The organism is Runella sp. R5_40, assembly GCF_057652295.1.
Window position 1 is genome coordinate 135,442 of sequence record NZ_JBYFCH010000006.1, and the last position, 57,671, is coordinate 193,112.

A 57,671-nucleotide genomic window follows, 5' to 3' on the forward strand; every position below is an offset into this window, starting at 1 on the left:
TTGGAACAACTTCGGGAAGATGGTCTTGCCGACAATACCATCGTATTTTTCTTTTCCGACCACGGCGACGGCCTTCCCTACGTCAAGCGCGAAGTGACGCAGCGCGGTTTGCGGGTTCCTTTTATTGTTAAAAATCCGTTTGTTCCCCAAAACCAACGAGGAAAAGTAGATAACCAACTGATTAGCTTCGTTGATTTGGCACCGACGTTGCTGTCGTTGGCGCACATTCCTATTCCCAAACATTTGCAAGGGCAGGCATTTTTGGGAGAACAAAAAGCCAAAAGCCCACGGAAGTTTGTATTTGCCGCCCGCGACCGCATGGACTCGGAATACGACCGCGTACGAAGTGTACACGATGGGCGTTATCAATACCTCCGCAACTACATGCCCGAAAAACCGTACTACCAGAATATTCGCTACCGATTGCAACAACCGTCGATGCAATCCATTTTAAAACTCAAAGAAGCAGGCCAGCTCAATGCTACGCAGCTACGGTGGTTTAGTCCCAGCAAGCCTAACGAAGAATTGTACGACTGCCAAAGCGACCCCCACCAATTTGTCAACCTTGCCGATGTGGCTCAGTATCAGCAAAAATTAAAAGAAATGCGGGGCATCTATGACCGTTGGCTTCAACAAGTAGGCGATAAAGCCGCCGAACCCGAAATGGAAATGGTCGGTCGATGGTGGGGTGGGAGCGACAGCCCTCCGCAAACGCAAATCCCGATTATCTCCGTCAATTCTTCTAAAATTGCATTAACTTGCGCCACCAAAGGAGCCTCAATTGGGTACAAAAAACACTGGAAAGATGCCAGCTGGCAGGTTTATAGCCACCCTTTAGAGCTATCCCAAGGCGATTCGCTGTACGTGATTGCACAGCGGATTGGTTATCGACGTAGTGGAATTGTCATTTATCCTCAATTATAAACCCACGTTCAAACCCAAATCACTATTACTATGTCAAAAACTCAAGTAGCCGTAGTAGGTCTTGGCTTTATCGGGCCAGCCCACATCGAAGCTCTACGGCGTTTGCCCGACGTTGAAGTAGCAGGTATCGCCGATTTCTCGGCCGAAATCGCCCAAGCCCGTGCCCAATCGCTCGGCACAGCCGCTTACGATTCGTTTGACGACCTTCTTCGCGACGATTCTATTGAGTGCGTTCACATTTGTACGCCAAACTTTCTCCACTATGAGCAAGCCAAAAAAGCGTTGTTGGCGGGTAAAAATGTGGTTTGCGAAAAACCACTTGCCACCACCACTGCTCAAGCAGAAGAATTGGTAGAGTTGGCCGATAAATTGGGCTTGGTTAATGCCGTTCACTTCAACCTTCGCTATTACCCGTTGATTCGTCAGATGAAAACGATGCGTGAAAAAGGCGAACTCGGCGATATTTATTCGGTACAAGGTAGCTATTTGCAAGACTGGCTTTTCTTACCAACCGACTACAACTGGCGTTTGGAACCTTCGCAATCGGGTGACTCACGTGCCGTTGCCGACATTGGTTCGCACTTATTCGACCTGATTGAGTACATCACGGGGCTTCACATCACCGAAGTAATGGCAGATTTCAATACGGTTCACAAAACGCGTATGAAACCTAAGAAGGCTATCGCAACCTATTCAGGCAAATTGCTCCAGGCTTCTGATTACGAAGAAGTACCTATCACTACGGAAGATTTTGCCTCGATTTTGTACCGTTTCGACAACGGCAACACGGGCGTAGCCACCGTAAGTCAGGTATCGGCAGGGCGTAAAAACCGCTGTACGCTCGAAATCAGCGGTGCAAACCAAACTTTCAACTGGTGCTCAGAAACTCCTAACGAAGTATGGATGGGGCGTCGTGAAGTAGCCAACCAAGTATTGTTGCGCGACCCTGCCCTTGCCCACGAAGAAGCACGTGCTTTGATGACGTTCCCAGGTGGCCACAACGAAGGTTTCCCTGATACGTCGAAGCAGTTGTTCAAAGAAGTATATGCGGCAATTCGCAACGGAAAACCAGCCAATCCAACGTATCCAACGTTTGCAGACGGCTTGCGTGAGCTTCGCCTTTGCGACAAAATCGTAGAAAGTAGCCGCGAGCGCCGTTGGGTAACTGTGTAGCCGCTGATTAATTTGAAAATTAGCTAATTCGACAAATTTCTCATTTTCAAATTACCACATTTTCAAACTGTTGAATTAATATTTCCGTAACTTTGCGGAGAAAATAGTATTTTTACATCGTACCGCCACTGACCTTTATTCCTCTCTTTCAGGAGTTTGAAGCCAGCGGCAGTACGATTTTTTTGTTAAGTAAATAGAGAGAGACATCACAATGGAGCCACTAAAGATTGCCATTTTGGACATGTACGATGGGTATGCCAACGAAGGAATGCGTTGTATCAAAGCCATCACGGAGCGTTTTGTAAATCAAGAAGGAATGGAGGCAACCTATGAGGTATTTGATGTGCGCCAAAAATGCGAAGTGCCTGATTTGAGTTTCGATATTTTTATTTCTTCGGGAGGGCCAGGCAATCCTCAACCAGTGGGCGAACCGTGGGAAAAACCTTTCTTTTTGCTCCTTGACCAGATTTGGCAATACAACCGCCAACCGCACCATCCCCGCAAAAAACACCTTTTTTTGATTTGTCACTCCTTCCAAATGGCGTGTTTGCACTGGGGCGTTGGATTGGTTTGTAAGCGCGGCTCGACTTCTTTTGGGATATTTCCGATGACCAAAACACACTTCGGCCAGAAAGAACCGTTTTTCAAAAACTTGCCTGATCCATTTTATGCCGTTGACTCGCGCGACTTTCAGGTGATTGAGCCTAATCATCATCATTTAGAACGGATTGGCGCAAAAATTTTGGGGATCGAAAAAGAACGTCCGCACGTGGCGCATTTGGAAAGAGCAGTGATGGCGGTACGCTTTTCTCGTGAAGTATTTGGGACGCAATTCCACCCCGAAGCCGACGCCGAAGGGATGCTTCGTCACTTCCAAAAAGACGAAAAACGCGAAGGAATCATCAAAAACCACGGGGAAGAAAAATACAACGACATGGTAACTCACCTCCAAGACCCCGACAAAATCATGCTTACCGAGGCGTCTATTATTCCTACTTTTCTCCAAAACGCCGCCGAACAACTCAGTGCGAATGTCGTAGTTAGCATGCAAAGTGAGATGAATGTCGAGGTCAGAATGTAGCGTGTCGAATGAAGTTTTATTTGGAGAAATTGATTTGTTGATTATTTTTGGTTGATTATCGAACTTCAAACAAGATGCAAGAGCTTATTTTTATCGTCGAAGAAGATGTTGAGGGTGGATATACAGCCCGCGCATTGGGTGAAGCTATATTTACTCAGGGAGATACTGTGGAGGAGCTTAAAGAGATGATTAAAGATGCCATCGACTGTCATTTCGATTCTCACGAGGCTAAACCCAAGCTTATTCGCCTTCACTTCGTAAAAGATGAAGTTTTTGCAATTTAAATGAAGACTCCCAGAGATATAACAGGTGAACAGCTAATAAAACAGTTGAGGAAACTAGGATATGAAGTCGTACGACAAACTGGGAGCCATGTTCGGATTAGAACACAACAAAACGGTATTCATCAAGAAACAATTCCTCATCATTCCCCCTTAAAAATAGGCACATTGAATGCAATCTTAAACTCAGTTGCGTTGCATTTTAAACTTTCGAAAGAAGAACTTTTGGCTATTTTGTTTGGATAAACCTTTTAGTTCCTATGATTACACAACTTCGACAAACGTACAACGCAGCTTTCAGCGAGGAAAAATACAACGAATTTGTTGCGGGCATTCACACCGATTGGCCCAATCAACTCGAATTTAGGGTAGCAGAAACGCCCGTTTTTGTGCCAAAAGCCTTAAAAAATAAGCTCATTGAAGCCTGTGAATCGTTTGTGGATGTGATTGTGGGAAGCGAGTTTAAAAACCAAACCGAACCCGCCATTCCTGCTGACCAAAACGTACCAAACGAAAATAATCATAGCTCATTTTTGGCCATTGATTTTGCCATTTGTAAAGACGCACAAGGTGAGCTTGTGCCTCAGCTAATAGAATTACAGGGCTTTCCGTCGGTTTTTGGGTTTCAAAGCTACGTCACCGAGAAGTTTCGCGATTATTTCCCGATTCCTGCCGACTTTAGCAATTATTTCAGCGGGGTGCGTACGCAAGCGGAGTACATTGCCAAGCTGAAAGAAGTAATTGTGGGCAACGAAAACCCCGAAAATGTCATTTTGCTGGAAATTTATCCAGAACAACAAAAAACCCGCATCGACTTTGCCGTAACGGAAGCATTTTTGGGGGTAAAAGCAGTTTGTTACACAAAAATCAAAAAGCGTGGACGGGAATTGTTCTACGAAAAAGACGGCCGCGAAATCCAAGTCAAACGTATATATAACCGCTTAATTTTTGATGACTTGGGTAATTTCCCTGACCTTCAAACGGAATTTAACCTTACGGATGATGTGGACGTGACTTGGGTAGGGCATCCCAACTGGTTTTTTCGCATCAGTAAATACACCCTTCCATTCCTCAAATCTCCCTACGTACCCGACACCCGCTTCTTGAGCGAATACGGTGGGCAATTTCCTGCCGATTTAGAAAATTATGTCCTCAAACCTCTGTTCTCATTTGCAGGAAGCGGCGTAAAAATCCACGTTTCTCTCGAAGACTTATCATCGGTTGCTGACCCTGAAAATTGGATTTTACAGCGAAAGGTGGCTTACGAGCCGATCATTCAAGCCTTGGATGGGCTGGTGAAATGTGAGATTCGGATGCTTTATGTATGGGAAGACAATGCCCCACGCCCACAGTTGCTCACAAGCTTGAGTCGTTTGAGTCGCGGTGAAATGATTGGCGTTCGCTTCAACAAAGACTTTACGTGGGTAGGTGGGAGCACCTGTTTTTACGAACCTGACTAAGTATATCTGCTAAGTACAACTAACTTTTGACACGGTAAAGCTTTGACTTTTCGGTAATTGTGCGTTATGTTTGTGTTACCAAATAGTCGTTTTCCACACAAAAGAGTATTGTATGCCAAAACTGGCCAAGAAAACTAAGCAGGACTATTTCCTGTCAGTGGATGATTTGTTAAGTATAAACTTCTCAGACAATCTCATCGTACTTTCGTGTCGTTTTTTTAGTCCATTTTGGTCTAACAACACCTCCTTTGTGTAATTTTTATCGTATCCAAAGTATTGCTTAAAGAATTCGATTGGAACAAGGTTCTAATTTGGTACTTTTTTTATTTATTAACTCTAACAAACTAAACTGTATGAGACACATTTTACGTGTAAGCCTATTAGTGGCTACGTGCTTGTCGGTTCTTCTGGCAAGAGCGCAAGACAAGATGGTGACAGGGAAAGTCACCTCGGCAGAAGATGGGGTAGGAATGCCTGGTGTCGCTGTTGCCGTTAAAGGCACAACCAAAGGGACTAACTCTGACGCTGAAGGAAACTATCGGTTGGCCGTTCCTGACAATGCAACGTTGGTTTTCAGTTTTGTGGGCTTTACCATTTCTGAGGAAAAAGTAAACGGCCGCTCAGAAATCAACATTCAGCTAAAACCTGAAACAAGAAGTTTGAGCGAAGTCGTTGTAACGGGATACGGCTCACAAATTAAGCGTGAGTTGACGGGAAACATCGCCAAAATTCGCCCTGCTGACATCCAAGACATGCCTGTTAATACCTTCGACCAAGCCATCCAAGGTAAGGCTGCTGGGGTACAAGTAACGGCAGGTTCGTCGAAGCTAGGGCAGGCGATTCAGGTACGGGTACGTGGTAACTCGTCGGTATCGGCTTCTAACCAGCCTTTGTACGTATTGGATGGAATTCCAGTAACGACCCAAAACTTGAGTAACAACGGTGGGGCAACCAACCCATTGGCGGATATTAACCCGCAAGACATTGAGTCGATTGAGGTATTGAAAGATGCCTCTGCGGCAGCCATTTATGGTTCGCGCGCGGCCAATGGCGTTGTGCTTATCACCACCAAACGTGGTAAGTCGGGACGGACAAACATCAACTTCGGGTATCAATTTGGTTCAAGCAAGCCAACCAAGCAAGTGAAGTTTTTGAATACGGAACAGTATTTGAAACTATACCGTCAAGCGGCTGCTAACTCGGATCGTATCGACGGTATTGACCCTAAAGACCCAGATTCGTACACGGCTTACATGGAAGATTTCTTCCAAACCCAAAGCTTAGGAACATTTGGTACTGCCAACCAAGCAAGTACTGACTGGGGTGGATTGGCGTACCAAAAAGCACCAATGAGCCAGTATGACTTAAATATCAGCGGAGGAAATGACAAAACTTCGTTCTTTGTGTCGGGACAATTGCTTGACCAAAAAGGGATTTTGATTGGCAACGCCCTCAACCGTATGTCGGGTCGTGTTAACCTCGACCAAAAAGTATCTGATCGTTTCCGCATGGGAATCAACATGAGCATGGCCCGTACGTTGAACAATCGTTTGTCGGGCGACCGCCAATTTGACAACCCGATTCAGATGGTGGCTTTGCCTCCAATGACGCCACAAAACGACCCAGAAACGGGTCTTCCAGTAGGAACGCCTCCAGGTGATATTTCGATTCCTGTGTATTATAACCCCCTTATCAACATTGGCAATGCCTACTACAATACAACGGTTAGCCGCAGTATTAGCAGCATATATGGCCAGTTGATGATTGCAAAAGGATTGAATTTCCGTTCTGAACTAGGGGTGGACGTACTGAACCAACAAGAAGAGTCGTACTACAACAGTAAAACACAACGTAATTTCGGTGCACCAAACGGTTTGGGCGAAAATGCCTTTACGCGGGTTGAAAACTACAACACCAACAACTACTTTACGTACAATAACAGTTTCGGAAAACATACCATCGACGGTACATTGGGGATGTCGTATCAGCAATCACAAGAGAAATTTGCCCTTACTCAAGGCCAAGATTTTCCTTCGGATGCGTATCGTATGATTGCGAGTGCGGCTCGTAAAACAGCGGGTACTTCTACCGAAACCAATTTCCGTTTCTTGTCGTATTTTGCCCGTGCTAACTACAAATTCAACGACCGTTACCTCTTAGGATTGAGCGCACGTATCGACGGTTCGTCACGTTTCGGACGCGACAGCCGCTACGGTTTCTTCCCTGCGGTTTCGGCAGGTTGGGTACTTTCGGAAGAAAGCTTCTTGCAAAACAATCCTGTTATCAGTTTCTTGAAAGTTCGGGCAAGTTACGGACGGACAGGTAACGCCGAAATCGGAAACTTCCCACAACTTGGACTATACACGGGAGATGCTGCTTACGCAGGTTTGCCAGGTCAACGCCCTTCGCAGTTGGCTAACCCCGATTTGAAATGGGAAACGTCAGACCAAGTTGACATTGGTATCGACTTTGGTATCCTCAATAACCGCATCAGTGGAGAAATTGACTACTACAACAAACAAACTTCAGGACTTTTGTTGAACGTAAACGTACCAGGTACGACTGGTTTTACGACCCAAGTGAAAAACGTAGGTCGCTTGGAAAACAAAGGAGTAGAGTTTGTATTAAATACTGATAACCTAGTAGGGGCATTCAAGTGGAAAACAAGCATCAACTTGGCCGCTAACCGCAACAAAATCACCGATTTGCAAGGGCAAATTATCGAAGCGGGTCTTAACAGCATGAGCCGCGCCGTAGAAGGACAACCACTCGGGACATTTTTTACCGCCGAATATGCGGGCGTAGATCCTGCCAACGGAGACGCCCTTTGGTATAAAAATGTGACAAATACCGATGGTACAATCGACCGTAGCACGACCAACAGCTATAACCAAGCACAACGCGTCGTAGTAGGCAATCCGCAGCCCAGACTCCTTGGTGGTTTGACAAACACGTTTAGCTACAAAGGATTTGACTTGAGTATCTTCTTCAATGGCGTGTTTGGAAACAAACTCAATTTCTACGGCGTAGGACGTTTCTCTTCAGCCAATGCTCGTTTTGAAGATAACCAAACGGCAGACCAGCTGGATTCTTGGACAAAAGAAAATCCAAACGCAAAATTCCCAGAAGCACGTTTGTTCTTCAACAACGGTGCGCAACCTTCAAGCCGTTTTATCCAAGATGGTTCGTTTGTTCGTTTGCGTAACGTGACACTTTCATACAGTTTGCCAAAATCATTGTTGAACAAAGCGAAAATCAACAGTGTGCGTTTGTTCTTGACGGGTCAGAACTTGTTGACCTTCACGAAATACACAGGTTGGGATCCAGAAGTAAATGCCGACGACATCGTAACCAACATTGCGCAAGGCTATGACTTCTATACGGCACCTCAAGCGAAAACCATCACGGGGGGTATCAACATTGGTTTCTAATTTTTCAACACTTTGATTTTTCACACAATGAATACATCCATTAAATCTTTTGTACTTGCAGGCTCAGTAATGCTTTTGAGCGCTGCCTGTGCCAACCGACTCGATGTACAGCCGACTCAAAGTATCGACGAATCGACGGCCTTGGCAACCGAACAAGACGTAAACGTAACCCTTGTAGGGGCTTACGATGGTATGAGTAGCATAAATGTATATGGTGGTGCTTTCCAATATACGGGCGACCTTCTTGGTGATGACCGAGAAGTAGTTTTCGGTGGAACGTTTACTACCTTAGACGAGCTTTGGCGTAAAACAATTACCCCTGGTAACTCCCAAACTACGCTCACTTGGAACAACTCGTACGCCGCGATTAACCGTGCCAACAACGTGTTGAGTGCCCTCGACAAAGTAAGCACTGCTAACCGAGGTCCCGTTGAAGCGCAAGCTCGTTTTATTCGGGCGGCGATTTACTTTGAACTCGTACGCTTGTATGCCAAAGCTTGGGGTGACGGCGATAATGCGGCCAATTTAGGCGTACCGTTGGTGTTGAACCCTACGCGTTCGGTCACTGACGAAGATTACAAAGCGCGTAACAGTGTCGCAGAAGTGTATGCCCAAATCATTGATGACCTGACAAAGGCGGAGCAATTGGCCAAATACCCGCCTGCCATTGCTCTTTTGGCACGGGTTTATTTGATGCAAGGAAACAATGCCTCTGCGCGTGATGCGGCCAACCGCGTTATTGCCTCAGGATTATTTGAACTTGAAACTGATTTTGCCAATGCCTTTGTTGACGACAATGCCGAGAGCATTTTCAGCATCGTAGTAACCGATCAGGATGGTGCCAACGACATGAATACGTACTATGCTTCTGCCTTGAACCAAGGTCGTGGAGATATTCGAGTTCAGACAAAACATTTGGCTCTTTACGAAGCAAACGATATTCGTGGTAAATTCTTCAATACAAGCAACGCAGGTTCACGTACATTTACCAGCAAATTCAACGACCGTTTTGGCGATGTACCCGTGCTTCGTTTAGCAGAAATGTACCTTATCCGTGCGGAAGCAAACTTCCGTTTAGGAACGACCGTAGGCGCAACGCCTTTGGCCGACATCAACATGATTCGTGTTCGGGCAGGTTTGGCGCCAGTTGCGTCACTTACTCTAGCCGCCATCCTGAAAGAACGTAAACTGGAATTAGCGTTTGAAGGTCAACAAATTCACGACATCAAGCGTACCAAAGGAACGGTAGGGACAACGGTTTTTAGCGCCAATAACTTGGTTCTTCCGATTCCGCAACGCGAGATTGATACGAACAAAAAATTAGTACAAAACCCAGGCTATTAATTACTTGGGAGTTTCTTTATCAACAATTTGAAGAGTAGTTCAGACACGTCGCATATTAATTTGTGCGACGTGTTTATTTTATTCGTAAATCGCTTTTTGATACCATTGTTTTGAATAGTATGACGAATCGTCACGAGCTTTTTTATAATTACCTCGCCCAAACGTCTGATTTTCCGCTCGCCCTCGACATCGACCGTGCGGAGGGCATTTATCTGTACGGTGCCAACGGCGAAAAATACGTCGATATGATTTCGGGGATTGGAGTTAGCAACGCAGGCCACCGACATCCCCACGTGCTGAAAGCCATTCACCAGCAGCTCGATAAATACATGCACTTAATGGTGTACGGGGAGTACATCGAAACGCCCCAAGTGAAGTTGGCAGAGGCGCTGGTCCAGACCTGTAAGGTTCCGCGCGAGACCTGTAAGGTTTCCAAAAACCTTACAGGTCTGGAGCCATTAGACAACGTCTATTTCACCAACTCAGGCGCGGAAGCAGTCGAAGGAGCCATGAAACTCGCCAAGCGCTTTACGGGGCGCAGCGAAATCATTTCATGTTTCAATGCGTATCATGGCAGCACCCAGGGTGCACTGAGTTTGGCAGGGGCTGAGTTTTTCAAACGCAATTTTCGACCATTGCTTCCCGATGTTCGTCACATTCGTTTTGGCGTATTGGAAGACCTTTCCCTAATCACGACCCGAACGGCGGCCATCATCATCGAAGTGATTTCGGGCGAAGCAGGTGTGCGGGTTCCCGACGTTGCGTACCACCAAGCCTTGCGCGCGCGTTGTACCGAAACGGGCGCGTTGTTGGTCTATGATGAAATTCAGACGGGATTTGGTCGAACGGGCACCTTCTGGGCGTTTGAGCAATTTGGGGTCGTACCTGATATTTTGTTGTGTGCCAAAGGCATGGGAGGCGGAATGCCCATTGGGGCGTTTATTTCGTCCAAAAGCATCATGGCAGTTTTTAAAAACAATCCCATTTTAGGCCATATCACTACCTTTGGTGGACATCCTGTAAGTTGTGCTTCTTCGTTGGCTACCCTAGAAGTGATTCAGTCAGAAGGGCTTGCTGAAAGCGCTGTCGCTAAAGGGCAGCTTATTCGCGGGTTGTTACAGCATCCTTCCATCAAAGAAATTCGGGGGAAAGGACTGATGTTGGCGGTCGAATTTGAGTCGTTTGAAGTACTAAAACCCATCATTGACCGCGCGATATTGCGGGCAAAACAGGGCACGGGAGTAATCACCGATTGGTTTTTGTTTTGCGATAACTCCATGCGGATTGCCCCGCCGCTTGTCATCACGGAGGCCCAAATTAGGGAAGCGTGTAATATCATTTTAGAAGCAATAGATTGACAAATTTTAATACCTTTGTGGCCTCAATCTACCAATCATCTACCAGTATATATTGACGGGCAAGTTGTCCGTACCACAAATCAAATGGATACCCGATTTTTAGGAGTGGGCGTAGCTTTAGTTACCCCCTTCGACACCAACCACGATATTGATTACACGGCGCTCAAAAAACTCATTGATTTTGTAAGCGAAGGCGGTGTAAACTACCTTGTTGTCCAAGGTACAACGGGCGAAACCTCCACTACTACTGCTCAGGAGAAGCTCGATTTGTTGAAGTTTGTTCAAGATAATAACTCCAAAAAGCTCCCAATAGTATATGGTTTAGGTGGCAACAACACCCGTGCTGTGTTGGAAACATTGAAACAAACCGACCTTTCGGGAGTAGATGTTATTTTGTCGGTATGTCCTTATTACAACAAGCCTTCACAGCGTGGTTTGATTGCCCACTTTACGGCCATTGCCGACGCGAGTCCTGTGCCTGTGTTGTTGTATAACGTACCAGGACGTACGGTGGTAAACATGAAAATAGAAACCATCGTAGAACTCGCCAAACATCCTAATATCATTGGTATCAAAGATGCGTGTGCCAATTTTGACCAATACATGGAGTTGGCTAAACTGTGCCCAAGCGACTTTTTGTTGATTTCGGGAGATGATAACCACGTTTCACCCATGATTAGTATTGGTTGGAAAGGCGTTATTTCGGTGATTGCCAACGCTTTCCCGAAAGAATTTACCGAAATGACGTGGCACGCCCTCGAAAATCGTCCCGACGAAGCCGCCGCAATTCAGTATCGTTTCTTGGACATGGACGGCCCATTGTATGCAGAATCAAATCCTGTAGGCATCAAAAAGTGCCTCGAAATCAAAGGGATATGCAGCAGCGAAGTGCGTTTGCCATTAGTCAAAGCTTCTGACGAACTTGGCGTACAACTTACAACCATTATGACCCGCGAAGGGTTGCTGTAGTAGATAACTATTTTCCCGATATACGAAAAGAGGCTGTCCCACAAGGACAGCCTCTTTTCGTATATTTTTTGGTGAAAACCACACTACGGCAACATAAACACCGCGTTGGAGAACAACAACTTACCGTTGTACCAAAAACCACGGAAAAGTGGGTTGTTGGCGATGTAAACTATTTTACCACGACCTACTTCTTCTACACCAAGGAAAAGAGAGTTAGGGAGTTTTTCCTTCACATTCTTACCCGTAAAACCAGCTACGTAGCCCTCTTTTTCGCTTTTTAAGTAGCCAACGTTCCAGCCGTTTTTCAAGAATTCGTAGTTATAAACGTTGTTGACAAGGGCAAAATAGTGGTCAGGGAATCCAAAGGCCAATGGGTGCGAATTGTCCAATTTGATTTTATAGATACTTCCTGGCGATTCGTCTGACACCGACTCACGCTCGCGGTTGGCAAACGCTTTCAGGTTATCGTCATCGTTCTTTTTGTCTGACTTTTTGCTGTCGTCTTTTTTGTTTTTCAAGCCAAAGCCTTCTTTGTCTGCCAAAAGCCCAGTAGCATTTTCCAACAAAATCAAACGACCACCGCTGCGGAGCCATTCGCGCAAGGCAGGGAATTGACTTTCACGAATAAGTGAACCAAAGCCCGATGGGACAATCAATACGTCCAATTTTGCAAACGGAATCCCTGCGCCAAAACGGCTGTTTGGGTCGATGAGCGTCAGCGGGTAGCTGAGTTCTTGATCGAAGAAATGCCAAATTTCGCCTACGTTGGTCGCCGTGGTACCCTCACCTGCTAGAAGCCCAACCCGTGGCGTTGTTTTGAGGTTATAGACATAGTCAGAGCCAAAGTCAGAGCCTTTAGAAGCCGCCCCGCTTTCAGTGGCGCTGAGTGCTACCCCAAACTTAGTGGCTTCGGTTTGTACAATCTTGTCGAACGAATCACCTAGCCCTTCGTTTCCTGCCCGGGTGATAATGAGCGTACCTGCGGCATAGGTTTTGCCGCCCATGTCAAACGTTTTTTCTGCTGCCCGAACCCGTACTTTTTGTTTTGCAATGGCGGCCAAAAATTTGGCATCTTCCGCCGATTTCCACGATACAATGTAAGCGTAAGGCTTTCCGTTAATCGCAGGTTGTGGGCTGCTGGCAGGTGCTTGTGGGTTAGGGGTGAGTCGCTCTTTTACGCCGTATGTTTTGGCACCGTACGCCAACGGCACGCACCAAGACGTAATATCGTAAGTGACCGAATCTTCAAGCATGGGTTTGATTTCAAACAAAATCTTCAACAGGTTCGACTTGGGTTGGTAAGCACTGATGACCAAGTCGCCCGCTTCAGTTTTAAAAGACTCGTCTTTCTGAGTCAAATAGTTGTAGCCAGTCAATGCACGGCTGTCGTTGGCGTATCCGTAGCGGATTTGGTTTTTATCCAACAACGTTTTCAACGCTTTTACGCGGCCTTCATCGCCTGCTGTTTTTACAACGTACGATTTATAAAGGCCAATGGGGCTATTTTGGTTGCGGTCGTAGAATTTCACAAACTCTTCTACTACTTTTCCCGAACGGTCAGCGATGGCTTCCATGGTGGCAATACTCGCCGCCGATACGTGCGCCACGCGGTGGGTCAAGCGAAGGGTATCTCCTTCATCGGGGCGCTCGTAGGCCAATCCAGCGATGCCGCCGCCACCTTGCTCGTAAGTCATGGCAATCGCACCGTTGTAAGTAGGCCAAGTATCACCATAACTTGGGTAAAACAAATCAAAACGCTCGCGGGTATAATAGAGCCAGCTGTTGCGGTCAAAGTAACGTTTGTTGTATGTACCAATCACTTCCTGCATTTCGCGTTGCCACGGCGTGATGTCCTCGTGGTAAGGCTTGGCTGATGGGGCAAAATAGTACGGGCTGTTGGGACCCATTTCGTGGAAGTCGCCGTGTACTTGCGGCATCCATTGTTGAAACGTCGCCACGAGTTGTTGCATAATCTCTTGGGTCTGCCACGCCCAGTCGCGGTTGGGGTCAAACAAGTAGTGGTTCCAACGTCCTCCTGGCCAAGGCTCGCCGTGTTCCCAAGCGGATGTGTTGGCATTGGCGGTCACACCTACTTTTTGGTTGTACCAGTTGACGTAGCGGTCGTGGCCGTCGGGGTTAAGGCAAGGGGCCAAGATAACCACGGTGTTTTTTAGAATCTTGTCGGCTACCGCTCCACCTGCCAACAATTCGTGCAATACTTTGGGAAATGCGGCCGAATTGGTTACTTCGTTTCCGTGCACGTTGTAACTCATCCACACAATCGCAGGCCGCGTTTTGCTGGTTGGTTGCCCAGCCATCAAACCGATGCTCTTGAGGTTGTCGGTACGGATTTGGTCTAGGTTTTTAATGTTTTCTTCCGAACTCACGACGACCATCATCAGTGGACGTTTTTCAAATGTTTGTCCGTACGACATCAATTTTACTTTGGCAGGCACTTGCTGCGATACGTGCACAGCATACTGATAAAGACGGTGGGTAGGTACCATTTGCTCCCCTGGCGCAAAGCCAAAGAACTGCGTAGGAGATTGAAGTTGGGCCAGAGCCTGTAAGCTCAGAAGTAAGCCCGTCAAAAACAATAGTGGTTTTCTCATGGAGGTTTTAGTTGAGATGAGTTGTAACAAATGATTAGTTTGGGACAACAATTAAAAATGAATGGCCAAAAATACGCAAACTTTAAAGATACCGTAAAATTATTGGACGAGCCCGAAAGAAAAAGCGATGTAGCTGCTTTTAATAGAAAACTAATCCAGCTCTTTTTATGAACTCTCGTCGCGATTTCCTTCGCCAAGTGGGCGGTTCGGCCCTTACGTTATCATTGGCTACTACTACTTTTCCCGAACAAGCACACGCTTTACCCGCCGACGGCAAGCAACTTGGCGTGGCTTTGGTAGGATTGGGGAGCTACGCCGACCGCGTAGCTACGGCTATGAAAGATTGTAAGTTGGCAAAACTCATAGGGGGTGTCACAGGAACCCCTACTAAAATTGATACCTGGAGCACCAAGTTTGGACTGGACAAGGCCAATTTTTACAGCTACCAAAATTTTGAACAAATCAAAGATAACCCTGCCATCGACGCGGTGTATATAACGCTTCCTAACTCTATGCACCACGAATACGTGATTCGGGCGGCCAAAATGGGGAAGCACGTGATTTGTGAAAAACCAATGTCGGTAACGGTCAAAGAAGCTGAAGAGATGATTGCCGCCTGCAAAAAAGCAAATGTGAAGCTCTATATTGGGTATCGTTTACACTTTGAACCCTATACCCGTGAACTGATTCGCTTGCGTAAATCGGGCGAATTAGGAAAGATTTTGCACGTAAATACCTACGACGGTTTCAAAATTGGTGACCCCAAACAGTGGCGCCTCAAGAAAGCCTTAGCGGGTGGTGGGGCCATGATGGACGTGGGCATTTACTGCATCAATGGGGCGCGTTACGCCACGGGAGAAGAACCGATTTGGGTATCGGCGGAAGAAACCAAAACCGACCCTGTTAAATTCAAGGAGGTTGACGAAACCATCACTTGGCAAATGGGCTTCCCAAGTGGGGCGATTGCGTCGTGCGTGACTACCTATAATTTCAACAACTTAGAACGATTGTATGTCATCGGGGAAAAAGGCTTTGTCGAGCTTAGTCCCGCGTTTGGCTATGGCCCTATCAAAGGCCGTACTCACCAAGGCGCAATGAGTTGGGACACCACCAAAATGCACCAAACGTGGCAAATGGACGGTTTGGCCGATTGTATCCTCAATGGTAAACCCGACCCAAATATGACGGGCGAAGAAGGACTGAAAGACATGAAAGTGATTGAGGCGGTTTATAAGTCTATTGCAGCTGGGGGTAAAAAGGTGTCGGTGGTTTAACCTGATTTCGGTCAGACGATAGTCAGACCGCTAGGGCAGTTGCAAGTAAAAAATGCTAAGTGCGGTCTGACTGTCGTCTGACCTTGGTCTATAAACAAATGACCGCTAGTCTGACTGTCGTCTGACCAATGTTTGGCGACAGTCAGAATTAACGAATTGTAAAACCATATTCATTAAACGTACCTAAAACTTCATTTGAGCTTAACTTTTGCGTGAAATAGGGGTAATACCACGAAGCTATTTTTGCAGCTTAATCCATTTCGTTATATGCAAAAGATACTTTTACCCCTCACGCTATTGTTGTTTGTATATGCTTGTGCCGATCACCGTCTCGACCCTGCATTCAATGAAAACCCCGCTACTTTTGCCGAAATTGCAAGCATTGATATCGGTGACACAGGCGCTGCCGAGATTAGCGCGTATGATCCCACTACTGGGCGCTTGTTTGTGGTCAATAACAGTACCGTTAACAAAATTGACATCCTAGAAGTAGGAGCGAATGGCCAGCTCAAGGTCATCGGAAATATCAGCATGGCTCCGTACGGCGGAGCTGTCAATAGCCTTAGCATTTATAATGGTAAATTAGCGGCCGCTATTGAGTCATCTACCAAAACGGATCCAGGCAAGGTTGTGGTATTCAACACCATTGACCAAAAAGAAGTAAAAGTTATCCCAGTAGGTGCTTTGCCTGACATGGTAACGTTTTCGCCCGATGGTCGTTTTATTCTTTCTGCCAACGAAGGCGAACCCAACGACGCCTACACCATCGACCCCGTCGGAAGCATTTCTATCATTTCGGTGGATGACAATTATTCGGTAAAAACCCTCGATTTCTCAGGTTTTGCTCCTCAGCAAGCAGCCCTTAGAGCCCAAGGGTTGCGTATTTTTGGACTCAACGCCAGTTTTGCCCAAGACATTGAACCCGAATACATTACTGTCTCGGATGATTCAAAAACAGCTTGGGTGACGTTGCAAGAAAACAACGCCATTGCCAAAATTGACCTAACGTCAAAAACGATTACCACCATTTTCCCTTTAGGCTTCAAAAATTATAACCTTGACGAAAACGCCATCGACGTGAGCGATCAAGACAATGCCATTGCCTTGAAAAAATGGCCAGTTTTTGGTATGTATCAGCCCGACGCCATTGCCGTTCTAGAGTCAGGTGGTGTGCCTTATCTTTTCACGGCCAATGAAGGTGACGCCCGCGAATACACTGGTTTTTCTGAAATCCGTCGTGTCAATCACAGTTCAATAATACTCGACCCGACGGCTTTCCCTAGTGCTGCTACTCTTAAAACTAATGCTCAGATGGGACGCCTTAATATCACAACTACCCTTGGCAATACCGACGGCGACAATGATTATGATGCGCTTTATTCGTTGGGAGCACGTTCGTTTAGTGTATGGAACGGAAATACGGGTGCTCAGGTATTTGATAGCAAAAATGAGCTTGAAGTACGCAGCATTGCTGCGGGAGTTTATGACGATGCCCGTAGCGACGACAAAGGCGTTGAGCCTGAAGGTATTGCCATTGGCCAAGTAGGGGCTCGTAAAGTAGCTTTTGTAGGCATGGAACGCGCCGACGCAGTGGCTGTTTATGACGTGACCAATCCCACTGCTCCCGTCTTTTTACAACTTCTCAAGACGGGTGATGCACCAGAAGGTGTTTTGTTTGTTCCCGCAAACCAAAGCCCGCTCAAGAAAAGCTTATTGATTGTCAGTAGTGAAAACGACGGCGTTATCAAAATTTACCGTCCTCAATAAGGAGAAAATTGTGGTTGTGAGCAACCACAATCACAAAACGGTAACGATACCTAATCAATCTGTCAACGGCGTTGCCTAATTTAGGCAGCGCTGTTGTGGTTTTTGGTGCTAAATTCCGAAAAAATTGGTAAGTTTCGTGTTTAAACATCATCAACATGAAACTTCTCTACCTAACTCTTCTTTCTTGTTTATCCCTCTGCGTTTTTGCCCAGAAACCTCCTATCTCTAGCCTTAAAGAGACGATTACAGCACGCCTCAAAACCGTAGAAGGGGAGTTCGCAGTTGCTTTTAAAGACCTTCAAACGCAAGAGACCCTTTTTATTAATGATCACGAAAACTTCCACGCAGCGAGTACCATGAAAACGCCCGTGATGATTGAGGTTTTCAAGCAAGCCAAAGCGAAAAAATTCAAACTTACGGATTCGATTTTGGTCAAAAATGAATTCAAGAGCATAGTCGATGGCAGCCCGTTTAAGCTTGACATTAGCGACGACAGCGCCGATGATATGTATCGCCAAATTGGCAAAAAAATGACGATTTATGACCTCACCTATCAAATGATTATTGTGAGTAGTAACCTTGCCACGAATATTTTGATAGACCTCGTGGATGCCAAAAATGCCAATACAACCATGCGTCAACTTGGGGCGCAAGATATTCAGGTTTTGCGAGGAGTGGAAGATACCAAAGCGTTTCAGAAAGGACTGAACAACTCCGTCACGGCTTATGATTTGATGCTTATTTTTGAAAAAATTGCGTTGAAAAAAGTGGTCAACAGAAAAGCCTGTGATGCCATGATTCGTATTTTGTTTGATCAAAAATTCAACGAAATTATTCCTGCCCAACTTCCCACCAACGTCAAGGTGGCTCACAAAACAGGTTCCATTACGGGAGTTCAGCACGACTCGGGCATCGTATTTCTTCCCGATGGACGAAAATATGTGCTGGTTTTATTGTCAAAGAAATTGACCAAACCCAAAGAAGGAGTAAAAGCACTCGCGGATATTTCAAGGCTAATTTATGAAGCCGTAAAATAAGTTTGGGCTATCTTTGGAAGGTTTAGGGAAGCTAATCGTAAGTTTAGTAAAAAAATTTGTGTCAAAAAGGCGGTAGAACATAGCCTTTTTTAGCCTTTTCGTGGGCTTTTTGGTGATTTTTGTCTTTTTTTCAATGAAATGTATTTCTTTCTACCAGAATAAGTCACTAACTTTGTAGAGTTGTTTAAACGACTGCCACCAAAATAGGCTGTGTTTAAGTAAACTAGAAGCTACTACATTTACTAATGATGTTACTTCTTATTATAAGAAGAGTCAAAATAAAGAGTTTTTCATAACGTTGAGTAAAGTCAAAAAGCCGCGCGGATCTTCTGCACGGCTTTTTTGTTTTTATACTATTCAACAGAATTAGAACCACTCGGGCTGCATCTCCACCGTTGCTCGATTCTGACTAAGAAGACGCTTGGCCAGCGCCGTTGTTTTTACCAATTCATATTCAAAGAAATAATGAGCGGTCGCTATTTTCCCTTGGTAAAAATGGCGTTCTGAATCGGCGTTGGCATCCGCCAGTTTTTTGTTTGCTTCGGTTGCTTGTTTGAGCCACTGCCAAGCGATGGTCGTAATTCCAAACATTTCTAAATACAGCGTAGCATCGGCCAAAAACGCCTCCACATTTTGCGGAGCTATCGCCAACAAATGCCCCGTTACTTGTTGTACCTTGAGCAATGCCTTTTCCAACTGCTCGGCCCAAATAGGTAGCTTTGGTTCGTTGGCAGCTGCTTTGGCCTGCGCGATGGCTAGGCTCATTTCTTCGGCCAGCAATTGTACCGCTTTTCCACCTTTGAGGGTAATTTTTCGGCCTAACAAATCGAGCCCATGAATCCCCGTTGTGCCTTCGTGAATGGGATGAATACGGGCTTCGCGGTAATATTGTTCGAGCGGGAAATCGGTCGTATAGCCTGCACCTCCCAAAATCTGCACGGCGGCACTGGTAGTTTGGCAGCACATTTCGGACGGATACGATTTGGCAATGGGCGTAAGCAAATCCAGTAAAAGTTCGGCTCTCTCTTTATCGGTGCCTTGGGCTACGTGGGCAATATCGGCCCAAAGTCCACACTGCAACAACAACGATAGCGAACCTTCGACCACCGACTTTTGAAATAATAACATTCGTTTGACATCGGCGTGGTGGATAATCAGCGTCTGAGGCTGGGCTGGGTCTTTGGCCGCGATGGGCCTGCCTTGTGGACGTTCTTTGGCATAGGCCAACGAAGCATAGTAGGCTGCCGTACCGATGGCCGCCGCGTTGGTGCCCACTCCAACCCGAGCTTCGTTCATCATTTGGAACATATAACTCAAGCCTCTGTGTTCTTCGCCCACCAAATAGCCCACACAATCAGTATCTGAGCCAAACATCAAGTGCGCGATGGGTGCTCCTTTGTAGCCCATTTTATGATAGACCCCTGCTGTGGTGACGCCGTTTGGCAGCAACCCTTCAGGGGTAACGCGTTGCTGAGGTACTACAAACAACGAGATTCCTTTCGTACCGATGGGGCCGCCTTTGATTTTGGCCAATAACAAGTGAACTACGTTTTCGCAGGCGTCGTGGTCGCCGCAAGAGATAAAGATTTTTTGCCCTTGTATTTTGTAAACACCTGCGGCTTGGGTGGGTTTGGCACTGGTAGAAATGTCTGATAATGAGCTTCCTGCGTTGGGTTCGGTCAGGGCCATGGTGCCTTGCCAACGGCCGTTGTACATGTTGGGCGTGTAGGTATCAATGAGTTCTTGTGAACCAAAACTTCTAATCAAATTGGCCGCTCCTGTGGTCAAAAATGGATACACGCTGGCCGAATAATTGGCGGCTTGAAAAATAAACGCTGCCGCATTGTGAACCGTCGCGGGGAGTTGTTGCCCGCCTTCTTCGTAGCGAAAAGTGGCATTTATCCAGCCATCTTCCCCAAAACGCCGCGTGATGGCTTTCATCCCTTCGTGGACGCGGATTTTGCCATCGACAAGTTGGGGCTCATTTCGATCCATTTCGGTGAGTAAAGGACGCAGCATTTTGTCGGCTATTTGTTCGGCGGCGTCCAGCACCATATCAAACGATTCCCGATTGTGGTCTTGGAAGTACGGGTATTGTACCAACTGCTCTACGTCAAGCAGTTGGTACAGATTAAATTGAAGGTCGCGTTTTGAGAAAAACATACAATTATTTTTTTACCTCATCCCGCAAAGCTTTCCGTAGAATTTTGCCTACGTTGGTCTTGGGCAATTCGGTACGGAATTCGATGTGCTTAGGGCATTTGTAGGCCGTCAAGTTTTCGCGGCAATAGGCCATAATTTGCTCTTTTGTAAGGCTTTCGTCTTTTTTTACCACAAAAATCTTCACTGCTTCGGTTGTTTTTTCGTCGGGTACACCAATACAAGCAACCTCCAAAACACCCTGACATTGGGCTACGACATCTTCTATTTCGTTGGGATACACGTTGAAACCTGACACAAGTACCATGTCTTTCTTACGGTCAACGATTTTGAAAAAGCCATCAGCATCCATCACTCCAACATCCCCCGTTTTGAACCACTGACGGCCATCGGCAGGGTCGGTAAACATCACTTTGGCCGTTTCGTCGGGGCGGTTGTAGTACCCTGGCATTACCTGTGGCCCTAATGCGCAGATTTCACCCGCTTCGCCTATGTCGGCCCAGGTGCTATCGTCGCGCATGATGCGCATTTCAGTACTAGGGAAGGGGATTCCGATGGTGCCAACGCGGTTGTCGGTGGTTTTCAATGGGTTGGCACAAAGCACGGGCGACGTCTCAGACAAGCCGTAGCCCTCGGTGGGCAAATTGCCTGTGAGTTTGTACCAGCGTTCGGCCACCACTTTTTGTAGTGCCATTCCTCCCGCCGAGGTTATTTTGAGGCCGCTAAAATCCACTTCGCCAATTTTAGGGTTGTTCATCAAGCCATTGTACAGCGTATTTACCCCCGTAAAGGTGGTCACTTTGTATTTTTTGAGGTCTTTGATAAACGCCTCCATATCGCGTGGATTGGTAATCAACAGGTTCATTCCGCCGTTTTTAAGGGCAGAAAGGGCGTTGCACGTAAGCGCGTACACGTGGTACAGCGGCAAGGCGGCCACAATCACGTTGGTTTGTCCTTCGGGAATCGTATTGAGCATCGGGCTCAAATAAACGCAGTTGGCTTCTACGTTAGAAATAATGTTGCGGTGAGTGAGCATGGCGCCTTTCGACACCCCCGTTGTCCCACCCGTATATTGAATAAAGGCCAAGTCTGAATTCCTCAAATCAGGTTTTTGGTATTCGGCGGCGGCGCCTTTGCTCAACGCATCCGTAAACGACTTTGCGGTAGGAAGGTCATAGCTAGGAACCATCTTTTTGACATTCTTTACCACAAAATTGACAAGTTGTTTTTTACCAAAACCCAACAAATCGCCAATCTCGGTGACCAGTACGTGCTCGATATTGGTATGGGGAAGCACTTTTTCTAAGTTAGAGGCAAAGTTGGCCAAAATCACAATGGCTTTTGCTCCCGAATCTTTGAACTGGTGCTCCATTTCGCGGGGCGTATAAAGCGGATTGGTGTTGACCACCGTGAGCCCTGCCCGCAATGCGCCAAACATCGCAATGGGGTATTGCAGTACGTTGGGCATTTGAATCGCAAGGCGGTCGCCTTTTTGGAGGCCAATGCTTTGCAGGTAGGCCGCAAAATTGCGCGACTGTTTATCTAACTCAGCATACGTAATTTCTTTCCCCATGCAAGCGTAAGCTTTACGCGAAGCATATTTGGTAAAGCCTTCGTCAATCATTTCTAACAACGACGAATAGACATCTGGATTAATTTCAAAGGGCATTCCCGCTGGGTAAAATTTTAGCCACGGAAAGGTATCTCTAGTTACAGCCATTCAGATTTTAGGTTGATGTTTAGAAAAAATTGTACACTACAAAGATATAAACGAAGTTAGAGGGAAGAAGTTTTACCCCTGACTTTTCATGACAAAAAATGATTTTAAGGTCTTTTCCACTATATTCAGTACGACAGAACGAGCAAAAACGTCTATTGAAAAAAAAACTTTACACGGTTTAAAGTAATTTTCAACGTTGTTCGTCTAACCAATTAACCACTTAAAATTAACATTGGCAACCGCACGACTACCTATTGTTCAGACCATCAAAAAGTACAGCAAGCAACTTTTTGGCTTCATTCGTCAGCGCGTAAGCAGCGACGAAGATGCTGAGGATATTTTGCAGGACGTTTGGTACCAACTGAGCAGTCAGCCCGAAGTAGAAGCCATTGAGCAAGTGGGAAGCTGGCTGTATCGTGTGGCTCGGAACCGCATTGTGGATACCTACCGCAAGCAGCGCCCCGAAACCCTCGAAGATTATGGCTATGAGGACGAAGACGGCGAAATTGTGTTCAAAGATTTATTGCTCGCCGACGACGGAACGCCCGAAAGTGACTATCTCCGCGAGTTGTTTTGGCAACAACTCATGGAAGCCCTCGACGAACTGCCCGAAAACCAGCGTCAGGTATTTGTGTGGAACGAACTCGAAGACGAGACGTTTCAGGAGATTGCCGACCGCACGAGTGAGAACATCAAAACGCTGATTTCTCGCAAGCGCTACGCAGTGCAGCACTTGCGAAAACGGTTGGCGGGTTTGTACCAAGATTTATTGATTGATTAACCATTTTTTTGACCAACGCAACCATGACTACTAAACACAATCGTCGGGCCTATTTTTTCTTATTTCCGCTTTTTGCAGCGGTGGCCGTTTTGGTACTTGGGGCTGCCGTCATGTGGCTTTGGAACGCTATTTTGCCTGCGCTACTGGGAGTAGCATTTATCTCCTATTGGCAAGCCGTGGGGTTGTTGATTTTGTGCCGTTTGTTGTTTGGGAACTTTAGCCGTGGCAAGGGCGCACCTTGGGCACAGCACGCCCAAAAGAAAGCTGCTTTTCGGGAAAAATGGCTACACATGAACGAGGAAGAGCGCGCTCGCTTGCGCGAAGAATGGCGCAAACGTTGCGGTAAAAATTAAGTGCTATAGCACAAGTTAACCGTTATCTGTTAATCGTTATCCGTTCAAAGTCAATGAATTGTATAGAAGCAAATACCCCAAAACTTTTGCTCTGCCACTTTAATTCAAAAAAAATCAGAATTCGTTAAAGTAATTTTTGATTTCAATCGTCATCCTATTTGTACAGGGTTTGTACACATCACCATATAACCATTTAACAGCTATGTTTACTATTTTGAGAGTTATCGGAGCCGTATTTTTTGGCGCATTATTTCTGTTCATATTGCCTTTCTTATTATTGAAAGCGTTTTTCTTTTTCTTGTTTTTTGGCTTGGCATTTCGACTTATGATGGGTCGCCGCCGTCGCCAATGGAAACGCTATCAGGCGTATTACACACCTTATGAGGACGTAACAGCGCAGTATCGTAAAGAAAACTTGAACGATTCGTTTCAACACCCTATCACGAAAATTTAATCAATTTTAATAGCCATGTATCATCATCACAGAAAATGTGGGCACGGACACCCTGGAATGGGGTTCGGCCCGTTTGGAAAACAGTTCGGTCGCGCCTTTGCAGGTAATCAATACCGAGTACCTGTCAATGTACTAAAAACCGAAAACAGCTACGAAATTTTCGTCATTGCTCCCGACCGCGCCAAGGAAGACTTTAAAATCAGTCTCAAAGGCAACGAGTTGACGATTGCGTATCAGGCAAAAGAAGACATCAAAGAAAACCAACAGTGGATTCGCAACGAATTTACCAAGGCTTCGTTTGAGCGTACCTTTGTCATTGACGAAACCATCGAGTCGGAAGGAATCAAAGCCGAGTACAAAAACGGCGTATTGCAAGTGACATTGCCTTTTGTGCCTGGGTCAGCAAAACCCGCACAGGAAATTGCAGTGGCGTAAACGTGAAAAGGGTTGCTCACAACCCGCCCTAAGCGCATAATAAAAATAGTCGGCTACCTTGGCAGCCGACTATTTTTATTATAAACCTGTCAACAGGCACACTGAAAATCGTAAACTTATTTCAACCCACCCACCATGTCTTCAGGGCGTACCCACTCATCAAATTGGTCAGAAGTCATGTGGGTAAAATCCAAGCCTTTGAGCTCAAACTCAAGAGCGGCTTGTTTGAGGGTAATGCCACGCTTGTGGGCATCTTGCGCGATGGCCGCCGCGTTGTAGTAACCGATTTTAGGGTTCAAGGCCGTTACCAACATCAACGAGTTGTTGACGTGCTTACGGATGTTGTCCGTCAATGGCTCGATACCTACTGCACACTTATCGTTGAAAGCCACGCATACATCGCCAATCAAACGCGCTGAGTGCAAGAAGTTGTAAATCATCACAGGCTTAAACACGTTCAACTCGAAGTGACCGTTTGAGCCACCGATGTTGATCGCCACGTCGTTGCCCAGTACTTGGCAAGCGACCATGGTCATGGCTTCGCACTGCGTTGGGTTTACTTTTCCTGGCATGATAGAGCTTCCAGGCTCGTTGTCAGGAATGAAAATTTCGCCGATGCCCGCGCGTGGTCCCGACGAAAGCATACGGATGTCGTTGGCAATTTTCATCAAGCTAACGGCCACCGTTTTAAGCGCGCCGTGGGCTTCTACCACTGCGTCGTGCGCGGCCAAGGCTTCAAACTTGTTTTCGGCCGTGATGAATGGCAGACCTGTCAACGCTGCGATGTGACCCGCTACGTTTTCAGAATATCCTTTCGGCGTGTTGATACCCGTTCCTACGGCCGTTCCGCCCAACGCCAACTCTGACAAGTGTGCTAAGGTATTGTTGATGGCGCGCAAACCGTGGTCAAGCTGAGATACATAGCCCGAAAATTCTTGTCCGAGTGTAAGCGGAGTAGCGTCCATGAAGTGCGTACGTCCGATTTTCACCACATCCTTAAATGCTTCTGATTTAGCTTTGAGCGTATCGCGGAGTTTTTGGATGCCAGGGATAGTAACTTCGATTAAAATTTTGTAGGCCGCAATGTGCATCGCTGTCGGGAACGTATCGTTGGAAGACTGCGACTTATTGACGTCGTCGTTGGGGTTCAAGAATTTTTTCTCGTCCAACAACGAACCACCGTTGATTACGTGGGCGCGGTAGGCAATCACCTCGTTGCAGTTCATGTTTGACTGCGTGCCTGAACCCGTTTGCCAAACGACCAACGGAAACTGGTCATCGAGCTGACCTGCCAAAATTTCGTCGCACACTTGTGCAATCAAATTCTTTTTGTCTTCTGGAAGGATACCTGCCTCAAAGTTGGTGATAGCAGCCGCTTTTTTCAAGTAAGCAAACGCCCGAATGATTTCCTTTGGCATTTTGTTAATGTCTTGGGCAATCGGGAAGTTCATGATGGAGCGTTGTGTTTGTGCTCCCCAATACACGTGTGCAGGTACTTCTACCTTTCCCATCGTGTCTTTTTCTATACGGAATTCCATTGGATGAATGACGGGGCCGCCCGCGCGGTGAATTTGAATGAATGATTGAGTCGATGGATGAGCTAATTGGGACAATTGTTCAGCCATCTTGCAAAAGTAAACACAAATCGCTTACCCGCTTTTGATAGAAATCATAATCTCTCTAATTTTACCAAAAAAATAAAACCAATGACTGCATCTTCCACAATCCGCAAACAGCGTTTGAAGCTGGACATTGAGGTGACTCGTAAGCAGAAGAAAGCACTTCTGAGCGTGCTCAAAGCGCTTGATATTGAAGTTAAGCCACGAGAGCTGACCGAAGAAGAGGAAGATATAGCGTTGGGCATTGCGGTAGAAGAAGGGAAGAAAGAGGGCAGATTGTCAGAAAAAGAACAAGAAGAGTTTTTGAAATGGATGCAGAATGAAATTTCAAACCAATAAATCATTTGAAAGAGACTTAAAAAAGAGTCCTTCTGCTCTTATTTCTGAAGTGCTAGCAATTTACAATCAAGTTGGTAACGCTAAGAACCTCAAAGATATTTCCAATCTCAAAAAGCTATCGGGATATAAAAATGTTTACCGAATTCGAGTTGGAGAATATCGGATTGGGCTTTACGTGGAGGAGGATACCATTGTGTTTGCACGAATTTTGCCCCGAAAAGAAATTTATCGCTTTTTTCCTTAAAAGTTAGTAGTCAAGCAGCGTAGATTAAGAGTAAAAGAAAGTAGCAGTTTGAAACACACACACACAACCTTTGTAGAACCTACAAGATTAACCAATAATTAATAACTGTGGCCACGCCACTCATCTCAATTTGTTAAAATGCTTCACAAAGTATTAAAAGTAAACCCCAACGATAACGTAATCGTAGCTTTGCGCGACCTACCAGCGGGCGAAGTTGTTGAGTTTGAAGGAGAATCTTATCTCTTGCCCCACACCGTTTATGCCAAGCATAAGTTTGTAACCCACGATTTGGAAACGGGCGATGCCGTAACCATGTATGGCGTATTGGTAGGCCGTGCCTCGCAGCCTATCAAACGCGGCGAACCCATTACCACTTATAACCTCAAGCACGACTCTGAGTCGTACAGCACAGCCAAACGTCAGCCGTATAGCTGGACCCCGCCCGACGTAAGTAAGTGGGTGGGACGCACGTTTAAAGGCTACCGCCGCTCCGACGGAAAAGTCGGAACCTACAACTACTGGTTGGTGATTCCGTTGGTATTTTGCGAAAACCGCAACGTATTGACTCTAAAAACTGCGTTTGAGCGTGAATTAGGCTACGCACAACCCGAACTGTACCGCGACCAAGTGCGCGAAATGCTGCATTTGTACCAAAATGGTCAGTTAGAAACGGTTCAAAAATTAGCGCCTTTCACCGATTCTTCAACGCCCCGCCCGTGGTCTAATGATTTAAATCGTCCTTTCAAAAACGTTGATGGGATTAAGTTTTTGACCCACGAAGGTGGTTGCGGAGGTACACGCCAAGACGCCCACACGCTTTGCTCGTTGTTTGCGGCTTATGCCGTTCACCCCAACGTGGCAGGGGTGACAGTGTTGAGTTTGGGTTGTCAAAACTCGGAAGAAAAAATCTTGATGGACGAAATCCACAAGCGTAGTCCTAAGTTTGATAAACCGTTGTATATTTTTGAGCAACAGCAAGGAACGGAGGCGGCGATGATGTCGGCAGCGATTAAGCAAACGTTTTTGGGCTTAATCAAAGCCAACGAATGCGAGCGTGAAGACGTACCTATTACCGAACTGGTTGTCGGCCTAAAATGTGGCGGTTCGGATGGTTTCTCTGGAATTTCGGCGAATCCCGTTTTGGGACAAGTATCAGATATTTTGGTGACATTGGGTGGAAAAACTTTGTTGGCAGAATTTCCAGAATTGCACGGCGTGGAGCAAGAACTCCTCAACCGCTGCGTAACGGAAGAAAAAGCGGCCAAGTTTGAAAAACTTATGCGTGACTATTCGGGCAAGGCCGATGCCGTAGGTTCAGCTTTTGCGTTTAACCCTTCGCCTGGAAACATCAAAGATGGTTTGATTACGGACGCTATTAAGTCGGCGGGAGCAGCGAAAAAAGGTGGCTCAGCACCGATTCAGGACGTGACCAACTACACCGAAATTTCCCACGAAAAAGGCTTGCAGTTGGTGTGTACCCCAGGCAACGACGTAGAAGCCACCACGGGAAAAACCGCCGCAGGAGCAACCGTGATTTTGTTTACGACAGGTTTGGGAACGCCCACAGGAAACCCCATTTGCCCCGTGATGAAGGTATCAACCAACTCCAAATTAGCCGAGAAAATGGTGGATGTGATTGACTTTAATTGCGGAACGGTCGTGACAGGAGAGGAAACTATTGCCGAAAACGCCGATGCCTTACTCGAAGAGATCATCGCCGTAGCAAGTGGTAAATTGACCCACGCCCAGCGCCTCGGCCAAGACGATTTCATTCCGTGGAAACGCGGAGTCTCGCTTTAGTCAGGTAAACAGTACGATAGATTCAAAAGGGTCAGTCGGAACTATACCGACTGACCCTTTTTTTGGGCTTGTACCGAACCCCGTTTTGGGACACTTACGGTTTCGCGTCTCCTGACGCATTTAATCACAGCTAAAAACATGATACAAAAAACAGCCACACTTTATCGAAACGCGTACGGCGGGATGTCGCGCGAAATATGGTTGCTTGCTGCCGTGATGCTCATCAACCGCTCAGGAACAATGGTCATTCCCTTCATGAGCGTTTACCTGACCCAATCACTACATTTTACCCTGTCGGACGCAGGGTTGGTCGTAAGCTGTGCGGGAGCGGGAGGGATTCTTGGGGTGTATTTGGGAGGAAAACTCACCGATAAACTCGGCCATTATTACGTGCAATTATTCAGTTTGGCGCTAGGGGGAATGACATTTTTTGTGTTGATGCACATGCGCACAATTCCTACGCTCTGCGCTACGGCATTCTTCCTCAATTTGGTGGGGGAAGGGTTTCGTCCCGCCAATTCCACCTCAATTGCCTTTTACAGCACGCCCGAAAACCGAACACGGGCGTACGCACTCAACCGTTTGGCCATCAACGTCGGCTGGGCGATAGGGCCTGCTCTGGGCGGAATTTTTGCTACCATTGGGTACAAGTACCTCTTTATTGCGGATGGCATCACCAACGTGTCGGCGGCCTTGTTTTTGTTGTTTTTGGTAAAAAACAGGGACAACGCCACCGAAGAGCAAAAACATACCGAACAAGAAGTTCCTGTTACTCAATCTGCCTTTCGCGACGGAGTTTTTATGCGAATGCTGGCCTTTACGGTGCTTTTTGCCATTTGCTTTATGACATTTTTTAGCATCGTTCCCGTGTTTTGGCGTTCTGAGCTGAAAATCAAGGAAGTGTATATTGGACTGTTGCTCGGAATGAACGGGGTGTTGGTGGCTGCCGTCGAAATGCTGTTGATTTATCGAATTGAGCGACTCCGTTCCAAACTCACCTTCATTGGCTGGGGAGTGTTGTTGTGCGGCTTGGCCTACTTGTTTTTCGTCCTTTTCCCTGGAATGGTGTGGATTTTGCCCGTTGCGGTGGTGACCATCACTTTCAGTGAAATGCTGGCGATGCCGTTTCTCAACTCCCTCACCATTGAGCGCTCAACTTCTCAAAATCGCGGACAATATTCGGCTTTGTACTCAATGTGCTACTCTGTGGCCCAAGTAACAGCGCCTGTATTGGGCGGCCAAATTGCCACTCGTTTTGGATTTTATACGCTTTGGGGCGTGTTGGTAGGAGTATCGGTGGTAAGTTATCTGGGATTTCGGTGGGTAGAGTCGTTGATGGAAGAACGAAGCCGTGTGCTTTCTTAAAAAATAAAACATCCCGAAAGTTTTGAACTTTCGGGATGTTACAACCGCGATTAATTTTGCAACCTAATCACGTGGATAGGCTTCTCTTCCATGATGGCTTTGGGCAAAAACGCCCATAAAAGCACATAAATAAAGACGACAGGTACGCCTGCAGCAAAGAAAAACGCAAGCACAAACAAAATACGAACAATCGAACGGTCGATGTCGAAATAATGCGCTAAACCTGCGGCTACACCACCGATGGCGGCTTGATTTTTTATGCGGTACAATCTGTTAGTTTCCATGGCTGTTAAATAGTTTTTGTGTTATTGTTGAATCAAAGGTACTATGTAATACCCAATAGTTGCAACAACCCCCACACCAATGGAAAAAAAGCGGGACAAAGGGAGGTTTTTAGGGACGAGCTTTAGTCATTGATGTGCAATAACCCCACCGTTTGGGCATAAATATCTTGGAGCGAAATGGCCGATGGCAGCATCATTAATTGAATAGAGTCGTCCAAACGGCGCGTTTCGTGCACCAATGCCCATACATTAGGTGATTCTAGTTTTTGCCACACTTCTACTTTAACTCGCTCTGAATCAATAAGGACGTATTCCTTAAAAGAAGGAATGCTGCGGTAGTATTCAAATTTTTCACTTCGGTCGTATTGCGCTGTACTTTTAGACAAAACCTCAATGATGGTCGTAGGATTGAGCATGGTGTCAAACTGGTCATCGAGCAACTCAAGCTTTCCACAAACAATCGTCAAATCAGGGTAGGTGTAAAATTCTTCGGTAGGAATCCAAAGACGAAAGTCATTGCCAAAGTATTGGCATGATTTTCTTTTGAGTGCAATGTAAAGCTCGCCCGCCAAGTTATCACGGATACGATTATGGTTATGGCTTGCACCAGCCATGAGGGTAATAAGTCCACGGCGGTATTCACTTTTGAATTCAGCAGCGCGTTCCCATTGCAAATAATCATCGGGCGAGAGTGTTTTTTCAACGGCAGACATAACTTTTAAGGCATTGTTTACAACAAAAATACGATAATTCCCCTATCACCGCACTATATTTGCAGCAAGACAAGTCAAAGTGGTGCTAGTCACCCGATTATTCACTCACCGAGGCGGTTCGCCGCTCCAGTTTAACGATACGCTATAGTTAGAATGAAAGTCCTCAAGTTTGGCGGCACTTCGTGCGGCACAGTCGAAAGTATCCAGCAAGTCATCCAGATTTTACAAGATAATATTGCAAAAGGCGAACGCATTGCCGTGGTGTACTCGGCAATGGGGGGCGTCACGAATAAACTGATTGAAATCGGGCGCATGGCGTCCACGGGAAATACCGATTATTATGATGCACTCAAAGCCCTCGAAGAACGCCACTTTACGGCCGTGCGTGGGTTGATTGATATTAAAAGTCAGAGTAGCTCTATTGCCAAAGTTCGTGGCTTGGTCAATGAATTGGAAGATTTGTTGAAGGGCATTTCGCTGATTCGTGAACTATCGACGCGCACGCTCGACTTATTGATGTCGTTTGGCGAACGCCTTTCGACGACCATCATCACCGAAGCCCTCAAAGCACGCGGCGTCAATGCGGAGTTTTGTGACGCGCGCACGCTCATTCGTACCAACAATCATTTCAGTTACGCCGAAGTAGATTTTGAGGTGACAAACGCCCAAATCAACGCCCATTTTGCCAAAACTGATGCCTTGTTGTGCATCACAGGCTTTATTGGTTCTACCGAAGACGGAATCACCACGACGCTCGGCCGCGGAGGTTCCGACTATACAGGTTCGATTTTTGGGGCGGCATTGGACGCTGAGGTAATTGAAATTTGGACAGACGTGGACGGAATGATGACCGCCGACCCGCGCAAGGTGTCAAATGCCTTCACGATTCCAACCATTACGTACGCCGAAGCGATGGAGTTAAGCCACTTTGGGGCAAAAGTGATTTATCCGCCGAGCTTGCAACCTGCTTTTGCCAAAAATATTCCAATCAAAGTACTCAATACTTTCAACACGGCTTCAGAAGGAACGACCGTGCACAACACGGCCCTCGAAACGCCTTATGCCATTACGGGGATTAGTTCGATTGACGACATTGCGTTGGTCAACGTTCAGGGAAGTGGGATGATTGGGGTAGCTGGAGTGTCGGCTCGTTTGTTTTCGGCCATGTCGCGCAATAAAATCAGCGTGATTTTGATTTCGCAGGCGTCGTCGGAGCACTCAATTTGCTTTGCGATTGACCCCAAAAATGCGGAACGTGCCAAAGAAGTACTTGACCAGGAGTTTTCGATTGAAATCAATGCGGGTGACATCGACCGCGACGGTATTCAGATTCAACGCAACGTTTCTATCATCGCAATTGTGGGCGAAGGAATGCGCCGCAGTACGGGGGTATCGGGTAAATTATTTACTGCCCTTGGTAAAAACGGCATCAACGTGATTGCAACTGCCCAAGGCTCTTCGGAGTTGAATATTTCGGTGGTAATTCAGAAAAACGACCTTTCGAAAGCCCTCAACGCCATTCACGGGGTGTTTTTCCAATCAGAAGTACGGACGCTCAATTTGTTTGTGGTAGGGACGGGCTTAATTGGAAGTACGTTTTTGAAACAACTTGCGGCGCAATCGGAGTATTTAGCCAAAGAAAAGTTGTTGAAAGTCAATGTAGTAGGATTGGCACGTAGTAAAAAAATGTGGCTCAATCCCGAAGGAATAAGCCTGCAAAATTGGCAAGAAGAACTGGACGAAAACGGCAAAATTACCAGCCTTTCGGCCTTTGTTCAGCGCATTCGGGAGTTCAACTTACCCAACAGCGTTTTTATAGATTGTACGTCTGACAAAGACATTATTCAATATTATTTCCCGTTGCTCGACGCGAGCGTATCGGTGGTGACGCCCAACAAAGTGGCTAATTCGAGCAGCTACGCGGAGTACCGTCGTTTGCAACAAACGGCCGTTCGTAAGGGTGTTAAGTTTTTGTACGAAACCAACGTAGGTGCTGGTTTGCCCATCATCAATACGATTCAAGGCTTGATGTCGAGTGGGGATAAGTTTGTCAAAATTGAGGCGATTTTATCAGGCACGTTGTCGTTTATCTTTAACAGCTTTGTGGAAGGTACTCGTTTTGTGGACATCGTTGGTGAGGCCAAAGAAAAAGGCTACACCGAACCCGACCCACGCGACGATTTGAGTGGCTTGGACGTAGCGCGTAAAATCTTGATTTTGGCACGGGAAACGGGCATTGCGCTCGAAATGAGCGACATTCAAATTGCCCCAATTTTGCCCGAAAACTGTTTACAAGCGCCCACTGTCGATGCGTTTTTTAAGGAAGTAGAAGGCTCGGATGTGTATTTCGCGAATTTGCTCAACGAGGCTGTCGCTAAAGGTGAAAAACTTCGCTACATCGCCACTCTTGAAAATGGCAAAGCCACGCTTCAACTTCGTACGGTGGATGCTGACCATCCGTTTTATTCGCTTTCAGGTGCCGACAATATCGTCTCGTTTACCACTGAGCGTTACAATACCCGCCCGCTCGTGGTGAAAGGCCCAGGCGCAGGGGCTGAAGTCACGGCCTCAGGCGTATTCGCCGACGTAATGAGTATCAGTAGTTATTTGGCATAACCGTACATCTTCTTTTCTTCGGTTTTGAGAAACCTCAGGCACGGTGCGTGTACGCGTGTCGCTGGTTTCTCAAAACCAGCTTGTTGGTAGTGAAATTTGTGCGGCACTGGGTTTTGAGAAACCCTTTCTTCGGTTTTGAGAAACCTCAGGCACAGCTACGTGGAAACCTCAGGCACGGTGCGTGTGCGCGTGTCGCTGGTTTCTCAAAACCAGCTTGTTGGTAGTGGGGCTTAGAAAGCTTTTCGTAGATAAATAGCTTTTAAATGGGCAGTCTTCCACCTCTTATCGGCAAAGTCAAACACTTTTTTATCAATCGTTAATTCAAAAGAGTTGGAGTTAATCCGCTCTAAATGAGTAACGGTACCTATCTTTTCTTTGTTTGTGGGGAGCTTGTCAATCAGCTTGATACTTCTGTCTTTTTGTATTTCGTATGTAAATCCTTCAAAAACAGGTTGGTAAAAGTGGAGGAAATAGGCACGATTCGCCAATGAAGTTGAGTCAATGGATTGGTGGGGGAAGTTAAAATTAATGCTAGGATACGTAGTTTGATTACTCGTGTGTGGCCTTATTTCAGCGTTATACAAAGAACCTGTTGGGGTAAACATGGAAAGTGATGTAGATTGGGTAGGGGTGTAATAACGCGCAGTTAATTCCTTTAAAAAATCAGCCGAACGCACTCCATCATTGTTTAAATCTACGGGAGTGTCGGAGGAAACAGACGTAAGTGTGTACCAACCTCCTAGAGTATTGATAGGTGGGTTGGTATTGCTAAAACAACTTTGTAAGACGAGAGATACGAGTAAAAGAAAAATAAGGTTTTTCATAACATGCTGATTTTTTGAGATTATTGCTTTGCTAGGTCGAGTGCTTCTGGTTTGTGTCGCTGGTTTCTCAAAACCAGCCTATTGGTAGCGAATTTTGTGCGGCACTGGGTTTTGAGAAACCCTTTCTTCGGTTTTGAGAAACCTCAGGCACGGTGCGTGTCGCTGGTTTCTCAAAATTAGCCTGTTGGTAGATGGAAATTGTCAGAATTATTGTTGATAGTTCCTGGGGTTTTTGAGTCCCAATTAGGAGCTTTTTAGAAGTTAAAAATTCAAGTTGGAGGCCATAGTCGCCATCTACGTTGTAAGCAGTTCCTTTTCCAAATAGGCTAATTCGAACTCCCCAACCTCCAAAATCCCCAATAGGAGAGTATTGTTTTACGTAGCATTTACATAGTGAATCCCAAGGGTAATGTTTAAATGAAAGATGAAATGGGAAAAAACGTACGTAAATCCCGCTTGGTTTAATGATGGTTTCGAGTTCTAAATAGTAGAAAAAAGCTAGAAACAACGCCATTAGAAAGAGGCCAATTATGTACCCTTCGTTGCTCAATGGATTGTCTCCAAGTGGAGTGCCGCCTATTACTTGTATCAAAAAGGTACCAACAAAAATAAAACCAACCCCCAAAAGAATCACCCAGAGCCACCATTGGGTAAATTTCTGTTTTTCGTGAAAAAGGATATTGTCTTGCATGGTTTTGTTTTTAAAGGTGTGTAGTCGTGTGGCTGGTTTCTCAAAGCCAGCCTATTGGTAGCGAAGTTTGGGCGGCATTGGGTTTTGAGAAACCCTTACTTCGGTTTTGAGAAACCTCAGGCACGGTGCGTGTGGCTGGTTTCTCAAAATTAGCTTGTTACAGCCTCTCTCTTTTCATTCTTTTCAGGATTTTTTTTGTGGTGTAAGCTGCCCATTGGAAAGTCCTCGAAAAACGACGGCTTGTAGGATACTTGCGATGGGGCGTAAGGTTGTTAAAAATAAGTGCCACCACCAACAAAATAAACACCCCCGAAGCGACGGGCGATAACACAAACCAATAACCCAAGTGCTTGATTTTTTCTGAACCAATGACAGCAATCAATGCCGTAGCGCCACCAGGAGGGTGCAAGGTCTTGGTGACTTGCATACACAGGATGGATAAAGAAACGGCCAAAGGGGCTGTGAACCAGATAATATTGGGAAATACTTGGTAAATGGTTACGCCTAAAATAGCCGAGATAAGGTGCCCGCCGACTAAGTTACGAGGTTGAGCCAGAGGACTTTGAATCGCTCCGAAAATTAAGACAGAGGAAGCGCCAAACGACCCGATTAAGAATAAATTATCGGCATCGGAAAGGGTTGTTTGCAAGAACGCAATGAGCCCAATTCCTAAAAAAGCACCCGTAAAGGACCAAAAGTTCTCGACCGAATCGACCAGGGTTTCTTTATATACAATGTACTTGGCTATCCTGTAGCCTCTTCTGATTTTTGACTTTACCATTTTTGGAATACAACGTATGAGTGGTGCTACGACGTGCGGAATTCGTAGCAAATCTGATATGACTGCAAATATCAAAAAGTTGTACCAAATTTCAGTAAGCTATTTTTTTACGGCACGAATACACATAAAAGCGGGGAACTCATTGAGCTCCTTGAAATGCTTGGGGTCGAGGGCTTCAAACTCGGGGGTGGGTTTGGGTTCTACGAGTTTATCAATGTAAAAACCATTGTCGGTTAACGGGGCGATGCACTCGTTTAGAGGGCGTCGAAAACTGTTGATTTCCACAGGTTGCCCAAATCCTTTCCAAACACATTTGACGTGTTCAATGTCAAAATAGTTGGTCGATTTGAAATAATTATACTCAAAAAACGGGTGCTCTATCGACACCAGAAGAAGGCCTTGGGGCGTTAAGACACGGCAAAATTCTTGTATCGTAAGCGTCCAATCAGGCAGATAATGCAAAGCTAAGGCACAAAGAACAATATCGAACGAGCCATCGGAGAGTTGCTCGAAAGGCATGGCTAGGTCATGAACATAGAAATTGTCTTGGTGCTGCGGATTTCGTTGTTTGGCCAAAGAAACCATCGTAGGACTGAGGTCAAATCCTGTCACTTCGGAGCCTTGTGCCAACAGGACTTCGGCGTATTTCCCTGGGCCACAAGCTGCATCTAAGATTTTCTTCCCTGCTACATCGGGCAGCAAACGGAGCGTATTGGGACGGTCGTAGTGTGCATTATGAGGCTTGTATTCAATTAGTTCGCTGTATTTGACAGCCATCTGTTCATAGGCTTTTAAAATGAGGTCTTTCATGGGCTGTTATAGAAATGAAATACGAAAGATAAAGCTATATTCCACCAGTGATGTCAATAAAAGCCCCCGTAGTGAAGGACGCTTCGTCAGAAAGAAGCCACAAAATCGCATTGGCAATTTCTTCGGATGCCCCTCCCCGTTTCAAAGGAATAATCGCTTTGAGACGATCAACTCGGTGGGGTTCGCCGCCACTAGCGTGAATGTCGGTGTATATAAAACCAGGTCGAACAGCGTTTACTCGAATTCCTTCACCTGCCAACTCTTTGGCGAGTCCTACGGTAAAAGAGTCAATAGCACCTTTGGAGGCGGCATAGTCCACGTATTCGTTGGGAGAGCCCGTACGAGCAGCAACAGAGGATACATTGACAATTGCTCCACCTGCTCCGCCGTGTTTGATGGACATCCGCTTGATGGCTTCTCGTGCGCAAATAAAACTTCCTACGACGTTGTGGTTAAAAATTCGCAGAAGGCGGTCGGATGTGATGCCTTCCACCCTAGACTGGGTTTCTAAAATCCCTGCATTATTGACTAAAGCCGTGAGTCGGCCCAAGTCCTTATCAAGCTGCTCAAATAGCCCGACGACTTCGTTTTCTTTGGAAATATCAGCCTGTAATGCGATGGCTTTGCCTCCGTTTTGTTGGATGGTATCTACTACTCGAAAAGCAGCATCTGTATTTTTATAGTAGTTGATACAAACGCGATAGCCCCGTTGAGCCGCTAAAAGAGCCGTAGCCGCCCCAATTCCACGGCTTCCACCTGTAATCAATGCTATTTTATCCATTTTTGAATATTTTTAAGGTTACTTCCCCGTTACGGGCATTCGTACCGTTTTGATCACTGGTTCCGAAAATGTTTTTTTCTCGTAGCGAGGCGTGAGGGTCGTTTCGGTGATGACTTTGTCTTCGTAGGTCGTGGTTTCAACGATGGCAATTACTTTCACCGACGCATCTACGCCTTGCACAAGGTTGTCGTTGGACAGCAAAATGTAGTACGCCCCTTGGCTTAAGGCTGGGTCAGAAAATTTTCTAAAACCCGCGACTCCCTTACCTTGGTCAATAACGCGGTGGGGCTGGCCCGCCATAAATAAATCGCGATTGGCTTTGTCGGCTACGGCATAATACACGTCTTCGCCCATTTTAGGAATGGCTAAGTCGGTGACGACTCCCGCTGCCAATGCCCCGAGGGGTGTGGTGAAATAGGCCGCTGCCCCTTTGGCGATGCTGACGATGATTTTGGAGTTTTGTTTCCACGCTTCGTTGGCTTCATTGCCCACACCTACCCAATACGCCCATGATACCACTTTGGTCGTTTTGTAAGGGGTAATGACGTTTTTGGGAAGGGTAAACGACAAGGACGCCTTGTTGCCGTTGGTGTTGGCCGACGAATGTACCCGCTGTGGTTTGTCAAACACCAATTCTTCGCGCTGCTCCGATTTTACCACCACCTTTTTGGTTTTGCGCGTGTACGTAGTGTCGTAGCCAGCGAGTACCTCTTTGGTATAGGTATTGTAGGTGGTTTCTTGCTTGTCTTCCCACGACACGGCCGTATTGAAGTTGACCGTAGCCTCGCTGGCGGGTACGCGTTGGATTTTAATTTTACAAATACGACCTAAGATTGCCCCATTTTTAAATTTAAACAAATATGCCCCCTGCTTTACCACCTGAATGGTTTTGGTGTCTATTTGGGTAGTTTTATAGTCCGAAAATTTTGAGGTAGTAGGGTATTCAACGATTTCGATTTCTTTGAGTTCTTTGTCATTGATTTCTTTAAACTGAAACAAAATTTTATCACCTGCTGCAAACCCAAACTGCAATTCTTGCTCCTGCATGGGGCCAATTTTGATGGTTTGTTCGGTGACGTCGATGGGGGCTTGCTGAGCAAAAGCGGTGGTGGTGAAAAAAAACAACCCAATGTGAGCCCAACGGCGTAGCAACTTGAAAGTCATTTGCTTAGTACTGTTTTCTTAGATAAAGTTTATTACCAACGGAGATAACAGTCGCAAAGTTCGTAAACAATCCCCAAAGAACAGAAAGTATGGGCCATGTTGGGGTTATTTTATTGGGTTGGTGAAAAATTGAACCTCCCCTCGTTGTTCCGCAAATAATACATCGCTTCTTTGACGGCTTGCGTAGGACTTTTGGGAGTAAAACCCAATTCAGTACGAGCTTTTGATACATCAAAGTCTTGTTGCAAACCCGAAAACATCGAAATGTCTTTGGTGGTGAGCAAGGGCGCCTTGCCGCTGATTTTACTCCCGATTTCCATGCCCCAAGCTACGGCCAACAACAGCGGTTTAGGGACGGCTATTGGTAGTTTTATTCCTAATTCAGGAAAAAGCTCTTGGGCAATTTTTGTCGTTTCTTTGATGGACATACAGTGTTCATTGGCCAAAATATAGCGTTCGCCACTGCGGCCTTTGGTAGCGGCCAAATAGCAGCCCAACGCCACGTCTTTTACGTCAATCCAGTTGAGAGTGATGTTGGTTTCAACGGGAATTTCTTTCTTCAAAATCAGCTGCATGATGTTGTAAGAAACGTTGAGCGGGGCAAAGGCTTCGCTTCCAATCATGGCTGAGGGCAAGACCGCGACCAATTCGATGTTGAATTTTTTGGCCAACTCAAACGCCAATTTTTCCCCGTCATTTTTTGAATTGTAATACATATCGCGGCGGTCGGGATTGTAGCCGTTGCTTTCTTTGGTTGGTACGGTCGAGTAGTTGAGGGCAGCAATGGAGCTTACATACACGATGCGCTTTACGCCTGCTTCGGCAGCGGCTTCGAGGGTGTTTTTAGTGCCTTGTAGGTTGACGTCGTAAATGTCCTTTTTGGGATTTTTTGCCCAAAGCTTGAACGCCGCCCCGACGGCATACAGCGTTTCGACTCCTTGAAAGGCGTTCACCAACGATGGTTTGTCAGTGATGTCTGCTTGCACTACTTCACAGTTCAGTCCTGCCAACGAAGTTGCGCTTTTGAGGCTTCGAACCGACGCCCGAACGGGAATCCCTTTCTCAATAAGTAGGCGTACTAAATTGTGGCCAAGGTGCCCGTTGGCGCCCGTTACCAATGCTAAATGGCTTTGTGTCATGTGTTTGGTTGTTAAAATGATGCCACAAAATTCAGCATCGATTTTTCAAAACCACTTCACAAATGTTACCTAATTACTTGTTTGCGTATTCGGCTCAAACTTTTGGGATTCATGCCCAAAAAAGATGCGATGTATTGAACGGGGACATTGTGCAACAGGTCGGGGTAATGTTCAATGAGGGTTAAGTAGCGCTGTTCGGCCGTTAGCGTAGCTAGTTCTTTGGAGCGATTTTCGTTGTACGAAAGGGATTTCTGGAAAACCCAAATGCTAAAATCTTTGAACGCGCTACTCTGTGAGGTAAGCTGTTCTAAATGGCTTTTGGTGATGCGTAGCAATTGGCTCTCGGTGATACATTCCAAGTTTTCGTGGGCGGTGGTTTGGTTGATAAAATTAAAATAGGAAGTAATAAAACCAGGCGGACAATTGAGGTGAGTTGTGACTTCATCGCCTTTATCGTTGTAATGAAACAGCCGAAGGTAACCCGATACAATAAAATACAGGTAGTGAGGGACTTTGCCTTCTTCTTCGATAATGTAGTTTTTGGGAAAACGAACAGGTTCAAAGTACTGTTGACACAGCGCTTTATCGTGCGCCGAAAGCGTTACTTTTTGGGCAATGAGCTCTAGCAATTGTTCATGCATGGGATTGAAGAGGTAGGGGATGTATAACCCCCACCCAACGAATATACAAAAGTTTGGTTCACTACTGCACTCTTCGGCGCTCTTCTTCGGCGGTGTCTTCGGTTTGGCGGCGACGGGTGTATTTTTCGTTGCCAAAACGATAGCTAAAATTGAGCCCGATGCGGCGGGTATCGCTTTGTGTTTTGCGGTATTGGGTCGTATTTTGGTAATTGGTCATGGTTTCAGTGCGGTAATTGGCAAAAGTCGGGTCGTCAATCATCAAGCGGATACTGCCTTTGTCCTTCAATATTTTCTTGCCAACGCCCACGTAAATCGAGTAAAAACTGCCCATGGTCATGGTAAATACTTGGTCGCGGGCCGAAATATTGGCGTATAAGTCCGCCGACCAGCCTTTCCCAAAACTAAACTGCTGCCCCGCATTGATGCGAAAGGACACGTAGCGGGTAACGGCCACGTCGCCGTTTACTGTGCCTTGAATATTGAAACGAAATCCTTGAAAACTCACGTTGGTCGTCCAATACTTGTTGATTCTTTTGTTGTAATTGCTCACAATCCCAAACCGATAGCCCTTGCCCAAATTGAACGGTTTTCGGACGAACACATCGCCCTCGCGAATGTTCAAATCGCCATTCAATCCATCGGCAAAATCCATGGCAACTCCTACGCTAATGCCGTTGTTGTGTTGGTAACGAAGTTGAAGATTGTGCAGATAAAAGGGCTTTAACGCGGGGTTTCCGCTGGTAAAGGTGTAGTCGTCCACGTAGTTGAGGAATGGGTTAAACTGCTGATAACTTGGGCGGTTGATGCGGCGGCCGTAGTTGAAACTCAAACTGTGCTTGCCCACGCTGTCCAACGCGCGTCGAAAGAAGAAAGTGGGGAAGAGGTTGGTGAAATGCTGCGAAAATTGCTCGCCCGTGGTAGCGATGTTGGGCAGTAGATTGCCTTCAATATTGGTGTTTTCGGCGCGTAGCCCCATTTGCAAACTGGTGCGCTTGTTCAACGTATGGCGTAGGTTGAGGTAAGCGGCATTGATGTTTTCGTTGTAAAAAAAATGGTTGCTTTTGGTAGGGTCAAGTACGAAGCTTTGGTCTTTTTTATGCTCTACGTCGGCTTCGTTGGCGTTTTTTACAAAGCCTATTTTTGCCCCCATTTCAAACGTTGTTTTGGCAGAAACAGGGCGGCGATAATCGGTTTTGAAGGTCAGAATTGTAGCGGGTGTGAAGAAAACATTGTTGAAAATCTGGGTGTTATTGGCGTGGCTACTCTGAAAATTTCTAACGCCATCGGAGCCATATTGCTGATAGTTTACGTCGCCGCTCCATTCGCTGCCTTGTTTTTGTGGTTTGTGGGTAAAATTGAGGTTGGCACTTAGATTGTTCCAGTCAAATTGCCCACGATTGGTGCCGTCGTATGGTTCGTTGTTGATTAAATTTGTAAATACTGCTCCGTCGTTGCGTTGGCTTTTTTGCAAAAATAATTGCCCTCCGATGACGGTATTTTTGCTTTTGTCGTAATCAAAACCCAGCCGAATTGTGCCGCCCAAACTTTCAGAAGTGGCGGTGTTATCGCTGCTATATTCTTGATTAGTAGCGTTTTCGGTGATAGTTCGGGTGGAAGTAGTAACTGTGCGATTGGCGTCGCGAGGCAAACCTACGCCCCCAAAAAGATTGAGTTTTCCTTGTCGGTAGTTGAGGTTAAGGTTGTTGTAACTCCGCCACGTGTGCCCTACACTTTGGCTAGTGCTAATGTTTCCCGTCAGACCGTAAAGGCGATTTTTTTTCAGTACAATGTTCACAATGGCCGAGCCTGTGGCATCGTATTTGGCGGGAGGGGAGTCCATCAGCTCCAATTTGTCCAACATCTGGGCGGGCAGCGATTTGAGGTAAGCCACCAAGTCGGTGCCGCTCATGTAGGTGGGCCGCCCGTCGATGAGCACCATCACGTTGCTGCGACCGTTGAGCTGCACATTGCCGTTTTGATCCACTACTAGGCTCGGGGTGCGTTCTAGCACTTCTTGGGCCGATAGGGTGGCAGCTCCGCTCATGGCTTCTACGTTGATGACGGTTTTGTCTTCTTCCTGAACCACCAGCGGACGCGTCGTTTTGACGATAACTTCGGCCAGTTGTTGGGTTTTCTCGGGAAGTAAAAAAATGGTTGGTAGCGACAAAGACGTTCCACTTATCTGAATGGTGGGGCTTTGGTATTTCTTTGACCCCAAATAGCTGATTTTGAGGAAATAGTTCCCTTGTTTTAGGTTCGTGAATTCAAATTTTCCTTGGGCATTGGCCGCGACACCCGCTACTTGCTGGCTATCGGGCAAGGCAATCAATAGCACATTGGCTCCTACGGCGGCTTCGTTGTGGTGGTCTTTAATTTCTCCCTTCAAATTGCTTTGCGCCAGCGCCGTGGTGGTAATGAGGAGAAAGAGTAACATGCAATTTTTCATGCTGCGTTGTGTTTTTTGGCAAAACTCTGAAAGACGCTGTTTTTTAGAGAAGGGCACGGACAGAAAGGGTAGCTGCTGTGATAAAAAGGGAAAATCGACTGACGAGAGAGGGGCGAATAGTAGTGGTTAAACAAACTTGCCGTATTTTACGGTTTTCGTCAGTCAAAAAAGCCTTTCTGTCAGTCAAGGAGAAAAGTAATGAAACAGAATTTCCATTTTTGACCAAAAATTGAAACAAAATGGCTGGAAATATTCTCGTTTTTACCTTTTCGGTGGTTGTACTTTGGCTCATTTTTGGCAAACCAAAGCAGATTGTTATTACCCTTTTTCAGTGGGCAGTAGGCGCGGTGGGGCTGTTTTTTGCGGTGCTTTTTACATTTCACATTATTGATTTAGATGGTGAAAAGAACCAAGCCTTGATAAGTAGCGTGTTGACGATAGGCTGTGCGGCGGCGGGGCGTTTTATTGCAGCGTATTATTTGAGTAAAAAATCTCGCAATAAAGACCGCGCCGTGACGATTTTGGGGGTACTTTTTATTGGGTTTTTGCTGGGTTTTGGTTTGGCAATCAATTATTTGAGGTTTACTGGCAGTTTTTCGGTGTTGTTGTACGTCAATCTGGCCTTGATGGGATTGGGGTTTGTTACGACGATGGGCGTGGCTATTATCAAACACCAGATTGAGCAAAAAATTACTACCGCCGAGACCAAAGCCGACGTAAGCGATGCCGAATTGAAGTTATTACAGAGTCAGTTGAGCCCGCATTTTTTGTTTAATACGCTCAATAACCTGTATGCACTTTCGATACACGATGCTTCTAAATTGCCGCCGTTGCTGCTCAAGTTATCCGACTTGCTGCGCTATACGGTGTATGACACCAAGGCTACGTTGGTGGCTCTCGAAGACGAAATCAATTACTTGAAAAACTACATTGATTTTGAAAAAATACGGTTAGGCGAACGGTTGGAACTGGTCACAAATTGGCCCGAATCGCTTGCCGAAGCTCCGCCGATTGCTCCTATGCTGTTGATTGTGTTTGTAGAAAATGCGTTTAAACATTCCAAAAACACCCAAAATCCGCAGATTAAGATTGCCATAGACGTACAAATTTGGGGTAAAACGGTGCTTTTTTCGGTACAAAATAGTTTTGACCCTAGCGTGACCCGAAATACGCTGGAGCAACACAGTGGCTTGGGGCTGGACAACGTAAAAAAACGATTGGAACTCGCTTATCCTCACCGCCATGATTTAAGTATCGAGCAGAAAAACAATACTTTTATGGTTAAATTAAGACTTACATGACACTAAAGGCACTCATAGTGGATGATGAACCGCTGGCGCGTCAGCTTATTGAGGGGTATTGTAGGTATTTTCCTGAAATAGAGGTAGTTGGTTCGGTAATCGATGTGTTTATGGCAAGGCCCATTTTGGAGACTGGCAGGGTGGATGTGCTATTTTTGGACATCAATATGCCCGTGATGAACGGCATTAATTTTCTCAGAAGCCTTCCTCACAAACCCATTACTATTTTTACGACGGCCTACAAAGAACACGCCCACGAAGCCTTTGATCTTGCAGCTACGGACTACCTGCTGAAACCCTTTTCGATGGAGCGTTTTTTGCAGGCCATCGACAAGGCCAAAGCTGCCCTAAAGCAGCAACCCAACACGCCCGAAAACCACACTTTCCTGAAGTCAGACGGTAAATTGATAAAGTTATTTTTTGACGAACTGTACTACGTAGAGGCGCAAGGCAACCAAGTCAAATTTGTAACCGAGCACAGCACCTTCAACATTACCCAGACGTTTGGCTCGGTGTTGGAGCTTTTGCCCGCGTCGCAGTTTGTGCGAGTTCATCGCTCGTTTGCGGTCAATATTCAGAAAATCAGCATTATAGAGTCCTACCGTATCCTGTTACTTCAAAAAGGCGAAGTCCCACTCGGAAGTAATTTTCGGGAAGATTTTTTGAAAATGGTGATGAGTAAGGGAGGGGAGTGATGGAAAGCAAAGGGCGACGTTAAGATGTTGTATTCACCATAATTCTCCCCGTCAAAAACCTAGTGTGCCAAGTGGCAAAAGTGAGCTCAAAGTAAAATCCTTTGTCCGAAAATAGTAGCTCTGTTTTGTAATGAGAGTTGTCTAGGTGTATTTCCTCTCTCCAACGGTTACAGATTTCATCTACCAATGCCTGTGCCTGACAGCCCTTGTCTCTCAATTTACACTCGACGGTCAGCATTTGGTAGGGATTGGACAAGGATTTTGTGAAAATTAGCTTACTAATTTGCCGAATGGATGTTAATCCGTGGTGGATTTTTGTGGAAATTTTTTTAATATCTTGAAAATCAAATGGTTTTTGCTCAGGTTGTAAGTTTTTGAAAAACGTGTCGAAGTCCCAATACTTAAAATCATCCCTCAAAATTTGAGTGATTTTACCGCGCCCGACGGTTGTGGTTCCTTCTCTTATTTCAAAGCCTTGACCAACGTAAAATTGCCCAACGTGAAAGTTAGGGCTTAACATTTGAAGCCTAATTTTTGCAGTTTCACCTGGGTAACAAATTTCTTTATCAATCAATATTTGGGGAGCATCCCAATCTCTGCCATTATAGTAAAACTGTCCTCGGTACCTCGATGTGATAGGGTTCCTTCGGCCACCTTCTTGCTCTGTCAAGTAGTAAACTTCTCCTTCAAGTTCAGGATTGTAGAGTTGAAATGGAGCTTCTGTCATTATCTGAATGTGTGAGGTTTTACGCCTCTCCAGCAATAGTTAAAATTTCAATTTTATTAGTCGTTAAATTTAATTTAATAAAAACGTTACAATTTCCACCATCCATCATTGATGTTGGATAATATTGATAGATTTCATCTCTGTGTTTGTCTTTGCAAAAACAATGGATAAAAGCTATAATATTCCCTTGAGTATTTCTAACTGCTTCAACCTGCTTAATGTAGTTTGAAAACTCTCTTAAATTAGAGTTTTTTTGAAAACCTTGCTTTAGAATAGTGTCTATTCTGGATAATTCTTTTGTTTTTAAATCATAACTTTGCAAGTTTTGCTTATTTGTAGAGCTATCAATGTCTGTTTGGATGGAAAAAACGGCATAGTCTTTAAAATTGGTGAAGTCAATACTATTATTGATAAATAATGATGTTTGTTGGATTTTGAGTTTTTCAAAAGACTGGCCATTGATAAATTCAATAAAACCATTCTTTAGAACAGCTACTTCACTCTGATTATAGGCTAATCTAAAAGGAAAAAACTTTATAGTATCATTCATAATTTGAACACGTCCTTCCCAGTTTTCGGTTTTGTTATGATTTATTTCATGTATAGTTTCAGTGAATAAGTAGCTGCTATCGCCATATATCTCGAACGTTTTTTCTATTTTCTCTAAATATGCTAATTTTTGATTCGCAGATAGTAATATTTTTTTTGCAGTATTCTTTTTCTCTTGGCAATTTAACAGAACCCATAAAAGTGGTATTATTAAAGATTTTTTTGTAAAAATTTTCATGGTATTTAACGTGTTAGCACAATTCGGACTTATTTATTTTTAACTGACCAAATTCGCTTTCTAACGCTTTTATAGCATTATCTGCATTTATATGCCAAATTCCTCCAAAAATTTCCTCATCGTTACTATCATAAAAATCCGTCCAAATTATAGTTGAATTTTCAATTGTAGTCCATATGATTTTACTAGGAATATCATTTAAATGTATTGTATTTCCATCTGCTGATTTATACATACGAACATAATTTTGGTTTTTAATTTTTATAAAATCAATATCAACAATGAGTAGCTTTTTTTTGACTTTTGATGACTTGAATTTTTCAAGAAAAATAAAAAACTCTTCAAAATGTTTTTCATCATCATTAGGATTTCTATTTGATATTTGCCAGTACCAATCCCCACCTAGGCCAAAGTGGCTGTTTAAATGTCCTAATAACCAAATATTAAAATACTCAAAGTTAGGGTAGTTGTCAAGTTTTAATTGATCTTCAGACGACGCCATCATAAAACCTGAAAGAAATGATTTAAGAGAGCTGAAGTTATAGTCATTTCCTAAATACATTCCTTTTCTAATTCTAAGATTGTCTAGTAATGAATAGATGTTTATTTTGTCAGCCTTCATAAATTAATAATAGTCAATAGTAACAAGCTTTTTTACATTAACTCTCAATTCCCCGTGTTTTTTAAAATAAAGTCAACAATGGGTTTCGGGTCTTTTAGGCAGTGTGGATGATGTCCCACTCCTTTTTTGACAATGAGCTCAATCGTCCCGCCAGCACTTCGATACTGTTCTGCTAACTGATACGTATTTTCATCAATGGGGACGACATCATCTGCGTCTCCACAAACGTGTAAGAGAGGAATTTTAGCGGCTGCCAGTTTTACACAATTGTTGATAGGGCTGTCCTTAAAATCATTGACTGTGGCTTCGGTCAAGTCGTACGCTTTGAGGCATTTTTCCCAGTCATTTTTGGAGCCTTTTCCCTTGCCTAAACCGCCTGGCCAGCTTTTTATATCACATACAGGCGCATCGGCATAGATACAATATACCTTGTCTGCGTTCCGTGAAGCCCAATTGTAGGCATCCAAGCCGCCTCGGCTCAGTCCTTCAAAGACCGTTTTGGGGCTAAGCCCGAAACGTTGAATCAGATGATTGTAAAAACCATCGAACCGGTGCATTGATTTTGGCCCACCGTACAAATCCACCACATCGACATACACTACATGAAACCCTTTTTGCAACAAGGCAATGTCCACTTGCGGTTCGTGCGCCCAAAACTGAGTACGCCAAATCCAGTTTTTGTGTGGGTTGGGTTGATGGGGAAGAACTACTTTGGCTTCGACGCCTTCAAATTGAAACTCCAGCATTTCGAAGCCATTCCAGGTCGTATGAACGGTGGCACGCTCATCGCTGGCATGGCTAGTAAAAGCAAGTTGGGCTAGGAGACAAAAAAGGAAGCAAAATTGAAACGCGGTTTTCTGGAATGCCTTCATGAGGTGTTGGGGTTTGATGGTTGGATTGTCCGTGTCCACGAAGATAGATGTATTTTGTGATTAGGCGAATTTGTCAGCATTTATAACAACGCCAAAAAGCCCATCCGTGGATGAGCTTTTCTTTTAGATGACACCTTTTCGTTAAGAATTGATGAACTTTAAAATGTCGTTGTTGATGGTTTCGGCTTCGGTAGTAGGCATACCGTGCGGAAAGCCTGGGTAGATAATCAGTGTTCCGTTTTTCAAAAGTTCGTGGGCTTTTACGGCAGTGGTCTTGTAGGGAACAATCTGGTCGTCGTCGCCGTGAAGTACTAAAACGGGGACGTCCACACTTTGTAAATCTTCGGTGAAATCAGTTTCCGAAAATACCTTGACACAGTCGTATTGTGCTTTGATTCCCCCCATCATTCCTTGTCTCCACCAGTTGTCTTGGATGCCTTTTTTTACCACTGCGCCTTCTCGGTTGTACCCAAAAAATGGAAAAGTAATGTCTTGGTAAAACTGTGCTCGGTTGTGTTGGGTATTGTGGCGAATGTTATCAAATACCTCCAAAGGCACACCGTCAGGGTTTCTTTCGTCGGCAATCATGTAGGGCGTAATGGCGCTGATTAATACCACTTTGGCTACTCGGTCTTTGCCATATTTGGCGGCATATCGTATGGCCTCGCCACCTCCTGTCGAATGCCCAATGTGAATCGCGTTTTTGAGGTCTAAAAATTCGGTAAGTTCTGCTACGTCGGCTGCGTAGGTGTCCATGTCATTGCCTTGGTAGGTTTGGGTAGAGCGTCCGTGGCCACGGCGGTCGTGAGCGATTACTCGAAACCCTTTTTCCAAGAAAAACATCATTTGAGCATCCCAATCGTCCGACGATAGTGGCCATCCGTGGTGGAAAAAGATGGGTTGTCCTTCTCCTAAATCTTTGAAATAAATTTCAGTTCCGTCTTTTACTGTTAGCTTGTTCATTGTTTTGATTGTCAAATGGTTAATGATTGATTTGATGATGCAAAGGTCTTTTAAAAAGCGAAGCCCATCAATGGACAAACTTCGCCTTGAATTGCACATTTTTCCTCAATCACCAGAAATGACGAAATCAGAACTGTTTTCGGAACGATGTAGGGGAGATTCCCGTGTTTTTGGTGAAGAACCGAACAAAATAAGCATCGTCCTCGTAGTTTAGGCTGTACGCAATCTCTTTGACCGACAAAGACGTGTGGGCCAAAAGGCGCTTGCTTTCGAGGATGATTCGGTTTTTGATGATGTCGTTGGGTGTGTCTTTGCTAAGTAATCCTATTTTTTTGCTGAGATTTTTGGGCGTGATAGAAAGCATATCAGCATAGTCGGCTACCGTATGGTGGGTTTTGTAATGCTGCTCCACCAACTTGCTAAATTTTCTCAAAAATTGCACATCAGCATGTTGTTGATTGTCAGCCAATTGGTGTTGCTCCTTCCAAATCCGCGTGGACTTGAGAATAATAAGTTTGAGCAAAATTCGTAACATTTCTTCGGTGCTAGCATCGTCGTTTTCCATCTCATGTTGTATCTCCCTGATGACTTTTTGCATGTACGACGATTGGCTATCTCTTAGCTTAATGAAAGGCACTTCAAACACATTGTTGTACAAAATCCCATCGCAAGCTACTTCTTGGTCGTGGATTTCGATGCAATAAAAGTCGCGGTTGAAGTGTAGTAAGATTTCTTTATTGTTCTCATTTTGAGAAAATTGTATCACCACTTTAGGGTTGATGAAGAGCAACGCATCCGAATCCAAGAGGAAGCGTTGGAAGTCAACTTGGATGGCTGTGTTTTTGGGCAGAAAAAGAATTTTTATGTGTTCTTCAATGGATTGGAGGATACTATCGCTGATTTCGCTATCCAAAGAACGAAGGTTGCCAAATTGCTTTAATGAAAATTCTTTGAGCATTGATTTTAACGTTTATCGTTCTTTTGTGATAGCCTTCCTCTCCTCAACTACGTTAATACAAGTGGACTGCCAGGGAAAGTTCCCGAAATCTCTTTTGCCCGATAGCTCGTTATTGAAATTAAAATCCTGCTCCATCTGATTGTTTTTTGTGCAAATTTCAGGCATACATTCAGGTGAAGCAATTACGGAAATACGATTCGGATAGGGATAAATTTTTCCCCTATTGTACGATTTGGAGCATAGGTCTAATTTTGTGGTATGTATGAAAGAAAAATTTTACCAAGCCTAAACTGCGGCTTAGACTTGATTGGCGAAGTACTGTATGGCAAATGGAAAATTCGTTTGCTATGGTTTATCAGTGAAGGGCATCTACGGCCAAGCGAACTGCAACGCAAAATCCCCGATGCCACCAGACGGGTATTGAATATTCAGTTGAAAGAACTGGAAGACCACGGGTTGGTCACTAAAGAAATTTTTCCAGTTCTTCCGCCCAAAGTGGAATACCGACTTACTGAGTTGGGTGAAACCATCATCCCCGTTATTTCGGCTTTGGGTCAATGGGGCGACACCAATGAAGCGCATTTACGGTCGGTTATTTTAAAACGACTGACGAACGAAAGCTAATATTAAACTACCCAAAAACATCTTTTTCATAGTTGTTGCAGGTTAAACGCATTAAAAAAAGCAGCCTCAGCGAGGCGAAATCTTAGTAGAAAAAAAGGATAAAGGTCTCCCAAAAGCCCCATCGGGGTGACATCTTTTTCCGAGCGTCGGCCGCTCCGATGGGCCTTTGGGGAGGGGTTTGTTTACTTTTTCTACAAAGGTTTCGCCTCTCCGAGGCTATTCTTTTTATGCATCCAACCTTCAATTTATTGAATCCTTTTAAACTTCATTGTTTTTCCTAAAAGTGAAATACCCAAATACCCACGAAAATGAAGCTCATTTTCGGTTTTTAGTTTGGCATTTAAGCTGTAACTGTTGCCATCACTTGGGTTGTAGAGCTTTCCACCTTCGTACTGGCCGTCGTCATATTTAAGGTTAGTGACATTGATAATGCCTTGTCGCGGGCGGTTTTGTAAGGATTTGTCAGGATTATTGGAGTCTTTTTTTGACGTTTTTCCATCGGTTTCAAACATATTGGAAGCCCAAAGAAGCTTTCCGAAATATTTCCCGTCTTGCTTAAAGAGGTCAAACTTCAATTTTACATCGCCATCAATACTTTCCCATTGTCCGATTATTTTATCGGCAGGTTGCTGTGCAAAACTTACCACTGAGAGAAATAATAGTAGTCCAGCAAAAAATACCTTTTTCATCGTTATTGGTTGTTTTTAAGTTTTTTGATTTCTTTAAACTCACGGTGGCCAAAGTTTAACAAAACATTGGGTATTAGCCTGCTAGCTAATTTGATAATGTTGATGGCAAAAGGCTTTAATTCCTTTTTGTCTTTTAGCAGACCATTAATAGCTACTTTTACCATGTCGTCTGCATTCATCATCATGCTTTCGTTAGGCTGTTTTACCCAATCGTCTTGCAATTTTGTTTTTACTCCTGGAGGGATCATTTCAAATACTTTTACATTGGTATCTTCCAATTGTAGTCGTAAGGATTGGGTGTAGGCGCGAACCCCTGCTTTGGTGGCGCTATAAATGGGCGCTGCTGAGTAGCTCATAAAGGCTATTCCCGATGAAACGTTGACAATCGCAGCTGATTTTTGTTTCAATAAATGGGGCAAAAATTGATGCACCATCTGAACTGTCCCCGAAAGATTAGTAGCAATTTCTCGGTTGATATTTTCCAAGTCCAATGACTGGTCTTGTAGGTCGATTAAACGCATCAAACCTGCGTTATTAATGATGATATTGAGCTCGGGAAATTGTAGCGTAACTTCTTTGTATAATTTCTCAATATCCCTCGAATTACTCACGTCACTTTGGAACGTATGTACGTTGGGAAACTGCTTCTTTGTTTCGTTAAGTGCATCCAGTTTTCTGCCTGTAACAATGATAGTTGCACCTAGCTCAGTCAATTGTTTTACAAATTCTAAACCGATTCCACTTGTGCCTCCTGTAATAAGGATTGTGCTGTTTTTTAAGTCCATTTTTTTGCGTGTTTTGTTAATGCAAAGGTCAGCACTAACCCGCAAAGGAATGTAGCTAAAAGTCGGTTTGTTGTAGTCAAAAAGGAAGGAGTTTTTAAAATAAAAAAAGCTATAAGGTTTCTCAAACCTTATAGCTTTGGCAACGGAAAATAAATCTTACAGATTTGATGCGTTTTGAAAAGCCAACTGCAAAGGCAATGACCGTAAACGCTTACCCGTCAGGTCAAAAATTGCATTGGCGATGGCGGGCGCAATAGGAGAAAGGGGAGGCTCTCCAACCCCCGAAGGTACCTCAGAACCTTCGTGCAAAATGACTTCTATTTCGGGCGTGTCGCTAAGCCTTACTACTTGGTAATTATGGAAATTGGTTTGGACAAATTGCCCATTTTCTACCGTACCTTGCTCGTAAAGAGTCGCACTGATGGCCATCATGGTGGCGCCTTCTACTTGCTGCCTGATGCCGTCGGGGTTAATGATTTTGCCAGGGTCAATGGCCTGGGTTACTTTCACAATCTTAATGGCTCCGTCGACTATTTTTACTTCTACCACCGCCGCCGAAACCGTTTTGCGGTCGTCGCAGACTGCCAAGCCGCGGCCAATCCCTTCCGACTTTGGTAAGTGCCAGCCTGATTTTTCGCCAATGATTTCGAGCAGCTTTTTCCGACGAACCAACTGAGGCGTGTCGTCGCAGTGGTCGATTCGCAATTTCAGAGGATTAACGCCTGCTTTATGCGCCAATTCATCCATAAAACTTTCGATGGCGAACGTGTTGGCAAACATCCCCACACCCCGCCATATACTGGTTTCAAAGGGGAGGTTGTTGTGCCATACCGTGGTTTTAATGTTGGTAACATGGTACGGGCACCGCGCGCCGTGGCCTGCCACGATAAAATCGGCGCCTAAAATGGTTTCGGCAATAGCAGGGACGGAGTTAAAGATCATCGGGCCCGTAGCAAGGTGGTGTTCAAAGGCCAAAATTTTGCCGTCTTTACCCACTTTTCCTTTTAAAACGTGGTGGGTATTGGGCCTTACGTATCCGTTTTGAAACTCTTGCTGACGGGTAGCCAGCAGGTGAACGGGCTTGCCGACGGCTTTGGATAGTTTGGCTGCTTCTACGGCGTTGCTCTTAAACGCCTTTCTGCCAAATCCTCCCCCCATGTACGTAGGCATAATGGCAACGTCCTCGTTTTTAAGGTCTAATGCCTCCGCAACGGAAGTTTGCAAATAGGCTGGGTTTTGGAAAGAAGCGTAAAGCGTTATTTTGTTGTCTTTATAATCAGCGACGACAATGGAAGGTTCTAAATTGCCGTGAAAACCAATTGGCGTACGAAATTCGCCCGTGAGCACCTCATCGGGTACGCTGTCTGTGTCGCCATCGTTTTGGATATTGACCTCTTTGCCGTTCCCGACTGTTATCAATTTTTCGAGGTCTTTGGTAGAAACGTTGGGGTTGTAGTCCCACTCCGCCTTGATTTTCTCCACCGCCGTTTGGGCAGCGTAGCGAGAGGTAGCCACCACGCCAATCCAGTCTTTTTCTTCCACTATCTTCAATACGCCCGCCGTATTTTTTGCCCCACTGGTATCGGTACTTTTTAGAGTTCCTTTCACATAGGGAGAATAAAGCATCGCGCCGTACACCATGTCGGGTAGGGTAACATCAATGCCATAAATCGGTTTGCCGAGGACTTTATCGGGCAAATCAATTCGTTTTTGTTGTTTACCAACGTACTTGAACTGTGACGACGGTCGTAACGGGGGTGTTTCGGTTGTTTCCCATTTGGTAATCTGTTTGGCCAAGTCGGCATACGATAATTGCTTATCACCTGCCGTCAGCATTCCGTCTTTGGTCGAGATGGAAGCAACGGGAATATTCCACAATTTCGACGCCTGAAGTTTGAGGGTTTCCCGCAGGGTAGCGGCCACTTCTCGGATGGTGACATAAAAAGAAGAAGTGCTGTTGCTTCCCCCCGTATTGGAGAGAAGACCGTTTAAGGAGTTGGCGTGAACAACCTTAATTTTCTCTACTGCCACGTCCAGTTCTTCCGCAGCAAGCATGGCAAAACCCGTAAAAATTCCTTGCCCCATCTCGGCTTTGGGCGATTTTAGGGTAATGGTATTGTCGGCATTGACTTCAAACCACAGCTTATGGTCAAAATCCGACACATCCGCTGGAATGTCCATTTCTGAAGTGAAGTCACTTATTTTTCTTCTAATGGCTCCTCGTCCGAAATAGAGCAAGGCCAACGTTCCTGCCACGCCAGAACCAGAGATGGCCAAAAATTTTCTTCTCGAAAATCCTTTTTTAGGTTTTTTATCCGCGTTTTCCATCGTTTTTTAGTTTTGCCGCCAAAAGAATTGCTTTAATAATGCGAGGATGAGTACCACACCGACAGATGTTGGAAATGCCATTTTTGATGTCATCGGTCGTGGGATTGGGGTTTTCTTCCAAAAGCTTAGCGGCGGCCATCATAAAACCAGATTGGCAGTAGCCGCATTGGGGAACTTGAACTTCCAGCCACGCTTGCTGTACGGGGTGCAGATGGGCCTCGTCTTCCGAAAGCCCTTCGATGGTGGTTATTTTTTTGCCATTGGCGAGTTGGGCAGGATACGAACAGGAGCGGATTAAATCCCCGTCAACATAAAGGGAGCAAGCGCCGCATAGAGCTTTGCCACAGCCAAACTTTGTTCCTTTGAGTTTGGCTTCATCGCGAATGAGCCACAGCAAAGGCATGTCGGGCTCGACATCCAAAACCGTAGGCTTGTTATTGATGGTCAGTGAAAGTTGCATAGTAGTCCAATTGAGAAGTCATTGTTTCTGCTTTTTTACCACGGCAAGTTTCAAAAAAAATCAAAGCAATTATGTAGTTAAAAGGCGCAATCTTGTAGCCAAAAGGGAGAGAGGGGCTAGTTTTATTTCCCGATAATCTCTTTTCTGTGTTTTACGCCCCACTCAGCCATGATTTGAATAAGTTCTTTGAACGAATTTCCGTATTCGGTAATGGCATATTCTACCGAAATAGGCTGGGTGTCTTTGACCGTTCTTGAAATTAATTTGTTCATCTCTAGGTCTTTCAACTCGCGGCTCAATACCTTCCCAGATATACCGTCCACCAGTTTTAATAACTCGCTAAACCTTCTTGGGCTAAAACAAAGGCAGGTAACGATGGAAATTTTCCATTTTCCGCCCAATACGTCCATAATGTCTTGAATGGCCCTCATCGAGGCGGTACAAACTTCGTTGTCCGACACACAAGTGGCTGGTTTCTTAATTGTCACAAGCTGACTCATTGGTAAATTGGTAGATTAAAATAAACTATTACCTTATGACACAAAGTTACAAAATGTCATCAACTTTGCAGCGTACTTTAAAAAAAAACACAGCAAATGAGTAACAAAGTTGTATTGATTACAGGGACGAATAGTGGGTTTGGTTGGTTGACAGCCAACACATTAGCGGAATTAGGTCACAAGGTATATGCTACCATGCGAGATACCGCATCAAAGAATGCCGAAAAGGCCAAGGCACTTGCGCAGGTTGAAAACATTACGGTGTTGGATGTAACCCTGACGGACGATGCCAGCGTAAAGAATGCCGTAGATTCAATCATCGCTGCCGAAGGGCGAATTGATGTGTTGGTCAATAATGCGGGTTTTGGAGCTGCGGGCGTGGCCGAAAGCTTTACGACGACCGATGTAGAAGAGATGTTTGGCTTGCATGTGGTAGCATACTGGCGATTGATGAAAGCCGTTTTACCCGTTATGCGTAAACAAGCAGATGGTTTAATCGTCAATATTTCGAGTGGAGCAGGAAGATTTGCCTTCCCGTTTATGACGGTCTATAGTGCTGCCAAATTTGGCTTGGAAGGGTTGAGCGAAGGACTGCACTACGAAGTAAAACCCTTGGGTGTTGATGTGGCGATTATTCAGCCAGGTGCCTTCCCGACGGACATTTTGCACAAAGTTAGAACGGGTTCTGATGAGTCGGTTGTGGCAGGATACGGCGCATTGGCCGAAATTCCGAACCAGATGGGGAGCGGACTGGCACAATTGTTTGAAACAACTAAACCAAATCCGCAAGAAGTAGCCGATGCCGTAGTAACGCTCATAAACCTACCCAAAGGCGAACGCCCTCTCAGAACGGTCGTTGATCCATCAACGGGGCACATCGTAGAAACGGCAAATGAAGCGGTACAGGTAGAATACAAAAAAACAATTACCGCATTTGGCATGGGTTCATTGTTAAATTAAGACTTCGACGCCTTGAAACGGGCCAAGCAGCATACATGTTGCTTGGCCCGTTTTTGCTACAATTTTTGCCCCAAATAGAGCACAGATGCCTTTATGGATTGCTCTTTAAGGTGTAAAATCTTTTTGCGGTCTTCGTCTTTCATAAAATTTTGGAAGTCTTCGTGGGCGTCAAACTCCACCAGATGGATTTCATAAGGTGCTTCGATTTGCGCTTCAATAAAACTCTCCTTGGGTGGGCGTACCCTAAACAAAAGACGGCCATTGTACTTGGCGATGGTGGGGATGGCCACGCTTTCAAATTCATCAAAAATAGCCTCTTGGCCTTCAATGACGTAAATAAGTTGGGTGATGTGTATCATTTCTTGTTTTTTTATGAGCGTCTTCTACACTTTTAACCAAGTCGGAGAGTCTTCGGTCGGTTGGTTGACTCGAATTAAATGACCATCTGGGTCGCTAAATTCAATGCTTGTCATCCCTAAATGTGATTTTTTGGGTTCGCTAAAGCTAATTCCATTTGCGGAGAGTCTTTCGATTACCTCTGGCAAATTATCTGTCAAAAAACTTACAACAGCCGTAGTGGGCGATAAATGGGTGGACGTATTAAAGTCAATCCCTCCCACTCCCGACTGGAAAACGTTGAGTGCTGCTTGGTCAACCGAAGTATTTAGACTTAAAATAGTGTTGTAAAATGATTTACTTTTGGCGGGGTCACTGGTTCCCAGCTCAATTTCGTGAAGTCTTATTTTCATTTTAGTGGGGGGGGATACAGTTGAAGCAAATGCTGGAAATTCATCACTCTAAAATGCCTTTGAAGTGCATGAGTTTTGTAAACCCTCCATCCAATCCGACTTATAAAAATTGAATGTTTCTTCAGCACTTTGGTTGAAATTGATGTGGAGACTGGCAAGTGTCACACTAACAGGCTTTTAAAGTGTTTTGTCTAGTTGTTTTTGGCTATTTGAAAGAGTTGTTTTTCAATATTTTATTAAATACAAATAATGAAAAAACAACCCCAAAAAATGAAGCATAAATATCATACCAATCAAACACTCGGTCAGGTTGATATTTATCTCGGATTTCATTTAATATCATTAACAAAAAGGTGCCAATACATGAAATAACGAAATGCTCTAGGGATTTGTTGAGTCGTATTCTATTGCTAGCATATATAAAAGGTATCGCAAAAGCCAAACCAAAATTGGGTAAAAACCCCAAAATAAATAGTACAAAATCGTTGCTACCGAAGTAGGGTCTTAAAAATTTTGATAAATACAGCATCATACCGACTACAATCGAAGTTGCAACTATTTTCTGTTCTTTTTTGGTATCAATGGATTCCATCAGCTAGAATTTTACTTTGATTTAATACTCGCCGCTGATTTTAGCGAGAGTATCAGTTTGCAAAGTATTGTAATTCAAAAGTTTACTAGCCTGTTGCTACACTTTATTTCTCTATTTCAGCAATTCGTTACACATTCTATAACGTACTTTTTTTTCCCTATTTCCCAGCCCTTACTCATCGAAAGCGA

The 57,671-nt window shown here is 45.1% G+C and carries 55 protein-coding genes (1 of these 55 running past the window's edge); 26 read left to right on the forward strand and 29 right to left on the reverse strand.

Annotated features, from left to right (window positions below):
- The 10 genes from AC23N5_RS13280 to dapA all read left to right on the forward strand — a co-directional run.
- On the forward strand, positions 1–924 hold the 3' portion of the coding sequence (locus AC23N5_RS13280) for a sulfatase family protein (RefSeq protein WP_487755955.1). It extends 717 nt beyond the left edge of the window; 924 of the gene's 1,641 nt are visible here — the last part of the coding sequence; its start codon lies beyond the left edge, outside the window; it ends in the stop codon at positions 922–924.
- A gap of 30 nt (positions 925–954) precedes the next feature.
- A complete protein-coding gene (locus AC23N5_RS13285) occupies positions 955–2,097 on the forward strand; it encodes a Gfo/Idh/MocA family protein (protein WP_122934076.1) in 1,143 nt (380 codons plus the stop codon).
- A 211-nt stretch (positions 2,098–2,308) separates the two neighbouring features.
- Positions 2,309–3,178 carry a type 1 glutamine amidotransferase gene (locus tag AC23N5_RS13290; RefSeq protein ID WP_487755956.1) on the forward strand — a complete coding sequence of 290 codons (870 nt, stop codon included), beginning with the start codon at positions 2,309–2,311 and terminating at the stop codon, positions 3,176–3,178.
- A 74-nt stretch (positions 3,179–3,252) separates the two neighbouring features.
- On the forward strand, positions 3,253–3,462 hold the full coding sequence (locus tag AC23N5_RS13295; protein ID WP_487755957.1) for a type II toxin-antitoxin system HicB family antitoxin: 210 nt from the start codon (positions 3,253–3,255) through the stop codon (positions 3,460–3,462).
- Positions 3,463–3,705: a type II toxin-antitoxin system HicA family toxin gene (locus AC23N5_RS13300; RefSeq protein ID WP_487755958.1), complete on the forward strand. Its 243-nt coding sequence runs from the start codon at positions 3,463–3,465 to the stop codon at positions 3,703–3,705.
- Between the two features lie 14 nt (positions 3,706–3,719).
- Positions 3,720–4,919: a hypothetical protein gene (locus AC23N5_RS13305; protein WP_487755959.1), complete on the forward strand. Its 1,200-nt coding sequence runs from the start codon at positions 3,720–3,722 to the stop codon at positions 4,917–4,919.
- A 353-nt stretch (positions 4,920–5,272) separates the two neighbouring features.
- Positions 5,273–8,350: a SusC/RagA family TonB-linked outer membrane protein gene (locus tag AC23N5_RS13310; protein WP_487755960.1), complete on the forward strand. Its 3,078-nt coding sequence runs from the start codon at positions 5,273–5,275 to the stop codon at positions 8,348–8,350.
- Between the two features lie 27 nt (positions 8,351–8,377).
- Complete coding sequence (locus tag AC23N5_RS13315) at positions 8,378–9,694, forward strand: RagB/SusD family nutrient uptake outer membrane protein (RefSeq protein ID WP_487755961.1); 1,317 nt, start codon at positions 8,378–8,380, stop codon at positions 9,692–9,694.
- Between the two features lie 119 nt (positions 9,695–9,813).
- Positions 9,814–11,052: an aspartate aminotransferase family protein gene (locus tag AC23N5_RS13320; RefSeq protein ID WP_487755962.1), complete on the forward strand. Its 1,239-nt coding sequence runs from the start codon at positions 9,814–9,816 to the stop codon at positions 11,050–11,052.
- A gap of 84 nt (positions 11,053–11,136) precedes the next feature.
- Complete coding sequence (gene dapA / locus AC23N5_RS13325; protein WP_183970922.1) at positions 11,137–12,021, forward strand: 4-hydroxy-tetrahydrodipicolinate synthase; 885 nt, start codon at positions 11,137–11,139, stop codon at positions 12,019–12,021.
- Between the two features lie 83 nt (positions 12,022–12,104).
- Here dapA and AC23N5_RS13330 read toward each other — a convergent pair whose 3' ends face one another.
- Positions 12,105–14,633, reverse strand: a complete 2,529-nt coding sequence (locus AC23N5_RS13330; protein ID WP_487755963.1) for a M14 family metallopeptidase — start codon at positions 14,631–14,633, stop codon at positions 12,105–12,107.
- A gap of 167 nt (positions 14,634–14,800) precedes the next feature.
- Between AC23N5_RS13330 and AC23N5_RS13335 the strand changes: the two genes are divergently transcribed.
- The 3 genes from AC23N5_RS13335 (at position 14,801) to AC23N5_RS13345 (ending at position 18,711) form a co-directional block, all read left to right on the forward strand.
- Positions 14,801–15,907 carry a Gfo/Idh/MocA family protein gene (locus tag AC23N5_RS13335; RefSeq protein ID WP_487755964.1) on the forward strand — a complete coding sequence of 369 codons (1,107 nt, stop codon included), beginning with the start codon at positions 14,801–14,803 and terminating at the stop codon, positions 15,905–15,907.
- A gap of 267 nt (positions 15,908–16,174) precedes the next feature.
- The gene (locus AC23N5_RS13340) at positions 16,175–17,674 is read left to right on the forward strand and encodes a choice-of-anchor I family protein (RefSeq protein ID WP_487755965.1); all 1,500 of its coding nucleotides are present in this window, start codon (positions 16,175–16,177) and stop codon (positions 17,672–17,674) included.
- Between the two features lie 155 nt (positions 17,675–17,829).
- Entirely contained in the window at positions 17,830–18,711 is an 882-nt protein-coding gene (locus tag AC23N5_RS13345) for a serine hydrolase (protein ID WP_183970926.1), read from the forward strand.
- A 366-nt stretch (positions 18,712–19,077) separates the two neighbouring features.
- On the opposite strand, the gene AC23N5_RS13350 is transcribed toward AC23N5_RS13345, so the two are convergent.
- A complete protein-coding gene (locus tag AC23N5_RS13350) occupies positions 19,078–20,874 on the reverse strand; it encodes an acyl-CoA dehydrogenase (RefSeq protein WP_487755966.1) in 1,797 nt (598 codons plus the stop codon).
- 4 nt (positions 20,875–20,878) lie between these two features.
- Positions 20,879–22,591, reverse strand: a complete 1,713-nt coding sequence (locus AC23N5_RS13355; RefSeq protein WP_487755967.1) for an AMP-binding protein — start codon at positions 22,589–22,591, stop codon at positions 20,879–20,881.
- A gap of 232 nt (positions 22,592–22,823) precedes the next feature.
- On the opposite strand from AC23N5_RS13355, the gene AC23N5_RS13360 reads away from it, so the two are divergent.
- The 4 genes from AC23N5_RS13360 to AC23N5_RS13375 all read left to right on the forward strand — a co-directional run bounded on the left by AC23N5_RS13360 (position 22,824) and on the right by AC23N5_RS13375 (position 24,614).
- Positions 22,824–23,372: an RNA polymerase sigma factor gene (locus tag AC23N5_RS13360; protein ID WP_487755968.1), complete on the forward strand. Its 549-nt coding sequence runs from the start codon at positions 22,824–22,826 to the stop codon at positions 23,370–23,372.
- 23 nt (positions 23,373–23,395) lie between these two features.
- Positions 23,396–23,725, forward strand: coding sequence for a hypothetical protein (locus tag AC23N5_RS13365; RefSeq protein ID WP_183970929.1), 330 nt, complete (start codon positions 23,396–23,398; stop codon positions 23,723–23,725).
- 202 nt (positions 23,726–23,927) lie between these two features.
- Positions 23,928–24,179 carry a hypothetical protein gene (locus AC23N5_RS13370; protein WP_028522544.1) on the forward strand — a complete coding sequence of 84 codons (252 nt, stop codon included), beginning with the start codon at positions 23,928–23,930 and terminating at the stop codon, positions 24,177–24,179.
- A gap of 15 nt (positions 24,180–24,194) precedes the next feature.
- Positions 24,195–24,614 carry an Hsp20/alpha crystallin family protein gene (locus AC23N5_RS13375; RefSeq protein WP_183970930.1) on the forward strand — a complete coding sequence of 140 codons (420 nt, stop codon included), beginning with the start codon at positions 24,195–24,197 and terminating at the stop codon, positions 24,612–24,614.
- A gap of 116 nt (positions 24,615–24,730) precedes the next feature.
- Here the strand turns inward: AC23N5_RS13375 and fumC are convergent, their stop codons facing one another.
- Positions 24,731–26,152, reverse strand: a complete 1,422-nt coding sequence (gene fumC, locus AC23N5_RS13380) for a class II fumarate hydratase (protein WP_183971741.1) — start codon at positions 26,150–26,152, stop codon at positions 24,731–24,733.
- Between the two features lie 168 nt (positions 26,153–26,320).
- Between fumC and AC23N5_RS13385 the strand changes: the two genes are divergently transcribed.
- The 4 genes from AC23N5_RS13385 to AC23N5_RS13400 all read left to right on the forward strand — a co-directional run bounded on the left by AC23N5_RS13385 (position 26,321) and on the right by AC23N5_RS13400 (position 29,981).
- Entirely contained in the window at positions 26,321–26,572 is a 252-nt protein-coding gene (locus AC23N5_RS13385) for a hypothetical protein (RefSeq protein ID WP_487755969.1), read from the forward strand.
- Entirely contained in the window at positions 26,553–26,816 is a 264-nt protein-coding gene (locus tag AC23N5_RS13390) for a type II toxin-antitoxin system RelE family toxin (protein WP_487755970.1), read from the forward strand. The genes AC23N5_RS13385 and AC23N5_RS13390 overlap by 20 nt, the downstream gene beginning before the upstream one ends.
- Positions 26,817–26,954: 138 nt before the next feature.
- Positions 26,955–28,616 carry a UxaA family hydrolase gene (locus AC23N5_RS13395; RefSeq protein ID WP_487755971.1) on the forward strand — a complete coding sequence of 554 codons (1,662 nt, stop codon included), beginning with the start codon at positions 26,955–26,957 and terminating at the stop codon, positions 28,614–28,616.
- Between the two features lie 138 nt (positions 28,617–28,754).
- Entirely contained in the window at positions 28,755–29,981 is a 1,227-nt protein-coding gene (locus AC23N5_RS13400; RefSeq protein ID WP_487755972.1) for an MFS transporter, read from the forward strand.
- 50 nt (positions 29,982–30,031) lie between these two features.
- Here the strand turns inward: AC23N5_RS13400 and AC23N5_RS13405 are convergent, their stop codons facing one another.
- Positions 30,032–30,265 (reverse strand): PspC domain-containing protein, encoded by a 234-nt coding sequence (locus AC23N5_RS13405; protein ID WP_487755973.1) that lies wholly within the window; start codon positions 30,263–30,265, stop codon positions 30,032–30,034.
- Positions 30,266–30,387: 122 nt separating this feature from the next.
- Complete coding sequence (locus AC23N5_RS13410) at positions 30,388–30,978, reverse strand: Uma2 family endonuclease (protein WP_487755974.1); 591 nt, start codon at positions 30,976–30,978, stop codon at positions 30,388–30,390.
- Positions 30,979–31,131: 153 nt separating this feature from the next.
- Between AC23N5_RS13410 and thrA the strand changes: the two genes are divergently transcribed.
- Entirely contained in the window at positions 31,132–33,594 is a 2,463-nt protein-coding gene (gene thrA, locus AC23N5_RS13415) for a bifunctional aspartate kinase/homoserine dehydrogenase I (RefSeq protein ID WP_487755975.1), read from the forward strand.
- Positions 33,595–33,824: 230 nt separating this feature from the next.
- Here the strand turns inward: thrA and AC23N5_RS13420 are convergent, their stop codons facing one another.
- The 9 genes from AC23N5_RS13420 to AC23N5_RS13460 form a co-directional block, all read right to left on the reverse strand.
- Complete coding sequence (locus tag AC23N5_RS13420; protein WP_487755976.1) at positions 33,825–34,418, reverse strand: hypothetical protein; 594 nt, start codon at positions 34,416–34,418, stop codon at positions 33,825–33,827.
- A 67-nt stretch (positions 34,419–34,485) separates the two neighbouring features.
- Complete coding sequence (locus AC23N5_RS13425; RefSeq protein WP_487755977.1) at positions 34,486–35,109, reverse strand: hypothetical protein; 624 nt, start codon at positions 35,107–35,109, stop codon at positions 34,486–34,488.
- A gap of 157 nt (positions 35,110–35,266) precedes the next feature.
- The gene (locus tag AC23N5_RS13430; protein WP_487755978.1) at positions 35,267–35,890 is read right to left on the reverse strand and encodes an HPP family protein; all 624 of its coding nucleotides are present in this window, start codon (positions 35,888–35,890) and stop codon (positions 35,267–35,269) included.
- Positions 35,891–35,989: 99 nt separating this feature from the next.
- Positions 35,990–36,700, reverse strand: coding sequence for a class I SAM-dependent methyltransferase (locus AC23N5_RS13435; protein WP_487755979.1), 711 nt, complete (start codon positions 36,698–36,700; stop codon positions 35,990–35,992).
- 34 nt (positions 36,701–36,734) lie between these two features.
- The gene (locus AC23N5_RS13440; protein WP_183970941.1) at positions 36,735–37,481 is read right to left on the reverse strand and encodes an SDR family oxidoreductase; all 747 of its coding nucleotides are present in this window, start codon (positions 37,479–37,481) and stop codon (positions 36,735–36,737) included.
- 18 nt (positions 37,482–37,499) lie between these two features.
- Positions 37,500–38,645 (reverse strand): hypothetical protein, encoded by a 1,146-nt coding sequence (locus tag AC23N5_RS13445; protein ID WP_487755980.1) that lies wholly within the window; start codon positions 38,643–38,645, stop codon positions 37,500–37,502.
- A gap of 110 nt (positions 38,646–38,755) precedes the next feature.
- Positions 38,756–39,784, reverse strand: coding sequence for an NAD-dependent epimerase/dehydratase family protein (locus tag AC23N5_RS13450; protein WP_487755981.1), 1,029 nt, complete (start codon positions 39,782–39,784; stop codon positions 38,756–38,758).
- Between the two features lie 65 nt (positions 39,785–39,849).
- Positions 39,850–40,425, reverse strand: a complete 576-nt coding sequence (locus tag AC23N5_RS13455) for a Crp/Fnr family transcriptional regulator (protein WP_183970944.1) — start codon at positions 40,423–40,425, stop codon at positions 39,850–39,852.
- Between the two features lie 61 nt (positions 40,426–40,486).
- Entirely contained in the window at positions 40,487–42,871 is a 2,385-nt protein-coding gene (locus AC23N5_RS13460) for a TonB-dependent receptor domain-containing protein (protein ID WP_487755982.1), read from the reverse strand.
- Between the two features lie 239 nt (positions 42,872–43,110).
- On the opposite strand from AC23N5_RS13460, the gene AC23N5_RS13465 reads away from it, so the two are divergent.
- Both AC23N5_RS13465 and AC23N5_RS13470 read left to right on the forward strand, forming a co-directional pair.
- Positions 43,111–44,172: a sensor histidine kinase gene (locus AC23N5_RS13465; protein WP_487755983.1), complete on the forward strand. Its 1,062-nt coding sequence runs from the start codon at positions 43,111–43,113 to the stop codon at positions 44,170–44,172.
- Positions 44,169–44,867, forward strand: coding sequence for a LytR/AlgR family response regulator transcription factor (locus AC23N5_RS13470; RefSeq protein WP_487755984.1), 699 nt, complete (start codon positions 44,169–44,171; stop codon positions 44,865–44,867). Before AC23N5_RS13465 ends, AC23N5_RS13470 begins: the two co-directional genes overlap by 4 nt.
- 19 nt (positions 44,868–44,886) lie before the next feature.
- Here the strand turns inward: AC23N5_RS13470 and AC23N5_RS13475 are convergent, their stop codons facing one another.
- From AC23N5_RS13475 to AC23N5_RS13500, 6 genes are all read right to left on the reverse strand, one after another.
- A complete protein-coding gene (locus tag AC23N5_RS13475; protein ID WP_487755985.1) occupies positions 44,887–45,594 on the reverse strand; it encodes an EF-Tu C-terminal domain-related protein in 708 nt (235 codons plus the stop codon).
- Positions 45,595–45,613: 19 nt separating this feature from the next.
- Positions 45,614–46,381 carry a hypothetical protein gene (locus AC23N5_RS13480; RefSeq protein ID WP_487755986.1) on the reverse strand — a complete coding sequence of 256 codons (768 nt, stop codon included), beginning with the start codon at positions 46,379–46,381 and terminating at the stop codon, positions 45,614–45,616.
- 13 nt (positions 46,382–46,394) lie between these two features.
- Complete coding sequence (locus AC23N5_RS13485; RefSeq protein ID WP_487755987.1) at positions 46,395–47,003, reverse strand: hypothetical protein; 609 nt, start codon at positions 47,001–47,003, stop codon at positions 46,395–46,397.
- Between the two features lie 44 nt (positions 47,004–47,047).
- Positions 47,048–47,875 (reverse strand): alpha/beta hydrolase family protein, encoded by an 828-nt coding sequence (locus AC23N5_RS13490; RefSeq protein WP_487755988.1) that lies wholly within the window; start codon positions 47,873–47,875, stop codon positions 47,048–47,050.
- A 141-nt stretch (positions 47,876–48,016) separates the two neighbouring features.
- A complete protein-coding gene (locus AC23N5_RS13495) occupies positions 48,017–48,838 on the reverse strand; it encodes an alpha/beta fold hydrolase (protein WP_487755989.1) in 822 nt (273 codons plus the stop codon).
- Positions 48,839–48,965: 127 nt separating this feature from the next.
- Positions 48,966–49,796, reverse strand: coding sequence for a helix-turn-helix domain-containing protein (locus AC23N5_RS13500; RefSeq protein WP_487755990.1), 831 nt, complete (start codon positions 49,794–49,796; stop codon positions 48,966–48,968).
- Positions 49,797–50,054: 258 nt separating this feature from the next.
- On the opposite strand from AC23N5_RS13500, the gene AC23N5_RS13505 reads away from it, so the two are divergent.
- The gene (locus AC23N5_RS13505; RefSeq protein ID WP_122934116.1) at positions 50,055–50,420 is read left to right on the forward strand and encodes a winged helix-turn-helix transcriptional regulator; all 366 of its coding nucleotides are present in this window, start codon (positions 50,055–50,057) and stop codon (positions 50,418–50,420) included.
- A gap of 245 nt (positions 50,421–50,665) precedes the next feature.
- Here AC23N5_RS13505 and AC23N5_RS13510 read toward each other — a convergent pair whose 3' ends face one another.
- The 5 genes from AC23N5_RS13510 to AC23N5_RS13530 form a co-directional block, all read right to left on the reverse strand.
- Entirely contained in the window at positions 50,666–51,109 is a 444-nt protein-coding gene (locus AC23N5_RS13510) for a DUF2147 domain-containing protein (protein WP_183970954.1), read from the reverse strand.
- A 2-nt stretch (positions 51,110–51,111) separates the two neighbouring features.
- On the reverse strand, positions 51,112–51,894 hold the full coding sequence (locus AC23N5_RS13515) for an SDR family oxidoreductase (RefSeq protein ID WP_487755991.1): 783 nt from the start codon (positions 51,892–51,894) through the stop codon (positions 51,112–51,114).
- A gap of 156 nt (positions 51,895–52,050) precedes the next feature.
- A complete protein-coding gene (locus AC23N5_RS13520; protein WP_487755992.1) occupies positions 52,051–54,222 on the reverse strand; it encodes a xanthine dehydrogenase family protein molybdopterin-binding subunit in 2,172 nt (723 codons plus the stop codon).
- Positions 54,206–54,682, reverse strand: a complete 477-nt coding sequence (locus AC23N5_RS13525; protein ID WP_183970957.1) for a (2Fe-2S)-binding protein — start codon at positions 54,680–54,682, stop codon at positions 54,206–54,208. Before AC23N5_RS13525 ends, AC23N5_RS13520 begins: the two co-directional genes overlap by 17 nt.
- A 122-nt stretch (positions 54,683–54,804) precedes the next feature.
- On the reverse strand, positions 54,805–55,182 hold the full coding sequence (locus tag AC23N5_RS13530) for a winged helix-turn-helix transcriptional regulator (RefSeq protein WP_221225520.1): 378 nt from the start codon (positions 55,180–55,182) through the stop codon (positions 54,805–54,807).
- Between the two features lie 96 nt (positions 55,183–55,278).
- Here AC23N5_RS13530 and AC23N5_RS13535 point away from each other — a divergent pair, with 96 nt between their 5' ends.
- The gene (locus AC23N5_RS13535) at positions 55,279–56,142 is read left to right on the forward strand and encodes an SDR family oxidoreductase (protein WP_487755993.1); all 864 of its coding nucleotides are present in this window, start codon (positions 55,279–55,281) and stop codon (positions 56,140–56,142) included.
- Positions 56,143–56,198: 56 nt separating this feature from the next.
- Here the strand turns inward: AC23N5_RS13535 and AC23N5_RS13540 are convergent, their stop codons facing one another.
- The 3 genes from AC23N5_RS13540 to AC23N5_RS13550 form a co-directional block, all read right to left on the reverse strand.
- On the reverse strand, positions 56,199–56,501 hold the full coding sequence (locus tag AC23N5_RS13540; protein WP_487755994.1) for a DUF1330 domain-containing protein: 303 nt from the start codon (positions 56,499–56,501) through the stop codon (positions 56,199–56,201).
- A 24-nt stretch (positions 56,502–56,525) separates the two neighbouring features.
- Complete coding sequence (locus AC23N5_RS13545) at positions 56,526–56,891, reverse strand: VOC family protein (RefSeq protein WP_183970961.1); 366 nt, start codon at positions 56,889–56,891, stop codon at positions 56,526–56,528.
- 205 nt (positions 56,892–57,096) lie between these two features.
- Positions 57,097–57,483, reverse strand: coding sequence for a hypothetical protein (locus AC23N5_RS13550; protein WP_183970962.1), 387 nt, complete (start codon positions 57,481–57,483; stop codon positions 57,097–57,099).
- Between the last annotated feature and the right edge of the window lie 188 nt (positions 57,484–57,671).

Coding starts and splice junctions, on each gene's coding strand:
- AC23N5_RS13285 (WP_122934076.1), top strand. CDS start 955: ATGTCAAAAACTCAAGTAGCCGTAGTAGGTCTTGGCTTTATCGGGCCA.
- AC23N5_RS13290 (WP_487755956.1), top strand. CDS start 2,309: ATGGAGCCACTAAAGATTGCCATTTTGGACATGTACGATGGGTATGCC.
- AC23N5_RS13295 (WP_487755957.1), top strand. CDS start 3,253: ATGCAAGAGCTTATTTTTATCGTCGAAGAAGATGTTGAGGGTGGATAT.
- AC23N5_RS13300 (WP_487755958.1), top strand. CDS start 3,463: ATGAAGACTCCCAGAGATATAACAGGTGAACAGCTAATAAAACAGTTG.
- AC23N5_RS13305 (WP_487755959.1), top strand. CDS start 3,720: ATGATTACACAACTTCGACAAACGTACAACGCAGCTTTCAGCGAGGAA.
- AC23N5_RS13310 (WP_487755960.1), top strand. CDS start 5,273: ATGAGACACATTTTACGTGTAAGCCTATTAGTGGCTACGTGCTTGTCG.
- AC23N5_RS13315 (WP_487755961.1), top strand. CDS start 8,378: ATGAATACATCCATTAAATCTTTTGTACTTGCAGGCTCAGTAATGCTT.
- AC23N5_RS13320 (WP_487755962.1), top strand. CDS start 9,814: ATGACGAATCGTCACGAGCTTTTTTATAATTACCTCGCCCAAACGTCT.
- dapA (WP_183970922.1), top strand. CDS start 11,137: ATGGATACCCGATTTTTAGGAGTGGGCGTAGCTTTAGTTACCCCCTTC.
- AC23N5_RS13330 (WP_487755963.1), bottom strand. CDS start 14,633: ATGAGAAAACCACTATTGTTTTTGACGGGCTTACTTCTGAGCTTACAG.
- AC23N5_RS13335 (WP_487755964.1), top strand. CDS start 14,801: ATGAACTCTCGTCGCGATTTCCTTCGCCAAGTGGGCGGTTCGGCCCTT.
- AC23N5_RS13340 (WP_487755965.1), top strand. CDS start 16,175: ATGCAAAAGATACTTTTACCCCTCACGCTATTGTTGTTTGTATATGCT.
- AC23N5_RS13345 (WP_183970926.1), top strand. CDS start 17,830: ATGAAACTTCTCTACCTAACTCTTCTTTCTTGTTTATCCCTCTGCGTT.
- AC23N5_RS13350 (WP_487755966.1), bottom strand. CDS start 20,874: ATGTTTTTCTCAAAACGCGACCTTCAATTTAATCTGTACCAACTGCTT.
- AC23N5_RS13355 (WP_487755967.1), bottom strand. CDS start 22,591: ATGGCTGTAACTAGAGATACCTTTCCGTGGCTAAAATTTTACCCAGCG.
- AC23N5_RS13365 (WP_183970929.1), top strand. CDS start 23,396: ATGACTACTAAACACAATCGTCGGGCCTATTTTTTCTTATTTCCGCTT.
- AC23N5_RS13370 (WP_028522544.1), top strand. CDS start 23,928: ATGTTTACTATTTTGAGAGTTATCGGAGCCGTATTTTTTGGCGCATTA.
- AC23N5_RS13375 (WP_183970930.1), top strand. CDS start 24,195: ATGTATCATCATCACAGAAAATGTGGGCACGGACACCCTGGAATGGGG.
- fumC (WP_183971741.1), bottom strand. CDS start 26,152: ATGGAATTCCGTATAGAAAAAGACACGATGGGAAAGGTAGAAGTACCT.
- AC23N5_RS13385 (WP_487755969.1), top strand. CDS start 26,321: ATGACTGCATCTTCCACAATCCGCAAACAGCGTTTGAAGCTGGACATT.
- AC23N5_RS13390 (WP_487755970.1), top strand. CDS start 26,553: ATGAAATTTCAAACCAATAAATCATTTGAAAGAGACTTAAAAAAGAGT.
- AC23N5_RS13395 (WP_487755971.1), top strand. CDS start 26,955: ATGCTTCACAAAGTATTAAAAGTAAACCCCAACGATAACGTAATCGTA.
- AC23N5_RS13400 (WP_487755972.1), top strand. CDS start 28,755: ATGATACAAAAAACAGCCACACTTTATCGAAACGCGTACGGCGGGATG.
- AC23N5_RS13405 (WP_487755973.1), bottom strand. CDS start 30,265: ATGGAAACTAACAGATTGTACCGCATAAAAAATCAAGCCGCCATCGGT.
- AC23N5_RS13410 (WP_487755974.1), bottom strand. CDS start 30,978: ATGTCTGCCGTTGAAAAAACACTCTCGCCCGATGATTATTTGCAATGG.
- thrA (WP_487755975.1), top strand. CDS start 31,132: ATGAAAGTCCTCAAGTTTGGCGGCACTTCGTGCGGCACAGTCGAAAGT.
- AC23N5_RS13420 (WP_487755976.1), bottom strand. CDS start 34,418: ATGAAAAACCTTATTTTTCTTTTACTCGTATCTCTCGTCTTACAAAGT.
- AC23N5_RS13425 (WP_487755977.1), bottom strand. CDS start 35,109: ATGCAAGACAATATCCTTTTTCACGAAAAACAGAAATTTACCCAATGG.
- AC23N5_RS13430 (WP_487755978.1), bottom strand. CDS start 35,890: ATGGTAAAGTCAAAAATCAGAAGAGGCTACAGGATAGCCAAGTACATT.
- AC23N5_RS13435 (WP_487755979.1), bottom strand. CDS start 36,700: ATGAAAGACCTCATTTTAAAAGCCTATGAACAGATGGCTGTCAAATAC.
- AC23N5_RS13440 (WP_183970941.1), bottom strand. CDS start 37,481: ATGGATAAAATAGCATTGATTACAGGTGGAAGCCGTGGAATTGGGGCG.
- AC23N5_RS13445 (WP_487755980.1), bottom strand. CDS start 38,645: ATGACTTTCAAGTTGCTACGCCGTTGGGCTCACATTGGGTTGTTTTTT.
- AC23N5_RS13450 (WP_487755981.1), bottom strand. CDS start 39,784: ATGACACAAAGCCATTTAGCATTGGTAACGGGCGCCAACGGGCACCTT.
- AC23N5_RS13455 (WP_183970944.1), bottom strand. CDS start 40,425: ATGCATGAACAATTGCTAGAGCTCATTGCCCAAAAAGTAACGCTTTCG.
- AC23N5_RS13460 (WP_487755982.1), bottom strand. CDS start 42,871: ATGAAAAATTGCATGTTACTCTTTCTCCTCATTACCACCACGGCGCTG.
- AC23N5_RS13465 (WP_487755983.1), top strand. CDS start 43,111: ATGGCTGGAAATATTCTCGTTTTTACCTTTTCGGTGGTTGTACTTTGG.
- AC23N5_RS13470 (WP_487755984.1), top strand. CDS start 44,169: ATGACACTAAAGGCACTCATAGTGGATGATGAACCGCTGGCGCGTCAG.
- AC23N5_RS13475 (WP_487755985.1), bottom strand. CDS start 45,594: ATGACAGAAGCTCCATTTCAACTCTACAATCCTGAACTTGAAGGAGAA.
- AC23N5_RS13480 (WP_487755986.1), bottom strand. CDS start 46,381: ATGAAAATTTTTACAAAAAAATCTTTAATAATACCACTTTTATGGGTT.
- AC23N5_RS13485 (WP_487755987.1), bottom strand. CDS start 47,003: ATGAAGGCTGACAAAATAAACATCTATTCATTACTAGACAATCTTAGA.
- AC23N5_RS13490 (WP_487755988.1), bottom strand. CDS start 47,875: ATGAAGGCATTCCAGAAAACCGCGTTTCAATTTTGCTTCCTTTTTTGT.
- AC23N5_RS13495 (WP_487755989.1), bottom strand. CDS start 48,838: ATGAACAAGCTAACAGTAAAAGACGGAACTGAAATTTATTTCAAAGAT.
- AC23N5_RS13500 (WP_487755990.1), bottom strand. CDS start 49,796: ATGCTCAAAGAATTTTCATTAAAGCAATTTGGCAACCTTCGTTCTTTG.
- AC23N5_RS13505 (WP_122934116.1), top strand. CDS start 50,055: ATGTATGAAAGAAAAATTTTACCAAGCCTAAACTGCGGCTTAGACTTG.
- AC23N5_RS13510 (WP_183970954.1), bottom strand. CDS start 51,109: ATGAAAAAGGTATTTTTTGCTGGACTACTATTATTTCTCTCAGTGGTA.
- AC23N5_RS13515 (WP_487755991.1), bottom strand. CDS start 51,894: ATGGACTTAAAAAACAGCACAATCCTTATTACAGGAGGCACAAGTGGA.
- AC23N5_RS13520 (WP_487755992.1), bottom strand. CDS start 54,222: ATGGAAAACGCGGATAAAAAACCTAAAAAAGGATTTTCGAGAAGAAAA.
- AC23N5_RS13525 (WP_183970957.1), bottom strand. CDS start 54,682: ATGCAACTTTCACTGACCATCAATAACAAGCCTACGGTTTTGGATGTC.
- AC23N5_RS13530 (WP_221225520.1), bottom strand. CDS start 55,182: ATGAGTCAGCTTGTGACAATTAAGAAACCAGCCACTTGTGTGTCGGAC.
- AC23N5_RS13535 (WP_487755993.1), top strand. CDS start 55,279: ATGAGTAACAAAGTTGTATTGATTACAGGGACGAATAGTGGGTTTGGT.
- AC23N5_RS13540 (WP_487755994.1), bottom strand. CDS start 56,501: ATGATACACATCACCCAACTTATTTACGTCATTGAAGGCCAAGAGGCT.
- AC23N5_RS13545 (WP_183970961.1), bottom strand. CDS start 56,891: ATGAAAATAAGACTTCACGAAATTGAGCTGGGAACCAGTGACCCCGCC.
- AC23N5_RS13550 (WP_183970962.1), bottom strand. CDS start 57,483: ATGGAATCCATTGATACCAAAAAAGAACAGAAAATAGTTGCAACTTCG.